This is a genomic window from Gordonia sp. NPDC003424 (assembly GCF_053588655.1).
The window spans coordinates 82,920-140,590 of record NZ_JBSFQJ010000006.1; the positions used below are offsets into that span (position 1 = coordinate 82,920).

Annotated in this window: 47 protein-coding genes (1 of these 47 only partly in view); 28 read left to right on the top strand and 19 right to left on the bottom strand. The window is 68.1% G+C overall.

The window, feature by feature from the left end:
- Positions 1 to 55: 55 nt before the first annotated feature.
- The 12 genes from ACWDTI_RS11065 to ppc all read left to right on the top strand — a co-directional run bounded on the left by ACWDTI_RS11065 (position 56) and on the right by ppc (position 13,910).
- Positions 56 to 1,357: a bifunctional 3,4-dihydroxy-2-butanone-4-phosphate synthase/GTP cyclohydrolase II gene (locus tag ACWDTI_RS11065; protein WP_449738122.1), complete on the top strand. Its 1,302-nt coding sequence runs from the start codon at positions 56 to 58 to the stop codon at positions 1,355 to 1,357.
- A complete protein-coding gene (gene ribH / locus ACWDTI_RS11070; RefSeq protein ID WP_449738123.1) occupies positions 1,354 to 1,839 on the top strand; it encodes a 6,7-dimethyl-8-ribityllumazine synthase in 486 nt (161 codons plus the stop codon). The genes ACWDTI_RS11065 and ribH overlap by 4 nt, the downstream gene beginning before the upstream one ends.
- Positions 1,836 to 2,303, top strand: coding sequence for a PH domain-containing protein (locus ACWDTI_RS11075; protein ID WP_449738124.1), 468 nt, complete (start codon positions 1,836 to 1,838; stop codon positions 2,301 to 2,303). Before ribH ends, ACWDTI_RS11075 begins: the two co-directional genes overlap by 4 nt.
- 191 nt (positions 2,304 to 2,494) lie before the next feature.
- Positions 2,495 to 4,477 (top strand): excinuclease ABC subunit UvrC, encoded by a 1,983-nt coding sequence (gene uvrC / locus ACWDTI_RS11080; protein WP_449738125.1) that lies wholly within the window; start codon positions 2,495 to 2,497, stop codon positions 4,475 to 4,477.
- Between the two features lie 25 nt (positions 4,478 to 4,502).
- Positions 4,503 to 5,354: an RNase adapter RapZ gene (gene rapZ / locus ACWDTI_RS11085; protein WP_449738303.1), complete on the top strand. Its 852-nt coding sequence runs from the start codon at positions 4,503 to 4,505 to the stop codon at positions 5,352 to 5,354.
- A complete protein-coding gene (locus ACWDTI_RS11090) occupies positions 5,351 to 6,367 on the top strand; it encodes a gluconeogenesis factor YvcK family protein (protein WP_449738126.1) in 1,017 nt (338 codons plus the stop codon). Before rapZ ends, ACWDTI_RS11090 begins: the two co-directional genes overlap by 4 nt.
- A gap of 41 nt (positions 6,368 to 6,408) precedes the next feature.
- Positions 6,409 to 7,386, top strand: coding sequence for a DNA-binding protein WhiA (whiA, locus tag ACWDTI_RS11095; RefSeq protein WP_449738304.1), 978 nt, complete (start codon positions 6,409 to 6,411; stop codon positions 7,384 to 7,386).
- A gap of 166 nt (positions 7,387 to 7,552) precedes the next feature.
- A complete protein-coding gene (gene gap, locus ACWDTI_RS11100) occupies positions 7,553 to 8,572 on the top strand; it encodes a type I glyceraldehyde-3-phosphate dehydrogenase (RefSeq protein ID WP_449738127.1) in 1,020 nt (339 codons plus the stop codon).
- 33 nt (positions 8,573 to 8,605) lie between these two features.
- Complete coding sequence (locus ACWDTI_RS11105; protein WP_449738128.1) at positions 8,606 to 9,817, top strand: phosphoglycerate kinase; 1,212 nt, start codon at positions 8,606 to 8,608, stop codon at positions 9,815 to 9,817.
- Positions 9,818 to 9,820: 3 nt separating this feature from the next.
- Positions 9,821 to 10,606, top strand: a complete 786-nt coding sequence (tpiA, locus tag ACWDTI_RS11110; protein ID WP_449738129.1) for a triose-phosphate isomerase — start codon at positions 9,821 to 9,823, stop codon at positions 10,604 to 10,606.
- Positions 10,607 to 10,746: 140 nt separating this feature from the next.
- Complete coding sequence (gene secG, locus ACWDTI_RS11115; RefSeq protein WP_449738130.1) at positions 10,747 to 10,980, top strand: preprotein translocase subunit SecG; 234 nt, start codon at positions 10,747 to 10,749, stop codon at positions 10,978 to 10,980.
- Between the two features lie 77 nt (positions 10,981 to 11,057).
- Complete coding sequence (gene ppc / locus ACWDTI_RS11120) at positions 11,058 to 13,910, top strand: phosphoenolpyruvate carboxylase (RefSeq protein WP_449738131.1); 2,853 nt, start codon at positions 11,058 to 11,060, stop codon at positions 13,908 to 13,910.
- Positions 13,911 to 14,088: 178 nt separating this feature from the next.
- On the opposite strand, the gene pgl is transcribed toward ppc, so the two are convergent.
- Genes pgl through tkt form a run of 5 tightly spaced genes read right to left on the bottom strand, consistent with a single transcriptional unit; the run spans position 14,089 to position 20,542 of the window.
- Positions 14,089 to 14,820 carry a 6-phosphogluconolactonase gene (gene pgl / locus ACWDTI_RS11125; RefSeq protein ID WP_449738305.1) on the bottom strand — a complete coding sequence of 244 codons (732 nt, stop codon included), beginning with the start codon at positions 14,818 to 14,820 and terminating at the stop codon, positions 14,089 to 14,091.
- Positions 14,820 to 15,740, bottom strand: coding sequence for a glucose-6-phosphate dehydrogenase assembly protein OpcA (locus tag ACWDTI_RS11130; protein ID WP_449738132.1), 921 nt, complete (start codon positions 15,738 to 15,740; stop codon positions 14,820 to 14,822). The genes pgl and ACWDTI_RS11130 overlap by 1 nt, the downstream gene beginning before the upstream one ends.
- A 50-nt stretch (positions 15,741 to 15,790) precedes the next feature.
- Entirely contained in the window at positions 15,791 to 17,329 is a 1,539-nt protein-coding gene (gene zwf / locus ACWDTI_RS11135) for a glucose-6-phosphate dehydrogenase (protein WP_449738133.1), read from the bottom strand.
- Positions 17,330 to 17,334: 5 nt separating this feature from the next.
- Positions 17,335 to 18,453 carry a transaldolase gene (gene tal, locus ACWDTI_RS11140; protein WP_449738134.1) on the bottom strand — a complete coding sequence of 373 codons (1,119 nt, stop codon included), beginning with the start codon at positions 18,451 to 18,453 and terminating at the stop codon, positions 17,335 to 17,337.
- 10 nt (positions 18,454 to 18,463) lie between these two features.
- Positions 18,464 to 20,542: a transketolase gene (gene tkt, locus ACWDTI_RS11145; protein WP_449738135.1), complete on the bottom strand. Its 2,079-nt coding sequence runs from the start codon at positions 20,540 to 20,542 to the stop codon at positions 18,464 to 18,466.
- A gap of 204 nt (positions 20,543 to 20,746) precedes the next feature.
- On the opposite strand from tkt, the gene ACWDTI_RS11150 reads away from it, so the two are divergent.
- On the top strand, positions 20,747 to 21,748 hold the full coding sequence (locus tag ACWDTI_RS11150; RefSeq protein ID WP_449738136.1) for a heme o synthase: 1,002 nt from the start codon (positions 20,747 to 20,749) through the stop codon (positions 21,746 to 21,748).
- Between the two features lie 19 nt (positions 21,749 to 21,767).
- On the opposite strand, the gene ACWDTI_RS11155 is transcribed toward ACWDTI_RS11150, so the two are convergent.
- Positions 21,768 to 22,736, bottom strand: a complete 969-nt coding sequence (locus ACWDTI_RS11155; protein ID WP_449738137.1) for a quinone oxidoreductase family protein — start codon at positions 22,734 to 22,736, stop codon at positions 21,768 to 21,770.
- A 96-nt stretch (positions 22,737 to 22,832) separates the two neighbouring features.
- Here ACWDTI_RS11155 and ACWDTI_RS11160 point away from each other — a divergent pair, with 96 nt between their 5' ends.
- A complete protein-coding gene (locus tag ACWDTI_RS11160) occupies positions 22,833 to 23,213 on the top strand; it encodes a hypothetical protein (protein WP_449738138.1) in 381 nt (126 codons plus the stop codon).
- Between the two features lie 130 nt (positions 23,214 to 23,343).
- Here ACWDTI_RS11160 and ACWDTI_RS11165 read toward each other — a convergent pair whose 3' ends face one another.
- The 4 genes from ACWDTI_RS11165 to mptB all read right to left on the bottom strand — a co-directional run bounded on the left by ACWDTI_RS11165 (position 23,344) and on the right by mptB (position 28,032).
- Complete coding sequence (locus ACWDTI_RS11165) at positions 23,344 to 24,357, bottom strand: COX15/CtaA family protein (RefSeq protein ID WP_449738139.1); 1,014 nt, start codon at positions 24,355 to 24,357, stop codon at positions 23,344 to 23,346.
- A complete protein-coding gene (locus tag ACWDTI_RS11170; RefSeq protein WP_449738140.1) occupies positions 24,354 to 25,160 on the bottom strand; it encodes an ABC transporter permease in 807 nt (268 codons plus the stop codon). Before ACWDTI_RS11170 ends, ACWDTI_RS11165 begins: the two co-directional genes overlap by 4 nt.
- A complete protein-coding gene (locus ACWDTI_RS11175) occupies positions 25,157 to 26,080 on the bottom strand; it encodes an ABC transporter ATP-binding protein (protein ID WP_449738306.1) in 924 nt (307 codons plus the stop codon). The genes ACWDTI_RS11170 and ACWDTI_RS11175 overlap by 4 nt, the downstream gene beginning before the upstream one ends.
- Positions 26,081 to 26,205: 125 nt before the next feature.
- Entirely contained in the window at positions 26,206 to 28,032 is a 1,827-nt protein-coding gene (mptB, locus tag ACWDTI_RS11180; RefSeq protein WP_449738141.1) for a polyprenol phosphomannose-dependent alpha 1,6 mannosyltransferase MptB, read from the bottom strand.
- Between the two features lie 183 nt (positions 28,033 to 28,215).
- Here mptB and ACWDTI_RS11185 point away from each other — a divergent pair, with 183 nt between their 5' ends.
- The 7 genes from ACWDTI_RS11185 to ACWDTI_RS11215 all read left to right on the top strand — a co-directional run bounded on the left by ACWDTI_RS11185 (position 28,216) and on the right by ACWDTI_RS11215 (position 34,737).
- Complete coding sequence (locus ACWDTI_RS11185; RefSeq protein WP_449738307.1) at positions 28,216 to 28,956, top strand: helix-turn-helix transcriptional regulator; 741 nt, start codon at positions 28,216 to 28,218, stop codon at positions 28,954 to 28,956.
- Positions 28,953 to 30,389 carry a Fe-S cluster assembly protein SufB gene (gene sufB, locus ACWDTI_RS11190; RefSeq protein ID WP_449738142.1) on the top strand — a complete coding sequence of 479 codons (1,437 nt, stop codon included), beginning with the start codon at positions 28,953 to 28,955 and terminating at the stop codon, positions 30,387 to 30,389. The genes ACWDTI_RS11185 and sufB overlap by 4 nt, the downstream gene beginning before the upstream one ends.
- Positions 30,389 to 31,570 (top strand): Fe-S cluster assembly protein SufD, encoded by a 1,182-nt coding sequence (gene sufD / locus ACWDTI_RS11195; RefSeq protein WP_449738143.1) that lies wholly within the window; start codon positions 30,389 to 30,391, stop codon positions 31,568 to 31,570. The genes sufB and sufD overlap by 1 nt, the downstream gene beginning before the upstream one ends.
- A gap of 255 nt (positions 31,571 to 31,825) precedes the next feature.
- The gene (gene sufC / locus ACWDTI_RS11200; RefSeq protein WP_449738144.1) at positions 31,826 to 32,599 is read left to right on the top strand and encodes a Fe-S cluster assembly ATPase SufC; all 774 of its coding nucleotides are present in this window, start codon (positions 31,826 to 31,828) and stop codon (positions 32,597 to 32,599) included.
- Positions 32,600 to 32,612: 13 nt separating this feature from the next.
- Positions 32,613 to 33,896 carry a SufS family cysteine desulfurase gene (locus tag ACWDTI_RS11205; RefSeq protein ID WP_449738308.1) on the top strand — a complete coding sequence of 428 codons (1,284 nt, stop codon included), beginning with the start codon at positions 32,613 to 32,615 and terminating at the stop codon, positions 33,894 to 33,896.
- Entirely contained in the window at positions 33,893 to 34,387 is a 495-nt protein-coding gene (gene sufU, locus ACWDTI_RS11210; RefSeq protein WP_449738145.1) for a Fe-S cluster assembly sulfur transfer protein SufU, read from the top strand. Before ACWDTI_RS11205 ends, sufU begins: the two co-directional genes overlap by 4 nt.
- Entirely contained in the window at positions 34,384 to 34,737 is a 354-nt protein-coding gene (locus ACWDTI_RS11215) for a metal-sulfur cluster assembly factor (protein WP_449738146.1), read from the top strand. The genes sufU and ACWDTI_RS11215 overlap by 4 nt, the downstream gene beginning before the upstream one ends.
- A 117-nt stretch (positions 34,738 to 34,854) precedes the next feature.
- On the opposite strand, the gene ACWDTI_RS11220 is transcribed toward ACWDTI_RS11215, so the two are convergent.
- Positions 34,855 to 38,703, bottom strand: a complete 3,849-nt coding sequence (locus tag ACWDTI_RS11220) for a deaminase domain-containing protein (RefSeq protein WP_449738147.1) — start codon at positions 38,701 to 38,703, stop codon at positions 34,855 to 34,857.
- 11 nt (positions 38,704 to 38,714) lie between these two features.
- Complete coding sequence (locus ACWDTI_RS11225; protein ID WP_449738148.1) at positions 38,715 to 39,347, bottom strand: eCIS core domain-containing protein; 633 nt, start codon at positions 39,345 to 39,347, stop codon at positions 38,715 to 38,717.
- Between the two features lie 227 nt (positions 39,348 to 39,574).
- Here ACWDTI_RS11225 and ACWDTI_RS11230 point away from each other — a divergent pair, with 227 nt between their 5' ends.
- Positions 39,575 to 39,937 carry a DnaJ family domain-containing protein gene (locus ACWDTI_RS11230; RefSeq protein WP_449738309.1) on the top strand — a complete coding sequence of 121 codons (363 nt, stop codon included), beginning with the start codon at positions 39,575 to 39,577 and terminating at the stop codon, positions 39,935 to 39,937.
- A gap of 4 nt (positions 39,938 to 39,941) precedes the next feature.
- On the opposite strand, the gene ACWDTI_RS11235 is transcribed toward ACWDTI_RS11230, so the two are convergent.
- Complete coding sequence (locus tag ACWDTI_RS11235; protein WP_449738149.1) at positions 39,942 to 41,060, bottom strand: lycopene cyclase family protein; 1,119 nt, start codon at positions 41,058 to 41,060, stop codon at positions 39,942 to 39,944.
- Between the two features lie 211 nt (positions 41,061 to 41,271).
- Here ACWDTI_RS11235 and ACWDTI_RS11240 point away from each other — a divergent pair, with 211 nt between their 5' ends.
- Positions 41,272 to 42,900, top strand: coding sequence for an ABC-F family ATP-binding cassette domain-containing protein (locus tag ACWDTI_RS11240; RefSeq protein WP_449738150.1), 1,629 nt, complete (start codon positions 41,272 to 41,274; stop codon positions 42,898 to 42,900).
- On the opposite strand, the gene ACWDTI_RS11245 is transcribed toward ACWDTI_RS11240, so the two are convergent.
- The 6 genes from ACWDTI_RS11245 to ACWDTI_RS11270 form a co-directional block, all read right to left on the bottom strand.
- Positions 42,884 to 43,588: a UPF0158 family protein gene (locus tag ACWDTI_RS11245; RefSeq protein WP_449738151.1), complete on the bottom strand. Its 705-nt coding sequence runs from the start codon at positions 43,586 to 43,588 to the stop codon at positions 42,884 to 42,886. The two genes, ACWDTI_RS11240 and ACWDTI_RS11245, sit on opposite strands and share 17 nt — an antisense overlap.
- Positions 43,589 to 43,644: 56 nt before the next feature.
- Entirely contained in the window at positions 43,645 to 45,183 is a 1,539-nt protein-coding gene (locus tag ACWDTI_RS11250) for an AMP-binding protein (protein WP_449738152.1), read from the bottom strand.
- A gap of 39 nt (positions 45,184 to 45,222) precedes the next feature.
- Entirely contained in the window at positions 45,223 to 46,773 is a 1,551-nt protein-coding gene (locus ACWDTI_RS11255) for an acyl-CoA synthetase (protein ID WP_449738153.1), read from the bottom strand.
- 118 nt (positions 46,774 to 46,891) lie between these two features.
- On the bottom strand, positions 46,892 to 48,532 hold the full coding sequence (locus ACWDTI_RS11260) for a GMC oxidoreductase (protein ID WP_449738154.1): 1,641 nt from the start codon (positions 48,530 to 48,532) through the stop codon (positions 46,892 to 46,894).
- Positions 48,533 to 48,577: 45 nt separating this feature from the next.
- Positions 48,578 to 49,150, bottom strand: coding sequence for a TetR/AcrR family transcriptional regulator (locus ACWDTI_RS11265; protein WP_449738155.1), 573 nt, complete (start codon positions 49,148 to 49,150; stop codon positions 48,578 to 48,580).
- Between the two features lie 13 nt (positions 49,151 to 49,163).
- Positions 49,164 to 51,977, bottom strand: a complete 2,814-nt coding sequence (locus tag ACWDTI_RS11270; protein ID WP_449738156.1) for an aconitate hydratase — start codon at positions 51,975 to 51,977, stop codon at positions 49,164 to 49,166.
- Positions 51,978 to 52,352: 375 nt separating this feature from the next.
- Between ACWDTI_RS11270 and ACWDTI_RS11275 the strand changes: the two genes are divergently transcribed.
- The 5 genes from ACWDTI_RS11275 to ACWDTI_RS11295 all read left to right on the top strand — a co-directional run.
- On the top strand, positions 52,353 to 53,003 hold the full coding sequence (locus ACWDTI_RS11275; RefSeq protein ID WP_449738157.1) for an Rv1476 family membrane protein: 651 nt from the start codon (positions 52,353 to 52,355) through the stop codon (positions 53,001 to 53,003).
- Positions 53,004 to 53,237: 234 nt separating this feature from the next.
- Entirely contained in the window at positions 53,238 to 54,806 is a 1,569-nt protein-coding gene (locus ACWDTI_RS11280) for an NlpC/P60 family protein (protein ID WP_449738158.1), read from the top strand.
- Positions 54,807 to 54,976: 170 nt separating this feature from the next.
- The gene (locus tag ACWDTI_RS11285; RefSeq protein ID WP_449738159.1) at positions 54,977 to 56,218 is read left to right on the top strand and encodes an AAA family ATPase; all 1,242 of its coding nucleotides are present in this window, start codon (positions 54,977 to 54,979) and stop codon (positions 56,216 to 56,218) included.
- Positions 56,205 to 57,143, top strand: a complete 939-nt coding sequence (locus ACWDTI_RS11290; RefSeq protein WP_449738160.1) for a DUF58 domain-containing protein — start codon at positions 56,205 to 56,207, stop codon at positions 57,141 to 57,143. The genes ACWDTI_RS11285 and ACWDTI_RS11290 overlap by 14 nt, the downstream gene beginning before the upstream one ends.
- A 13-nt stretch (positions 57,144 to 57,156) precedes the next feature.
- Positions 57,157 to 57,671, top strand: partial view of a VWA domain-containing protein gene (locus ACWDTI_RS11295; protein WP_449738310.1) — the 5' portion only. 454 nt of this gene lie beyond the right edge of the window; 515 of the gene's 969 nt are visible here — the first part of the coding sequence; it begins with the start codon at positions 57,157 to 57,159; its stop codon lies off the right edge, out of view.

Below are 57,671 nucleotides of genomic sequence, written 5' to 3' on the forward strand. Positions count from 1 at the left end.
GACAAGCAGTGGAGTAAGAACAATGACGAGTACAGCGACGGCAGGCGGTGATGAGATGACGGGTCCGACAACATCCGTCCACGACACGGATGACGGACATTCGGGGGTGCGATTCGACTCGGTGGAGCGGGCGATCGCCGACATCGCCGCCGGCAAGGCGGTGGTCGTGGTCGACGACGAGGACCGCGAGAACGAGGGCGACCTGATCTTCGCCGCGGAGAAGGCGACCCCCGAACTCGTCGCGTTCATGGTGCGGTATACGTCAGGCTATCTCTGCGTGCCGCTGGACGGCGCCTCGTGTGACCGGCTCGGCCTGCCGCCCATGTACTCGATGAACCAGGACAAGCACGGTACCGCGTACACGGTCACCGTCGACGCCCGCGAGGGCATCGGAACCGGCATCAGCGCGGCCGACCGCGCCACCACGATGCGGCTGCTCGCGGACCCGAACGCATCCGCCGTCGACTTCACCCGGCCCGGACACGTGGTTCCGTTGCGCGCCAAGGAGGGCGGCGTGCTGCGCCGGCCCGGGCACACCGAGGCCGCCGTGGACCTCGCCCGACTCGCCGGCTTCGCGCCGGCCGGCGTCATCTGCGAGATCGTCAGCCAGAAGGACGAGGGTCACATGGCGCAGACCGACGAACTGCGGGTGTTCGCCGACGACCACGACCTCGCCCTCATCTCGATCGCCGATCTCATCTCGTGGCGCCGCCGCCACGAGAAGCACGTCGTGCGGGTCGCCGAGGCCCGCATCCCCACCCGCCACGGCGACTTCCGCGCGGTCGGCTACACCAGCATCTACGACGATGTCGAACACGTCGCACTGGTGAAGGGCGACATCTCCGCCTCCGACGGCCACGACGTCCTCGTCCGGGTGCACTCGGAATGCCTGACCGGCGACGTGTTCGGCTCGTTGCGCTGCGACTGCGGCCCGCAACTCGACGCCGCCATGGAGATGGTCGACGCCGAGGGCCGCGGCATCGTGCTCTACATGCGCGGGCACGAGGGCCGGGGCATCGGGCTGCTGCACAAACTGCAGGCCTACCAACTGCAGGACTCCGGTTCCGACACCGTCGACGCCAACCTGCAACTCGGCCTGCCCGCCGACTCCCGCGACTACGGCCTCGGCGCCCAGATCCTCGTCGACCTCGGTGTCCGATCGATGCGGCTGCTCACCAACAATCCGGCCAAGCGGGTCGGCCTCGACGGCTACGGCCTCGAGATCGTCGAGCGGGTCGCGATGCCGGTGCGGGCCAACGCGGAGAATCTGCACTATCTGCGCACCAAGCGCGACCGCATGGGACACGACCTGACCGGTCTCGAGGAGTGGACCGAGAAGCCGGGGGACCCTGCGTGAGCGGCCACGGCGAACCGACCCTCGATCTCGCCGACGCCAGCGGTCTGCGGCTGGCCGTCGTCGCGTCCCAGTGGCACGAGACGATCTGCACCGCCCTGCTCGACGGCGCCCTGCGCGCCGCCGCCGACAGCGGGGTGGAGGAACCCACCGTCGTACGGGTGGCGGGTGCCATCGAGTTGCCGGTCATCGTGCAGGCGCTGGCCCGTCACCACGACGCCGTCGTCGCACTCGGTGTCGTGATCAAGGGCGAGACACCGCATTTCGAGTACGTCTGTGACGCGGTGACCGCGGGCCTGACCCGGGTGTCGCTCGACGAGTCGACACCGGTCGGGAACGGGGTGCTGACGACGTTGACCGAGGAGCAGGCCATCGCGCGTGCGGGGCTGCCCGGGTCCAAGGAGGACAAGGGCGCCCAGGCGACCACGGCGGCGCTGGCGTCGGCACTGACCCTGCGAGCGCTCGCCCGGGGCGAATTGCGGTGAGCACCGCCACGGACGTGCAGTGGGATTTGGAGTATCGGCCCCGGCGGTTGCGGCGGCTGGCCGTCGCGGTCGCGGTGGTCATCATCGCCATCCACATCACGTTCGGTGCGTTGCTGACCATCGCCGACACCGGCCCGAAGAACATCGGCCTCGACGACCAGCTGGCGATCGCGCTCATCGGCACCCTCGAGGCCGGCGCCGTGCTGCTGCTCACGCGCGCCCGGCTGCGGGCCGGGGCGGCGGGGGTGGCGGTCCGCAACCTCGGGTCGGACCGGCTGTTCACCTGGGATCGTGTCGAAGGCCTGGCCTACCCGGAGAAGGGTTGGTCGGCCTGGCTGTTGCTGCCGGCCGACGAGCACATCCCGGTGGTCGCGGTGCAGGCGTGGGACGGCGACCGGGCGGTGTCGGCGATGACCCGGTTCCGGGAACTCGAGCAGCGGTACCGCACGCCGGGGGTCACGTAGTCGTCGGAGCCGCGTACTAGTGGTGTGTCTCGGAAATAGGTGACCGGTATCCGGTGGAGCGATCGGCGTCTGGCAAGGCGGAGGAGGGAGCGATAGCGGCGCTATCGTGACCGACGACAACGCAGCCAGGCGCCGATCGAACGCCGGAGACCGGTTATCTATTTTCTGAGACGCACCACTAGCCTGGACGCGTGGCCGACCCGACGACGTACCGTCCCGCCGCGGGGACGATCCCGACCGATCCCGGGGTCTACAAATTCCGCGACAACCACGGCCGGGTCATCTACGTCGGCAAGGCGAAGAACCTTCGTTCGCGGCTGACCTCCTACTTCGCCGACCTCGCCTCGCTGCACCCGCGGACTCGGCAGATGGTCACCACCGCGGCCGGCGTCGAGTGGACGGTCGTCGGCACCGAGGTGGAGGCACTGCAGCTCGAGTACAACTGGATAAAGGAGTTCGACCCGCGGTTCAACGTCCGGTATCGCGACGACAAGAGCTACCCGGTTCTGGCGGTCACCCTCAACGAGGAATACCCGAGGCTGTTCGTCTACCGCGGTCCCCGCCGTCGCGGGGTGCGGTATTTCGGCCCCTACTCCCACGCCTGGGCCATCCGGGAGACCGTCGACCTGCTCACCCGCGTGTTCCCCGCCCGCACCTGTTCGACCGGGGTGTTCAAGCGGCACCGCCAGATCGACCGGCCGTGCCTGCTCGGCTACATCGACAAGTGCGCCGCGCCGTGCGTCGGGCGCGTCACCGCCGAGCAGCACCGCGAGATCGTCGAGGACTTCTGCGACTTCCTGGCCGGCCGCACCGACCAGATGATCCGGCGACTCGAGCGCGAGATGTCCACGGCCGCCGAGGAACTCGACTTCGAACGGGCCGCCCGGCTGCGCGACGACATCTCCGCCATGCGCCGCGCCATGGAGAAACAAGCCGTCGTGCTCGGCGACGGCACCGACGCCGACGTGGTCGCCATGGTCGGCGACGACCTCGAGGTGTCGGTGCAGGTGTTCCACGTCCGCGGCGGTCGCGTCCGCGGTCAGCGTGGGTGGGTCGTCGAACGCTCCGACGACGACTCGCCCGGCGAGCAGGTGTCGCAGTTCGTCACCCAGTTCTACGGCGCGGAGGTCGATCTCGACGCGACCGTGCAGATCGACGAGGGGCGGGTGCGCAACGACTCGGTGCCTCGGGAGGTGCTGGTGCCGGCGCTGCCCGACGACCACGAGGACCTCGCGCACTGGCTCTCCGATCTCCGGGGCAGCAAGGTGGCGCTGCGTGTCCCACAGCGCGGCGACAAGAAGGCGCTGTTCGAGACGGTTGAGCGCAATGCGTCGGAAGCGTTGGCGCAGCACAAGTTACGTCGCGCCGGGGATCTGACCACCCGTTCGGCGGCGCTGACCGAGTTGCACGAGGCGCTCGGGCTCGACCAGGCGCCGCTGCGCATCGAGTGCATCGACATCTCCCACGTCCAGGGCACCGATGTGGTCGCGTCCCTGGTGGTGTTCGAGGACGGTCTGCCGCGCAAGTCGGACTACCGGCACTACTCGATCCGGCACGCCGCGGGCGACGGCCGATCCGACGACGTCGCGTCGATCGCCGAGGTGACGCGCCGCCGGTTCCTGCGCCATCGCGCCGACACCGAGGCTCCCGTGACCGACCCGGACACCGGCAAGGCACGTCGATTTGCCTATCCGCCAAACCTTTTCGTCGTCGACGGGGGAGCGCCGCAGGTGCATGCGGCGGCCTCGGTGCTCGACGAACTCGGGATCACCGACGTCGCGGTCATCGGACTGGCGAAACGTCTCGAGGAGGTGTGGGTGCCCGGCGACGACGAGCCGGTGATCCTGCCCCGCACCAGCGAGGCGCTGTTCCTGCTGCAGCGGGTGCGCGACGAGGCCCACCGGTTCGCGATCACCTTCCACCGCAGCAAGCGCAGCAAACGGATGACCGAGTCGGTGCTCGACGGGGTACCGGGACTCGGCCGGACCCGGCGCACCGCGCTGGTGACCCACTTCGGGTCGGTGGCGCGGCTGCGGGAAGCCTCGATCGAGGACATCTCCGAGGTCCCCGGCATCGGGGAGGCGACCGCCCGCGCGGTGCAGGCGGCGCTGGACGACGGCAGCACCATCGAGCCCAGTAGTGCCGAACGAAGCGAGGAACTCACCGGTGAATGACCTGACCGTGCTGTTCGTCACCGGGATGTCCGGTGCCGGCCGATCCACCGCGGCGAACGTGCTCGAGGACGACGGCTGGTATGTCGCCGACAACGTGCCCTCGAGCCTGATCTCCACGATGGTGCACCTCGTGCGGGAGAGCGATCGGTCGATCTCCCGGCTGGCGTTGGTCATCCGGGCGTCCGACGCATCCTTCGGCGGTCAGCTCACCGAGTTGCGCTCCGCGCTCGAGGAATCCGGCGCCATCACCAAGGTGCTGTTCCTCGAGGCCAGCGACCAGGTGCTGGTGCGGCGGTTCGAGCAGGTGCGCCGCCGGCATCCGCTGCAGGAGAACGGCACGCTGATCGACGGCATCGAGCGCGAACGCAGGGTCCTCGCGCCCATCAAGAGTTCGGCCGACCTCGTCGTCGAGACGTCCGCCCTCACCGCGGCCAAACTCCGCGAGATCGTCGAGGGCGCCTACCCGCAGGAGGCCGACCGGCGGCTGTCGGTGGTGGTGCAGTCGTTCGGCTTCAAATACGGCCTGCCCATCGATTCCGACCTGGTCGCCGATATGCGTTTTCTGCCCAATCCGTACTGGGTGCCCGAACTGCGGGAGCACAATGGGCGCGACGCACCCGTCCGTGACTATGTCCTGGGCACCGAAGAGGCGGGCCGCTTCGTCGACCTGTACCTGGAGATCGTCGATGTCGTGTCGGCCGGATATCTACGAGAAGGCAAGCGCTACATGACGATCAGTATCGGCTGTACGGGTGGCAAACATCGCAGCGTCGCGGTCGCCGAGGAGATGGGCCGCCGGCTCTGGGAGATGACCGACGAACAGGGGGCGCCCCGATTCGACATCCGGGTCACGCACCGGGATCTGGGGCGCGAATGAGGATCGTGGCACTCGGCGGGGGCCACGGTCTGTACGCCACGCTCACCGCGATGCGCTATCTGAGCACCGACGTGACCGCGGTGGTCACCGTCGCCGACGACGGCGGATCGTCCGGGCGGCTGCGCGCCGAACTCGGCGTGATCCCACCGGGCGATCTGCGAATGGCGTTGTCGGCGTTGATGTGCGCGCCCGCCGCGCTGGAGTCGCGATCGGTTGAACCGGGCCGGCTCAACCGGGCCGGGCACGCGCTGTGGGCCGATACGTTCCAGCACCGCTTCGGCGGGCGCGGCGCGCTCGCCGGACACCCCATCGGCAACCTGCTGCTCGCCGGACTCACCGAGGTCACCGGCGATCCGGTGGCCGCGCTCGACGAGCTGATCGACGTGTTCGACATCGACGGACGGGTGTTGCCGATGTCGACGGTGCCGTTGGAGATCGAGGCCGATGTGTCCGGTCTGGAGAGCGATCCGCGGATCAGCCGGTGCATCCGGGGTCAGGTCGCGGTGGCGACCACCCCCGGCAAGGTGCGCCGCGTCCGGTTGCTGCCCACCGAGCCGCCCGCGTGCCCGGCCGCGGTCGAGGCGATCGAGGGCGCCGACGTGGTGGCGCTCGGACCCGGATCGTGGTTCTCCAGCGTCATCCCGCACGTGCTGATACCCGATCAGCTCGCGGCCCTGCGCCGGACGGACGCGCGCAAGATGTTGTTCGTGAACCTGGCCCCGGAACTGGGTGAGACGCCTGGTTTCTCGGTCGAGCGGCATCTGCACGTGCTCCACGCGCACGCCGACGTCCTCCGGATCGACGACATCCTGGTGGACTCGGCGTCGGTGCCGGTCGGCCGGGAGCGCGACCATGTGGTCCGCGCGGCGAATCTGTTCGGTGCGCGGCTGCTCGTCGCCGATCTGGCGGTGCCCGGCCGGCATGTGCATGACCCGGCCAAGGTCGCTGCCGTCGTGAATGAAGTGTGCGAAGGTGAAGTGAGCCGATACGCTGTCCGGGCACACGATGCGTAGGGGATGAGTGGCTCGTGACAGGAGGGCAGGGACCGGTGGCGATGACGTCGGCCGTGAAGGACGAACTTTCGCGTCTCACCGTGACCCAGGTGAGTTGCCGCAAGGCCGAGGTGTCGGCGTTGCTGCGCTTCGCCGGGGGATTGCACATCGTCGCCGGCCGGGTGGTGGTCGAAGCCGAGGTGGACATGGGCAACGTCGCCCGGCGGTTGCGCCGGGAGATCTTCGACCTCTACGGGTACGGCTCGGACGTCCATGTGCTGCGCAGCGGCGGACTCCGCAAGGGCGCGCGCTACATCGTCCGGGTGACCAAGGACGGGGAGGGACTGGCCCGGCAGACCGGTCTGCTCGATCTGCGCGGCCGGCCGGTCCGCGGGTTGCCCGCGCAGGTGGTCGGCGGCAGCGTCGCCGACGCCGAAGCCGCATGGCGCGGTGCGTTCCTGGCGCACGGGTCGCTCACCGAGCCCGGCCGGTCGTCGGCACTCGAGGTCAGTTGCCCGGGGCCGGAGGCCGCGCTCGCGCTCGTCGGCGCCGCCCGGCGCCTCGGCGTCACGGCCAAGGCCCGGGAGGTGCGCGGGGCCGATCGGGTCGTGATCCGCGACGGTGAGGCGATCGCGGCCCTGCTGACGCGGATGGGCGCGCACGACACGCGGCTGGTCTGGGAGGAACGCCGGATGCGGCGCGAGGTCCGTGCGACGGCCAACCGTCTCGCCAACTTCGACGACGCCAATCTGCGGCGCTCGGCACGTGCGGCAGTGGCCGCGGCGGCGCGCGTGGAACGGGCGCTGGAGATCCTCGGGGACGACGTGCCCGATCACCTCTCGGCGGCCGGCCACCTGCGGATCACCCATCGGCAGGCGTCGCTGGAGGAACTCGGTCAGCTCGCCGATCCGCCGATGACCAAGGACGCGGTCGCCGGGCGTATCCGCCGGCTGCTGTCGATGGCCGACAAGAAGGCGCGCACCGACGGGATTCCGGACACCGAGTCGGCGGTCACGTCCGACCTGCTCGACGAGGCGTGAATCGTTCATCCGCGGTTCATCTTGCGACGCATTCACCCCTTACGTGCACCCATCCGAGCGTGTCCTACTAGGCTGAGAAGTGCCGTGGCCGTGTTCGGGTTCGTCACGAACGCGGGCCGCGTATCCCCGCAGAGCTCGATGAGGAAAACCGCTAAGGAGCGCAACAGTGACTGTTCGGGTAGGCGTCAACGGATTCGGCCGCATCGGCCGCAACTTCTTCCGCGCCGTTGAAGCACAAAAAGCATTGGGCACCACCGACATCGAAATCGTCGCGGTCAACGACCTGACCGACAACGCGACGCTCGCCCACCTCCTCAAGTTCGACTCGATCCTCGGCCGGCTGCCCGACGACGTGAGCCTGGAAGGCGACGACACCATCGTCGTCGGCGCGCAGAAGATCAAGGCACTGGCCATCAAGGAAGGCCCGTCGGCACTGCCGTGGGGTGACCTGGGCGTCGACGTCGTGGTCGAGTCCACCGGCATCTTCACCGACGGCGAGAAGGCCAAGGGCCACCTCGACGCCGGTGCCAAGAAGGTCATCATCTCGGCGCCCGCCAAGAACGAGGACATCACCATCGTGATGGGCGTCAACGACGACAAGTACGACGGCAGCCAGAACATCATCTCTAACGCGTCGTGCACCACCAACTGCCTCGGGCCGTTCGCCAAGGTGCTCAACGACGAGTTCGGCATCGTCCAGGGTCTGATGACCACCGTGCACGCCTACACGCAGGACCAGAACCTGCAGGACGGCCCGCACAAGGACCTGCGTCGCGCCCGCGCCGCCGCACTGAACATCGTCCCGACCTCCACCGGCGCCGCAAAGGCGATCTCGCTGGTCATCCCGGAGCTCAAGGGCAAGCTCGACGGCTACGCACTGCGCGTGCCGATCCCCACCGGCTCGGTCACCGACCTCACGGTCGAACTGAGCAAGACCGCCAGCGCCGACGAGATCAACGCCGCCATGAAGGCCGCCGCCGAGGGACCGCTCAAGGGCATCCTCAAGTACTACGACGCGCCGATCGTGTCCAGCGACATCGTCACCGACCCGCACTCGTCGCTGTTCGACTCGGGTCTCACCAAGGTCATCGGCAACCAGGCCAAGGCCGTCTCCTGGTACGACAACGAGTGGGGCTACTCCAACCGCGTCGTCGACCTGATCGGCCTCGTCGGCAAATCCCTCTGACCGGCTCGACCCGAATAGGAGAGAGATCAGAGCATGGCTGTACCCACGCTGAAAGACCTTCTGGCCGAAGGCGTTTCGGGACGGGGTGTGCTGGTTCGGTCGGATTTCAACGTGCCGCTGGACGGGACGACGATCACCGATCCGGGCCGCATCCTGGCCTCGTTGCCGACGCTGTCCGCGTTGATCGACGCCGGCGCCAAGGTGATCATCACCGCCCATCTCGGGCGGCCCAAGGGTGAACCGGACCCGAAGTACTCGCTCGCGCCCGTCGCCGCCCGGCTGTCCGAGGAGTTGGGCCGCAACGTCCAGCTCGCGGGCGACGTGGTGGGATCGGACGCACTCGCGCGTGCCGAGGGGCTGACCGACGGCGACGTCCTGCTTCTGGAGAACGTGCGGTTCGACCCGCGGGAGACCTCCAAGGACGACGCCGAGCGGGAGTCGCTGGCCAAGGCACTCGCCGAACTCGTCGGCGACGACGGTGCGTTCGTGTCGGACGGCTTCGGTGTGGTGCACCGCAAGCAGGCGTCGGTGTACGACGTCGCGAAGCTGCTGCCGCACTATGCGGGCACCCTCGTCGAGACCGAGGTGGGTGTGCTGACCAAGCTCACCGCCGAGGTCAAGCGCCCGTACGCGGTGGTGCTCGGCGGGTCGAAGGTCTCCGACAAGCTCGGGGTCATCGAGTCGCTGGCACCCAAGGTCGACACCCTGGTGATCGGCGGCGGCATGGCGTACACCTTCCTTGCCGCGCAAGGACATTCGGTGGGCACCTCGCTGCTGCAGGAGGACCAGATCGACGTCTGCAAGGGTCTGCTCGAGCGGTTCGGCGACGTCATCCGGCTGCCGGTCGACACCGTGGTGGCCGACCGGTTCGCACCGGACGCGGAGTCGAAAATCGTTGCGGCCGACGAGATCCCGGACGACTGGATGGGCGTGGACATCGGACCCGAGACCGTCAAGCGGTTCGCCGCGGTCCTCTCCGGTGCGCAGACCATCTTCTGGAACGGCCCGTCGGGTGTGTTCGAGTTCGAGAAGTTCGCCGCCGGCACCCGCGGGGTGGCCGAGGCGATCGCCGCGACCACCGCCAATGGTGCGTTCACCGTGGTCGGCGGCGGCGACTCCGCCGCCGCGGTGCGCACCCTGGGACTGCCGGACGACGGTTTCTCGCACATCTCGACCGGCGGCGGAGCGTCGCTGGAATACCTCGAGGGCAAGGAACTGCCCGGACTCAAGGTGCTGGAGAGCTGATACATGGCGCGTAAACCGCTCATCGCGGGCAACTGGAAGATGAATCTGAACCATCTCGAGGCCATCGCCCTGGTGCAGAAGATCGCTTTCGCGTTGCCGGCGAAGTACTTCGACAAGGTCGACGTGACGGTGATCCCGCCGTTCACCGACATCCGCAGCGTGCAGACCGTCGTCGACGGGGACAAGCTGCTGCTCACCTACGGGGCCCAGGACCTGTCCGCACAGGACTCCGGCGCCTACACAGGTGAGATCAGCGGCGCGTTCCTCGCGAAGCTGGGCTGCACCTACGTGGTCGTCGGGCACTCCGAACGACGCACCATGCACGCCGAGACCGACGAGGTGGTGCTCGAGAAGACCAAGGCCGCGCTACGGCACGGGCTCACCCCGATCGTGTGCATCGGAGAAGGCCTCGAGATCCGTGAGGCCGGTGACCACGTCGCGTACAACGTCACCCAGCTCAAGGGATCGCTAGCCGGCCTGACCGCCGAGGAGATCGGCAAGGTCGTCATCGCCTACGAGCCGGTCTGGGCGATCGGCACCGGCCGGGTGGCCAGTGCCGAGGACGCCCAGGAGGTGTGTGGGGCGATCCGCACGGCGCTCGCCGAGATCGCCGACGACGCCACCGCGGATTCCGTGCGGGTGCTCTACGGCGGTTCGGTCAACGCCAAGAACGTCGGCGACATCGTCGGACAGACCGATGTCGACGGTGCTCTCGTCGGTGGGGCGTCGCTGAAATCGGAGGAGTTCGCCAACCTGTCGGCCATCGCCGCGGGTGGCCCGCTTCCGTAAGCTCCTGCTTGTCATGAGCCCCGTCGAAAGGGGCTTGTCGACGGGTCGCGTAGACTGTGGCAGGTTGTGCCTTGCTCGGACCGATCGAGCGAGGCGCGACCTGCCCTTTCTGCATCTGAGACCGACAGGACTGACACGACGTGAAGCTCGCACTCGACATCGGAATCATCGTCACCAGCGTGTTGATGGTGGTGCTGGTGTTGCTGCACCGCGGTAAGGGCGGCGGTCTGTCGTCGCTGTTCGGCGGTGGTGTGCAGTCGAGTCTGTCCGGCTCGAGCGTCGTCGAGCGCAACCTCGACCGCCTCACTATCTTCGTCGGGATCATCTGGTTCATCCTGATCGTCGCCGTCGGACTCGACATCAAGCTGAGCTGACCCGTCGAGCGCGCGGTTTGACACCGTCACATCGCTCCCGAGATGCCACCTCCGGTGATTGCCGGAATACTGGATGGATGAGCGAATCGATCTCGCCAGAATCCATCCCATCGTTCGGAGCGCCCGCCTGGCGCCCCACCATGACAATCGCCGACCACATCGTCATCGACGATGAAGGGCGAGCCCTGACCGAGCCGTTGCGTGAGGACATCCGCCTGCTGGGCGGCATTCTCGGCGACACCATCCGTGAGCATTCCGGCGACACGGTCTTCGAGCTCGTGGAGGCCGCCCGGATCGCCGCGTTCCGCATCCGCCGCGCCGAGATGGACCGCGACGAACTGGCCGACATGTTCACCGATCTGGACATGGACGTCGCGATGCCGGTGATCCGCGCGTTCACCAACTTCGCCCTGCTGGCCAATCTCGCCGAGGACATCCACCGTGAACGCCGCCGGGCGATTCACGTGCGCGCGGGGGACCCGCCCCAGCACAGCACCCTGGCCGCCACCTACGAGAAGCTCGCGGCAGCCGACCTGAGCGACGAGGCGGTCGGTCGCGCGCTCGCCGACGCGACCGTGGTTCCGGTCATCACCGCCCATCCCACCGAGACTCGGCGACGCACGGTGTCCGAGGCGCAGAACCGCATCACCGGGTTGCTCCGCTATCGGGAACGCACCGAGCTGACCTCGACCGAGGAGGCCGAGGTGCTGCTGCGGCTGCGCCGGCAGATCCTCACCCTGTGGCAGACCGCGCTGATCCGGCTCGAGCGGTTGACGATTCAGGACGAGATCCGTTCCGGACTCCGCTATTACGACGCGGCGTTCTTCGCGGTGATACCGAAGATCAACACCGGTGTGCGGCACACGCTAGCCGCCGCCTATCCGGACGCGGGTCTCACCAAGGACCCGATGCTGCGGATGGGGTCGTGGATCGGCGGCGACCGTGACGGCAACCCGTTCGTCACCAACGAGATCGTCGAGATGGCAACCACTCTTGCCGCGCGCACCGCGATCGGCAATCACCTGTCCGAATTGCACCTCCTCGCCGAAGAACTCAGCATGTCCGGCCGGCTGATGTCGCCGGACGACACGATCTATCGGCTCGCCGGGGTGTCGCCGGATGACCCGGCCTCCGACGAGCCCTTCCGGCTCGCGTTGCGCCACATCCGTTCTCGCCTGGTCGCGACGGCCACCGAGTTGTTCGGCGAAGAAGTGATGAAGGCCTCGGACCTGTTCCTGCTCGACGGCGCGCAACCGTATCCGACCGCCGACGACCTGCTCGCCGACCTCGACGTCATCGACGCCGGTCTGCGTTCGGCCGGCGACGACATCCTCGCCGACGACCGGCTGCTCATCCTACGGGAATCGGTGCGCACCTTCGGTTTTCATCTGTCGGGTCTGGACATGCGGCAGAACTCCGACATGCACGAAGAGGTCATCGCCGAATTGCTGGCGTGGGCGGGCATACATCCGGACTACCTGTCGCTCGACGAGGCGGAACGCGTCGAGATCCTGAGCTCCGAACTGAACAACCGACGCCCGCTGACCCGGCCCGACGCGGAACTGTCGGAGCTGGCCACCAAGGAACTCAACATCGTCCGCGCCGCGGCCGCGGCGGTCGGGCGGTTCGGGCCGCAGGCGGTGCCGAACTACATCATCAGCATGTGCACCTCGGTGTCGGACATGCTCGAGCCGATGATCCTGCTGAAGGAGGCGGGGCTCATCGACATCGACGCCGAGACCGGCAAGCTCGCGTCGACGGTGCGGATCGTGCCGCTGTTCGAGACGATCGAGGATCTGCAGCAGGGTGCCGAGACCTTGCTGGCGGCACTGGACATCCCCCTCTACCGCGACCTCGTCGAGGGTCAGGCGGGGATGCAGGAAGTCATGCTCGGGTACTCGGATTCCAACAAGGACGGCGGGTACATGGCCGCCAACTGGGCGCTGTACCGCGGTGAACTCGATCTGGTCGAGGCGGCCGAGAAGGCGGGAATCCGGTTGCGGCTGTTCCACGGTCGCGGCGGCACTGTCGGCCGTGGCGGCGGCCCCAGCTATGACGCGATCCTCGCGCAGCCGCCGGGCGCCGTCCAGGGTTCGCTGCGGATCACCGAGCAGGGCGAGATCATCGCCGCCAAGTACGCCGAACCCGTACTCGCCGAACGCAATCTGGAAACCCTGCTGGCCGCGACCATCGAATCGTCGCTGCTCGACATCGAGGGACTCGGCGACGAATCCGACGACGCCTACACCAACATGGACGAGATCGCGTCCCTGGCCCGATCGGCGTACAGCAAACTCGTTCACGAGACACCGGGATTCGTCGAGTACTTCACGTCGTCGACGCCGCTGTCGGAGATCGGGGCGCTCAACATCGGCAGCCGGCCGGCGTCACGGAAGCAGACCGAGAAGATCTCCGATCTGCGCGCCATCCCGTGGGTACTGTCCTGGACGCAGTCGCGCGTGATGCTGCCCGGCTGGTACGGCACGGGTTCGGCGTTCGAGCAGTGGATCGGCGACGACACCGCGCGGCTCGAGACGCTGCGGCACTACTACGAGAAGTGGCCGTTCTTCCGGACCGTCATGTCGAACATGGCGCAGGTGCTCGCCAAGTCGGACATGGGCCTCGCACACCGTTACGCCCAACTCGTCGACGACGAAGAGTTGCGCGACAAGGTCTTCGGCATGATCGTCGAGGAGCACGAACGCACCATCGCGATGTACTCCAAGATCACCGGCACCGAGGACCTCCTCGCGGACAACTCGGCGCTCAAGCGCTCGGTGTACAACCGCTTCCCGTACCTCGAGCCGCTCAACCTGCTCCAGGTGGAGTTGCTGCGCCGCTTCCGCGCCGGCGACGACGTCCCCCGGGTGCGTCGCGGGATCCAGATGACCATGAACGGGCTGGCGACGGCCCTGCGCAACTCGGGGTAGCGGGCCGCTCGTCAGGGTCTCGATGCGCTCGGCTCCTTCGTCGCCGGGCTTACTCGACCAGCGGTGGGGGGCGTTTCTCGCTCAGCGGAAACGGCGTTCCCGCCCGCTGATCGAGTAAGGCTCCGAGCGAAGCGAGGCGCCGCATCGAGATCACTGCCCCGACGCTCCGCGGGGCGAGCTACAACTTCGACGCGGCCGGTCGGTCGAGGAACCAGACGGTCTCGTCGGTGCCGTGGGCGCCGGCGCACGGCCAGTCGGCGGCGTGGGCGCCGGTGTGGGCGGCGGCGACCGCCTCGGCCTTGTCCTCGCCCGACACCAGGAACCAGACCGCCTTGCTGCGGTTGACCGCGGGCAGCGTGAGGGTGATCCGCCGGGGCGGCGGCTTGGGGGAGTCCTCGACGGCCACAACTATTTTCACGGCCTCCGCCGTGGCCGGGGTGTGCGGGAAGAGGGAGTTGATGTGCCCTTCGCCGCCCATGCCGAGCAGATGCAGGTCGAAGTGGGGGATCGCACCGGAACCGACCTCGAACAGCTCCTCGGCGTAGGCCGCGGCCGCGGCGTCGATGTCGTCGCCGAACTCGCCGTCCGAGGGCGCCATCACATGCACACGGGCGGGATCGACCGGGACCTTGTCCAGCAGGGCCTCGGCGGCCTGGCGCGAGTTACGTTCCGGGTCGTCGGCGGGCACGAAACGATCATCCCCCCAGAACAATTCGACACGACTCCAGTCGACATGCCCGCTGTCGGCGGCCAGCGCGTCGAGGATGGCGATCCCGTTGCTGCCGCCGGTCAGCACCACCGTCGCGATCCCGCGTTCGGTCTGTGCCCGGGTCACGACATCCGCGAAACGCGTCGCCGCGGTGTGGACGAGCTGGGTCTTGTCGTCGAAGACCAGGGTTTCCGGTGTCATCACGCGCTCGCCTTCTCTTCCGACTCGACCTCGGCCACACCCTGCAGCGCAAAGGCGTAGACCTCGTCGAGGTCGAGGCGGCGGAGTTCCTCGGACACCAGCATCGGCAGGTCGCGGTGGGTCATGGCGACCCGTCCGTCGGGTTTGCCGGGGGTGGTCAGCACCGCATTGTTGTTGCCGTCCACGGCGAGCACCGTCGGCCCTTCGTCGCGGAACAGCCGCACCTCGAAGCTGCCGACGCGGCGCGTGGTGGGTACCTTCAGCGCCCACCGGAGCCACCCCGCGAGCAGGTCCACGCTCGGTGACTGGCACGGTCCGGTGACCTCCACCGCGGTCACCGGGGTGTGCGGCGGGCGGTCCATCGCGGACGCGAGCAGGGCCCGCCAATGGGTGATCTGGGTCCACGCCAGGTCGGAGTCGCCGGGCGCGTAGGTGGCGAGTCGGCGCGCGAGAACCGTTGCCGGATCGGACGATTTGCTCGCGTCGAGGATGCGCCGACGGCCCAGTGTGCCCATCGAATCGGTCGCCGGGTTCTCCGGCGCGGCCCCGGGCCACCAGGTGACCACCGGGGTGTCGGGAAGCAGGAACGGGGTGACCACCGACCGGGGGTGGTTGGCGAGTTCGCCCTCGAGTGCCAGCACCACCACCTCCGAGGCGCCGGCGTCGCCGCCGACCCGGATCTCGGCGTCGAGACGCGATTCGCCGTCGCGAGACCCCTTGGCCACCACGATCACTCGGCTCGGGTGTTCGCTGCTGGCGCCGATCGCCGCCTCGATGGCGCCTTCGGTCGGCTCGCCGCGCGCGGCGACCACCACCAGCGTGAGCACTCGGCCGAGGCTGACCGCTCCGCCGGATTCGCGCACCTCGACGATCTTCTTGGCCACCTCACTGGTGGTCGTGTCGGACAACTCGACGATCATTGCGCGCCATCCCGTCTCATCGAAGGATCGGTCTCATGGTCGGTCGGATCTCACGGTCGCCGCCAGCAACGGCCGACCCGGTCCATCATCTCGTCGGCCGACGCCGGGCCCCAGGTACCGGACTCGTAGGTGTCCGGTGTGCCGGCGGCGGCCCACGCCTCGATCACCGGATCGAGGATCTCCCACGACAATTCGACCTCTTCGTTGACCGGGAACAGCGACGGCTCGCCGAGCAGGACATCGAGGATCAGACGTTCGTAGGCCTCCGGCGACGCCTCGGTGAAGGCCGTGCCGTAGCTGAAGTCCATGTTGACGTCCCGGACCTCCATGTGTGAGGCGGGCACCTTGGAGCCGAACCGCAGCGTGATGCCCTCGTCCGGCTGCACGCGGATCACCAGTGCGTTCTGGCTGAGTTCCTCGGTCATGGTCGCATCGAAGGGGAGGTGCGGTGCGCGTTTGAACACCAGCGCGATCTCGGTGACCCTGCGGCCCAACCGCTTTCCGGTGCGCAGATAGAACGGCACACCCGCCCAGCGGCGTGAGTCCACCTCGAGGGCGATGGCCGCGAACGTCTCCGTCGTGGAGTCCTTCGCGAAGCCTTCCTCGTCGAGCAGTCCGGGGACCTTGTCGCTGCCCTGCCAGCCCGGGCCGTACTGGCCGCGCGCGGTGTTCTCCTCGAGCGGCAGGATGTTGCGGGTGGCGGCGAGTACCTTGATCTTCTCGGCCTGTAACTGCTTGGGCTCGAAGGAGATCGGTTCCTCCATCGCCACCAGCGCCATCAACTGCAGCAGGTGGTTCTGGATGACGTCGCGGGCGGCGCCGATGCCGTCGTAGTAGCCGGCGCGGCCGCCGAGTCCGATGTCCTCGGCCATCGTGATCTGCACGTGGTCGATGTAGTGCGAACTCCACAGCGGATCGAACAGCTGGTTGGCGAACCGCAATGCCAGGATGTTCTGCACCGTCTCCTTGCCGAGGTAGTGGTCGATGCGGAACACCGACGACTCGGGGAAGACGCTGTTGACGATGGCGTTGAGTTCCTTCGCGGACTCGAGATCGTGTCCGAACGGCTTCTCGATCACCACCCGGCGCCAATTGTCCTGCGAACCCGGTTGCGCCAGTCCACTCCGGTGCAACTGCTCACAGACCGTGGGGAACGCCTTCGGCGGGATCGACAGGTAGAACGCGTGATTGCCGTCGGTACCGCGTTCCTTGTCGAGGGTGGCCAGGGTGTCGGACAGGCGGTCGAACGCGGCGTCGTCGTCGAAGGATCCCTGGACGAACCGGAAGCCCTCGACCAGCCGTTCCCACACCTCCTCGCGGAAGCCGGTGCGGGCGTGGTCGCGGACCGCGTCGTGCACGATCTTGGCGAAATCCTCGTCGTCCCAATCACGTCGGGCGAAGCCGACGAGCGCGAACGACGGCGGGAGCAACCCGCGGTTGGCCAGGTCGTACACCGCGGGCATCAGCTTCTTGCGCGCCAGGTCGCCCGTGACACCGAAGATGATGAGGCTGCACGGCCCGGCGATCCGGGGGAGCCGCTTGTCGCGCGGATCGCGGAGCGGATTGACCCAGCCCAGGCTGTCGGGCAACCGACTCAGCCCTTCGCGGAGGCGAGCTGCTCGGACGTGGCCTGCAGCAGTTCGTTCCAGGCATCCTCGAACTTCTGCACGCCCTCGTCCTCGAGGACGGCGAACACGTCGTCGAGGTCGATGCCCTGTGCGGCGATCGCTTCGAAGACCTCCTGCGACTCGGCGGACTTGCCGATGATCGACCCGGTGTTGACCCAGCCGTGGTCGGCGAAGGCGTCCATGGTCTTGCCCGGCATGGTGTTGACCGTGTTGGGGGCGACCAGTTCGCTGACGTAGAGCGTGTCGGGGTAGTCGGGATTCTTCACGCCGGTCGACGCCCACAGGGGGCGCTGCGGGCGGGCGCCGGCGGCGAGCAGATCGGGGAAGCGGGATTCCACCTCGAAGACCTGCTGGTAGGCGTGATAGGCGAGGCGGGCGTTGGCCAGCCCGGCCTTGCCCTTGAGTGCGACGGCCTCCGGGGTGCCGACGGCGTCGAGGCGCTTGTCGATCTCGGTGTCCACCCGGGAGACGAAGAACGACGCCACCGAGTGGATCGTCGACAGGTCGTGGCCGGCCTGGGCCGCGGCGTCGAGGCCGTCGAGGTAGGCGTCCATGACCCCCTGATAGCGGTCGACGGAGAAGATCAGCGTGACGTTGACGCTGATGCCCTCGGCGAGGACCCGGGTGATGGCCGGCAGTCCCGCCTTGGTGGCCGGGATCTTGATCAGCAGGTTGGGGCGGTCGACGATCTTCCACAGCTCGATTGCCTGGGCGACGGTGGCGTCGGTGTCGTGAGCGAGGCGGGGATCGACCTCGATCGACACCCGGCCGTCGACGCCGTCGGACTCCTCGTACGCCCCGGCGAGCACGTCGCACGCGTTGCGCACGTCGTCGGTGGTGACGGTGCGGATGGTGGCGTCGACGTCGGCGCCGCGGGCGGCGAGTTCGGACACCTGCGCGTCGTAGCTGGTGCCCTTCGACAGCGCTGCCTGGAAGATCGACGGGTTGGTGGTGACGCCGACGACGGATTTGGTGGCGATCAGGTCTTTCAGGTCGCCGGATGCGATGAGGTCGCGCGACAGGTCATCGAGCCACACCGATACACCGGCGGCGGACAGTTCGGCGAGCTTCTCGTTCTGGGTCACGATGGTCTCCTTACTTGTTGACGACACCCTCGGCGGCGGCGGTGACCGCGTCTGCCGTGATGCCGAATTCCTGGTAGAGAACCTTGTAATCGGCCGATGCGCCGAAGTGGTCGAGTGCGACGATCGCGCCGGTGTCGCCGACGATGCGATACCACGGCATCGCGATCCCGGCCTCCACCGACACCTTCGGCACCGACGGCGGCAGCACCGCGTCCTGGTAGGCCTGGTCCTGCTCGAAGAACCACTCGAAACACGGCATGGACACCACGCGCGCGGTGATCCCCTTGTCCGCCAATGCCTTTGCCGCCTCGACGGCGAGATACACCTCGGAGCCGGTGCCGATGAGCACGACATCGGGTTCGGTTTCGGTGCCGACCAGCGTGTAGGCGCCCTTGGCGACGCCGTCGGCGCTGGTGCCCTCCAGGATCGGCACGTTCTGGCGGGTCAGGGCCAGACCGACCGGGTTGCGGCGCCGGACGAGCAGGGTCTGCCAGGCGGCGGCCGTCTCGTTGGCGTCGGCCGGGCGCACCACGTCGAGATGCGGGATGGCCCGCAGCGCGGCGAGATGCTCCACCGGCTGATGGGTGGGGCCGTCCTCGCCGAGCCCGATGGAGTCGTGGGTCCAGACGTAGATCGGGTCGATCTCCATCAGCGCGGCCAGGCGCACCGCGGGGCGCATGTAGTCGGCGAACTGCAGGAAGGTGCCGCCGTAGGCGCGGGTCGGCCCGTGCAGCGCGATGCCGGAGAGGATGGCGCCCATCGCGTGCTCGCGGATGCCGAAGTGCAGGGTGCGGCCATACGGGTTGGCCGACCACTTCTTGGTGGAGATCGACGACGGGCCGAACGACGCCGCCCCGTCCATGGTCGTGTTGTTGGAGCCGGCCAGGTCGGCCGATCCGCCCCACAGTTCGGGCAGCACGGACCCGAGCGCGGAGAGCACCTTGCCGGAGGCGGCGCGGGTCGCGACGTCCTTGTCGCCGGGCGACCACGACGGCAGCACCTCGGTCCAGCCGTCGGGAAGTTCGTGCGCCGCAAGGCGGTCGAAGAGGTCCTTGTGGGTGGGGTTGGTCTCGGCCCAGGTGTCGAAGTCCTTCTGCCAGGCCGCCTTCGCCGCCTCGCCGCGCTCGACGAGCTTGCGGGTATGGCCGATGACCTCGTCGGAGACCTCGAAGGTCTTCTCCGGGTCGAAGCCGAGGATCTTCTTGGTGGCGGCGATCTCGTCGTCGCCGAGGGCCGCGCCGTGCGCGGCGCCGGTGTTCATCTTGGTGGGCGCCGGGTACCCGATGATGGTGCGCACGCAGATGATCGAGGGCTTGTCGGTGACCGCCTTGGCGGCCTCGATCGCGGCCTCGATCGCGACGACGTCCTCGCCGCCGTCAACGGTCTGCACGTGCCAGCCGTAGGCCTCGTAGCGGGCGGCGACGTTCTCCGACAGCGCGATGTCGGTGTCGTCCTCGATGGAGATCTGGTTCTCGTCGTAGAAGACGATCAGGTTGCCCAGCTGCTGGGTCCCGGCCAGCGACGACGCCTCCGAGGTGACGCCCTCTTCGATGTCGCCGTCGGAGGCGATGACGTAGATGTGGTGGTCGAACGGCGACTGACCCGCGGGGGCGTCCGGGTCGAACAGGCCGCGCTCGTAGCGGGCGGCCATCGCCATGCCGACCGCCGAGGCCAGACCCTGACCGAGCGGGCCGGTGGTGATCTCCACGCCTTTGGTGTGGCGGTATTCGGGGTGGCCCGGGGTCAGCGATCCCCAGGTGCGCAGCGCCTCGATGTCGGGCAGTTCGAGCCCGAACCCACCGAGGTAGAGCTGGATGTAGAGCGTGAGGCTGGAATGCCCGCACGAGAGTACGAACCGGTCGCGGCCGACCCAGTCGGTGTCGGCCGGATCGTGGCGCATCACGCGCTGGAACAGGGTGTAGGCCAGCGGTGCCAGACTCATCGCGGTACCGGGGTGGCCGCTGCCGCATTTCTGCACGGCGTCGGCGGCGAGCAGCCGAGCGGTGTCGACCGCGCGGGTGTCGGTCTCGGTCCAGTCGTCGGGGTATGCCGGTGTGGTCAACGCGCGGATGTCATCGGTGAGCGCCACGGTGGTGCTGTCTCCTGTGCCTAGTCGGTGCGGGGTGGGACCGGTCGGGGGGTCGTGGGATGTCACAGCTACGCGGTCCAGAATAGTGCGCCGGTGGTCATCGGGCTGAGACGGGCTCGATTCTCCGATCGCCGACGCCACGGTCTACCATCGTCGGTAGTAGCCCAGAAGTCTCTCCGGAGCAGGGCAGACGAGGAGTTGCGCGTGAGGATTGGGGATCGTGTGAGCGGAGATCTGTCCGCCACATCCCGTGGCACCGCATCCCGTGGCACTCGGCAGGATTCGGCCACCACTCCCGACTCGCGGTTCGCGCGGGTTCGCGCGACCGTGCTCGCGTACATCGCACTGACCAAACCGCGCGTCATCGAACTCCTGCTGGTGGCGACCATCCCGGTCATGCTGCAGGCCGATCGCGGTCACGTCGACATCGGGCTGATCGCCTTCACGCTCGTCGGCGGATGGCTGGGGGCCGGCAGCGCCAACACGCTCAACATGGTCGCCGACGCGGACATCGACCAGAAGATGAAGCGCACCGCGCGTCGTCCGCTGGCCCGCCATGCGGTGTCGACACGCAGCGCGCTGGTGTTCGGCATCCTGCTGTGGCTCGCGTCGTTCGCGGTGCTTTGGTGGGCCGCCAATCTGCTGAGCGCGTTGCTGGTCACCGCGACCATCGCGTTCTACGTCGGCGTCTACACGATGATCCTCAAGCGCCGCACCTGGCAGAACGTGGTGTGGGGTGGTGCCGCCGGCTGCATGCCGACCCTGGTCGGGTGGGCCGCCGTGACGGGCAGCATCAGCTGGCAGCCGATCGTGCTGTTCCTGGTCATCTTCTTCTGGACGCCGCCACACACCTGGGCGCTGGCGATGCGCTACAAGGAGGACTACCGGGCGGCCGGAGTGCCCATGCTCCCGGTGATCGCCACCGAGGAACGCGTCACCCGTCAGATGATGATCTACACGTGGCTGACGGTGCTGAGCTCGCTGGTGCTGGTCATCGGTGCGAGCTGGATCTATCTCGCGGTGGCCGTACTGGCCGGCGGCTGGTTCGCCAGCCGGGTGCAGAAGCTGTACCGCGCGACCCGGGCGGGCGCCGAGGTGGAACCGCTCAAGATCTTCCTGCAGTCCAACGAGTACCTGGCGATCCTGTTCTGCGGTCTGGCGATCGACGCCGTCGTCAACCTGCCGGTGATCTCCAGCTACTTCTGAGCCGTTCGGCGCTGCCCGCTCATTCCGGAACGAGAACCGTCGCGCCGGTCGTGGCACGTCCTTCCAGATCGATGTGTGCCTGCGCTGCGTCGCCCAACCGGTAGTGCTGCCCGACCCGGACGTCGACCTTCCCGTCCGCGACGGCACCCAGGTACTCGCCGGCACGCCAGCGCAGCTCGTCGGGATCGGCGATGAAATGCCCGAGCGTGGGACGGGTCACCGACAACGATCCGGCCGGGTTCAGGCGCTGCAGATCGAACGGCGGCACCGGACCCGACGACGCGCCGAACAGCACGATGATCCCGCGCACCGCCGTCGACGCCAACGACTGCTCGAAGGTGTCGGCGCCGACGCCGTCGTACACCACCGGCACGCCCCGCCCGTCGGTGGCCGAGCGCACCCGCTCGGCCAGGTCGTCGCCGTAACGCAGCACAAGGTCGGCGCCCGCGGCCGTCGAGAGCGCCTCCTTCTCGTCGCTGGACACCGTCGTGATCACCCGAATGTCGCGCAGCTTGGCCAGCTGGGTCAGGATCAGGCCGACACCGCCCGCGCCGGCATGGATCAGCACGGTGTCACCCGCCGCGGGATGCGCGCTGCCGTCGAGCAGATAGTGCGCGGTCAGACCCCGCAGGATCGCCGAGCCGGCGACGTCGTCGGGTACCCCGTCGGGCACCGGCACCGCCCGGGCGGCACGCACGGCGACGAGTTCGGCATAGCTGGCCGGTGAGTCGACCCAGCAGACCCGGTCGCCGACGGCCGGTGACGTCACGTCGGCGCCGACGGCGACCACCTCACCGGCGCCCTCGCTGCCCGGCACGTACGGCGGTGTGGACGGGTACATCCCCTTGCGGAGATAGGTGTCGATGAAGTTGACGCCGACCGCCGCCGTCCGGACGAGCACCTCGTCCGGTGCGGGGATCGGGTCGTCGACCGTCCCGTACTCCAGAACCTCGGGGCCGCCGTGCCGAACAACCTGAATTGCGCGCATGGGACCGTTCTACACGGTCGCCGCGGCCCGGCGTGCTCGGCCGTCGTCGGTGAGCCGCGCCGGGCGCGGCAGACGGGCGTCGGTATCATCACCGGCATGAGCGAGCAGCCAGAATCCGAGAGCCCCGACACGACGACGCCGACCGCAGCGGTCGCCCCCGGCGACGTGGTCTCCTCGGTCAAGGGATTCATCTCCCGCGAGGGCGGCTCGGCGAAGGCGGTGCTGCAGCCGATCGGTGCGGCCGGTGTCCGCATCACGCTGGTGGGGGAGTCGGGCGGCATTCTCGGTGACCGGGTGGTGGCCGACGTGGCGACCGCCGAGGCGGTGGTGAACGCCGTCGACGGCCTCGAGATCGCCGAGTGGGATCGCGAGCTCACCTCGACGGCGAACGTCAAGGAGTCGCATTACCGCAAGATGGCGGGCTGGGTGGCCGGCCAGAAGCGCTTCCCGAAGGCGCGCAACAACGCGATTCTCTGACCCTTCGACAAGCTCAGGGAGCGGAGACAAGCTCAGGGGGCGGAGGACAAGCTCAGGGGGCGGAGGACAAGCTCAGGGGGCGGAGACAAGCTCAGGGGCGGTTCCCGCCCGTTGAGCAGCCGACGAGGCGCTAGCCGAGTCGGCTTGTCGAAACGGCCGAAGCAGGAACGGGCGTCGCATCATCACCCGCGCCGCTCCCGAACTCCAACACCAGCTTCGTCGCGCCGATCAGCAGCAGCGCGCTCACGGTCATGTGGATGATCACCAGCACGACCGGCAGGTCGGTGTTGTACTGCACGACGCCGACGATGCCCTGCAGGGCGATCAGCCCGATGAACCGGTAGGCGGTGCGTCGTGCGGGCAGGTCCATGACGTGGGTGAACACCGCGATCGCCACCGACAACCCGATCAGCACGAACACCGCGTCGGCGTGCAGCTGGGTGGCGTGGTCGGGTGCCAGGCCGTTGCGCGGGGCCTCGGCGTCACCGGCGTGCGGACCGGATCCGGTCACCACCGTCCCGAGGTAGATGGCCGCCCACGTGACGAGGTACTGCAACCAGGCGAGGACCCGGCCCAGCCGGAGCGCGGGTGTGGGGGCGGGTGGCGCGGGGGCGTCCGGCCGGAGGCGCCAGACCAGCACGGTCGCGCCGGAAACCAGCACCATCGACAGCACGAAGTGCAGCGAGACCACCCATGGGTTGAGCTTGGTGAGCACGGTGATGCCGCCGATGACGCCCTGGAACGGGATGCCGAGCGCGAGCAGCGTGACCAGCCACCGGTCGCTCCGGGTCGATCCGACGCGGCGCCACACGGCGATCCAGGTGGCGATGGCGACGACCGTCAGCACCCACGTGAGCATGCGGTTGCCGAACTCGATGACGCCGTGCACGCCTAGCGCCTCGTGCGGCACGAACGAATCCCCGGTGCAGCGCGGCCACGTCGGGCAGCCGAGGCCGGAACCGGTGAGGCGCACCGCGCCGCCGGTCGCCACGATCCCGACGTTCGCGACGAGCAGCGCCACCGCCCACCAGTAGACGAATCGTGCGGTCGGCCGGCCGAAACCGGGGATCCGGTCGAAACGACCCGGGGCGCGGCTCGGCGCCGGCGCCGGCTCGGCGGTCGACGACGTCGGAGAAGCTGTCATTGGAACCGGAACCACCTCACCGCCAGCGCGCCGGCGACCGCCGACCACACCAGCAACACCACAATGCCGAACACATCCACGGACCCTCGGGTCGCCTGGTCGAGCGCCTCGGTCAGGGCGCCGGACGGCAGGCACCGCGCGACCCATTCCACGGCCGTCGGTACCCGGTCACCCATCACCACGAGGCTGCCGACACCGACGAGCGCGAACCACAGCAGGTTGGCCAGCGCGAGGACCACCTCGGCCTTCAGCGTCCCACCCAGCAACAACCCGAGTGCCGAGAAGCAGACGGTGCCGATGCCCAGGACCACGACACCCAGCAGCAGCCCCCACGGCACCGGCCGCCAGCCGAACGCCAGGCCGATCCCGCCGATGATCAACGCCTGCAGGGCCACGACGATGGCCACCGCGACCGACTTGCCGGCGATGATGCCCCACCGGGGGAGGGGTGTCGCACCCAGGCGTTTCAGGGCGCCGTATCGGCGGTCGAAGCCCACGGCGATCGCCTGTCCGGTGAAGGCGGTGGACATCACCGCGACCGTCATGATCGCGGGCACGAACGTCGCCGCGCGTTCGGCGGTCGACGTACCGAGCCCGGTGTCGACGGGCAGCAGGCAGAGACCGATCAACAGGGTGATCGGGATGAACAGGGTCAACAGCAGCTGCTCCCCGTTGCGCAGCAGCAGGGTCAACTCCATCCGCGACTGGGCCACCAGGATGGCCGGCAGCGATGCCGTGCGCGGCCGCGGCGTGAAGGTGCCGGGCGCAAAGCGGTTCTGCGCCGACGGGCTGGTCTGGGTCATGAACGCAGGGTCCGTCCGGTGAGATCGAGGAAGACGTCGGACAGACTGCGGGTCTCGACCCGCAGATCGGTGGCCAGCACATCGATCTTCACGCACCACGCCGTCACCGTCGCCAGTACCTGCGGTGTCACCTGCCCGTGCACGAGGTACTTGCCGGGCGACGATTCGGTGCACCGGTATCCCTCCGGCAGCGCGAGCAGCAGCAGCGACAGGTCCAGCGAGGGCGGCGCGGAGAACCGCAGTTCGTTCTCGGCGCCCCGGCTGGTCAGGTCGGCGGGTGTGCCGGCCGCGACGACCCGGCCGTGGTCGATGATCACGACCTGATCGGCGAGTTCCTCCGCCTCGTCCATCAGATGCGTGGTCAACAGCACCGACACCCCGTCCCCGCGGAGTCGGTCGATGAGCTCCCACACCATGATCCGGGCGTGGGCGTCGAGGCCTGCAGTGGGTTCGTCGAGGAACACCAGTTCCGGACGTCCGACGATCGCGCACGCCAGCGACAGACGCTGTTGCTGGCCGCCGGAGAGTCGGCGGAACGGTGTCCGGGCCGCGTCGGTGAGGCCGAGCGCGTCGAGCAGCCACGAGGGGTCGATCGGGTCCGCGCTGTAGGCGGCGCACAGCCGCAGCATTTCCTCCGCGCGTGCCCCGGGATAGGCGCCGCCGCCCTGCAGCATGACGCCGATGCGGCGGCGCAGCTGGTCGTTGTCGGCGATCGGGTCGAGCCCCAGAACGCGGACCCGCCCGGCATCGGCGGTCAGGAAACCCTCACACACCTCGACGGTCGTCGTCTTGCCGGCGCCGTTGGGACCGAGGAGTGCCAGGACCGTTCCGGTGTCCAGACGGAGGTCGAGTCCGTCGACGGCGGTGCGGTCCCCGTACCGCTTGACGAGACCCTCGACAGCGAGCGCGGGGTCGGTGATCCGGCGCTGATCGGGTCGTCGATCATCGTCGTGAAACCGCTGTGGGGTGGTCGTGCCGCGCACAAGGTCAGACTAGGCGTTCGCGGCCGGTCGCCAAAAACGTGTCGACGCTGCTGAGGCGCCGGTCACTCGGCGTCCACCCGGTCGACCCCGGGGTGGTCGTTCGCCGGGCTCTCCCGGTCGCGGCCGGTCCGGGCTCGCCACCAGCGGTGGATGGGCAGATCCTCGAAGAACAGTGCCGTCATCACCGCGACCATGATCACGCCGGCGAGCAGACCCTGCGCGAGGACGACGCCGCTGGTGTTGGAGCTCGTCGGCATCACGACGATCGCGATGATCGCCGACACGGCGATGGTCGTCAGGCGGAACCACGGGCGGGTCGCCCACGCGGCCAGCGGGATGACCGCCCACAGCAGGTACCAGGCCTGCACGAACGGCAGGAACAACACGACCGTGGCCATCGACACACCGAGCGCGCCCAGCGGGTGCAGCCGACCGGCGAGCGACGCCAGCATCCACCGCACGATGAACACCGCGGCCACGAGCTCGCCGAGCGGGCGGCCCACCTCGAGAATGGCCTGCGTCTGATCACCGAGCCCGAGGAGCAGTCCGAGGCGACCGGTCGTCACCGACAGCAAGGTGGGCATCGACATCCACGACCGCACCACGTCACCGGTGGACAGCGTCTTGGTCCAGCCGAACCCGAGTCCGGTGCCGGCGCTGATCACGCCCATGACGACGATGAGCACCACCCCGAAGAACGCACCCGACGCGGCGAGCGCGGCCACCGACCGACGGGACCGCTGCCACCATTCACCGATCGGCGCGTGCCGCAGCGCGGGCAGCGTGGCACCCCAGCGCTGGGCCAGGGCGATACCGACGAACCCGAGCGCGAGCATCGAGGTGACCTTGACCATCGCCGACGCCGACATCACCGCCGCACCGGCGACGAGCGTCCACCCGGCGGTCGTCGGCCACACCGTCGCGGGTCGTCGTAACCGGTCGGTGCCGTAGATCGCGCGGAAACACAACTCGAGGCCGACCAGCATCAGGCCGAGCATGAGCGCTTCGTTGTGGATGCCGCCCACCAGATGCAGGATCAGCAGCGGATTCATCGCACCCAGCCACAGCGCCGCCACCGACGACACCCCGCAGCGACGGGCCAGCCGGGGCAACGCCCACACGATCAGCGCGATGCCGAACAGCGCGACGAGGCGGTGCAGGAAGATCGCGGCGGTGATGTTGTCGCCGGTCACCGCGGTGATGCCCTTGCCGATCCACAGGAACAGCGGGCCGTAGGGCGCCGGGGTGTCGCGCCACAGGTTGGGCACCGAGCGGGTCAGGACGTGGTCGACGCCGAGCCCGCGGGCCGGACTGATCACGTACGGGTCCATCCCGCGGTGCGCGATCGCACTCTGCGCGAGATACGAATAGATGTCCTTCGACAGCAGGGGAGGCGCGATGATGATCGGCGCGATCCACAGCATCAGCGTCCGGTCCGCCTGCCGGCGGGTCATCCGGCGCTGCGGGCTGCGGCCGCCGAGCACTTCGACGCTGAACCGGCCGACGGCGAACCGCCCGATCAGCAGCCACGCGACGACCAGCATGATGGTGCCGCCGATCGACATGGTCAGCGCGGTGCTCCACATGCGGGACGGCAGCGACAGCACACGCATGCCGGCGACCGGGTTCTGCAGCACCGGGATCTGGCCGGTGCCCAGCGAACCGATCAGCAGCAGCACCGACCCCGTCGCGCCGAACAGCTTGATGCGCCGAAGGCGCGCATTCTCGGCGTCGTTGAGCGGCCCGACCTCACGCTCGTCGTCATGGAGACGGGCGACGGTCTTGCCGTAATCGCCGCGACGCTGGTCACCGCGGTCGACACGTGGTCGTTGCGGGGTGAGGCCGAGGTAGTCGCGCACCACCCGCAGCCGCGTCGTCGTTTCTGACACGCCTGCGACTCTAGGGCATGTCTTCCGATTCCCTTTGCAGGTCTTGGCGCAGTGGAATTGACAGACATGCCCTGAGGGAACGACGTCGGGATTCCCCACCCGGAAGGCGCCTGCGGAACGAGTGTTAGGACACCCTTGCTGGCGGTGCGGAAGTAATTACGACACACTCGTGTTGTGAAAACCATGGGGAGCGATGTCGTGCTGCCAGACGGCGGCCATGCCGACGGTCAGACGCGCGCCGCCGTGGTGTCCCTGCTCGTCGAGGACGGACCGCTGACGGCGACCGAGATCGCCGACCGTCTGGGCATCAGCGCCGCCGGCGTGCGCCGTCATCTCGACGCACTGACCGCGGCGGGGGATGTCGAGACGTCGTCCTCGGGCTTCGGCCGGCGTGGTCGGGGCCGCCCGGCGAAATGGTTCCAACTCACCCCGACCGGCCGTGGCAAGCTGCGGCACGCCTACGACGACCTGGCCGGGGCCGCGATGCGCACCATCCGCGACATCGCCGGTGAGGACGCGGTCGCCGCGTTCGCCCGTGACCGGGTCGAGCGGATCGTCGCGGACGTCGAGCCGGTCTCCGAGACCGGTTCGGTCGCCCGTACGGTCGGCGAGATCGCCGACGCGCTGACCAGCGCCGGCTATTCGGCCAACACCCGCGAGGTCGGCGCCGGGATGCAGATCTGCCAGCATCACTGCCCGGTCGCGCACGTAGCGTCCGAGTTCCCCGAACTGTGCGAGGCCGAGACCGCGGTGTTCACCGAACTGCTCGGCACCCATGTCCAGCGTCTCGCCACCATCGCCAACGGCGATTGCGCGTGCACCACGCACGTACCGCTCCACGCTCCACCAGATGTCAAGGCTCCACCGGATGCGCAGCCCGCATCCGTCCCGCAGAAGAAGTCGAGTCGAAAGGCCTCGCGATGACAGTGACCGATCCCAAGTCCGAGTCGTTGACCCAGGAGGAGACCATCGCGTCCCTGGGTCACTACGGATATGGTTGGGCCGATTCCGACGTCGCCGGCGCCAGCGCGCAGCGCGGCCTCTCCGAGGCGGTCGTCGCCGACATCTCCGGCAAGAAGAACGAGCCCGACTGGATGCTCGAGGCCCGGCTCAAGGCGCTGAAGATCTTCGATCGCAAGCCCATGCCGCACTGGGGTGCCGAACTCGACGACATCGACTTCGACAACATCAAGTACTTCGTCCGCTCCACCGAGAAGCAGGCGACCAGCTGGGAAGAACTCCCCGAGGACATCAAGAACACCTACGACAGGCTCGGCATCCCGGAGGCGGAGAAGCAGCGCCTCGTCGCCGGTGTCGCCGCGCAGTACGAGTCCGAGGTCGTCTATCACCAGATCCGTGAGGACCTCGAGCAGCAGGGCGTCATCTTCCTCGACACCGACACCGGTCTCAAGGAGCATCCGGAGCTGTTCCAGCGGTACTTCGGCTCGGTCATCCCCGCGGGCGACAACAAGTTCTCCGCGCTCAACACTGCGGTGTGGTCGGGTGGCTCGTTCATCTACGTGCCGCCGGGCGTGCACGTCGACATCCCCCTGCAGGCCTACTTCCGGATCAACACCGAGAACATGGGCCAGTTCGAGCGGACCCTGATCATCGTCGACGAGGGCGCCTACGTCCACTACGTCGAGGGCTGTACCGCACCGATCTACAAGACGGATTCACTGCACTCGGCGGTCGTCGAGATCATCGTCAAGAAGGGTGGCCGCTGCCGTTACACGACCATCCAGAACTGGTCGAACAACGTCTACAACCTGGTGACCAAGCGCGCCAAGGCCGAGGCCGGCGCCACCATGGAGTGGATCGACGGCAACATCGGCTCCAAGGTCACCATGAAGTACCCGGCCGTGTGGCTGACCGGTGAGCACGCCAAGGGCGAGGTGCTCTCGGTGGCATTCGCCGGCGAGGGCCAGCATCAGGACACCGGCTCCAAGATGGTGCACCTGGCGCCGAACACGTCGAGCAACATCGTCTCCAAGTCGGTGGCGCGCGGCGGTGGTCGCGCGTCCTACCGCGGTCTCATCAAGATCAACAACGGTGCGCACGGCAGCCGCTCGACGGTGAAATGCGATGCGCTGCTGGTGGACACCATCTCGCGCAGCGACACCTACCCGTACGTCGACATCCGCGAGGACGACGTCACGATGGGTCACGAGGCGACCGTGTCCAAGGTCTCCGACGACCAGCTGTTCTACCTCATGAGTCGCGGTCTGACCGAGGACGAGGCGATGGCCATGGTGGTCCGCGGCTTCGTCGAGCCGATCGCCAAGGAACTCCCCATGGAGTACGCCCTCGAACTCAACCGCCTCATCGAACTGCAGATGGAAGGAGCCGTCGGCTGATGGCCGATCCCACACTCCCGGTGTCCACCGACACGGTCACACCGGTCAACAAGGGTGAACAGTTCACCTCGTTCGACGTCGAGGCCTTCGAGGTCCCCAGCCCCCGCGAGGAGGCGTGGCGCTTCACGCCGTTCCGTCGGCTGCGTGGCCTGCACGACGGCAGCGCGCAGCGCACCGCCGACGCGACCGTCGAGGTCACCGGCTTCACCGACGGCGTGTCGGTGGACACGGTCGGCCGCGACGACGAACGTCTCGGCCAGGGCGGGGTGCCCTTCGATCGGGTTGCCGCACAGGCCTATTCGTCGTTCCAGACGGCGACGGTGGTGACCGTCAAGCGTGAGCAGGAACTGTCCGAGCCGGTCGTCATCACCCTCACCGGCCCCGGCGAGGGCGAAACGGCGTTCGGACACATCCAGATCCGGCTCGAGCAGTTCGCCCGTGCCGTCGTGGTGCTCGACCAGAAGGGGAGCGGCACCTACGCGGAGAACGTCGAGTTCATCGTCGGCGACTCGGCCGCGCTCACCGTGGTCAACGTCCACGACTGGGCCGACGACGCCGTGCACGTGGCCGCGCATCACATCAAGACCGGCCGCGACGCCGTCGTCCGGCACTTCGCGATCAGCTTCGGAGGCAACCTCGTTCGGCTGTCCCCGCTGGTGCATTACGACGCGCCGGGCGGCGACGTCGAGCTGTGGGGTCTGTACTTCGCCGACGCCGGGCAGCACCTCGAGCAGCGCCTGCTGGTCGACCACAGCCAGCCCAACTGCCGGTCCAACGTGGTGTACAAGGGTGCGCTGCAGGGCGATACGACCGGTGACCGCACTCGCGAGGCACACACCGTGTGGATCGGCGACGTGCTGATCCGGCCGGCCGCCGAGGGCACCGACACCTTCGAGCTCAACCGCAACCTGGTGCTCACCGACAATGCCCGAGCCGACTCGGTACCCAACCTGGAGATCGAGACCGGCGAGATCGTCGGTGCCGGACACGCCAGTGCCACCGGCCGTTTCGACGACGAGCAGCTGTTCTACCTGCAGGCCCGCGGGATCCCGGAGGACCAGGCCCGCCGCCTGGTGATCCGCGGATTCTTCGGCGAGGTGATCGCCAAGATCGCCGTGCCGGAACTGCGCGAACGCCTGGCCGCCGCCGTCGAACGCGAACTCGAGATCTCCGGCGCCTGAGCCCGCGTCCGATGGTTGAGCTTGTCGAAACCGCCGGCCCACCCGCTGATCGAGTAAGGCCCCGAGCGAAGCGAGGCGCCGCATCGAGATCACACCGCCGACCCGCTGATCGAGTAGCCGAGGCCAGCCGGCCCCAACCCGCCGATCGAGCCCCGAGGCGCAAGCCGACCCCAACCCGCTGATCGAGTAGTCCGAGGCGCCAGCCGAGGACGTATCGAGATCCCCACCCCAGCCCACAACGAAAGAACACCAGCAATGACCACACTGGAAATCCGCGACCTGCACGTCGACGTCGCGCAGAGCGACACCGACGCCGAACCCATCCACATCCTCAAGGGCGTCAACCTGACCGTGAAATCGGGGGAGACCCACGCGATCATGGGCCCCAACGGGTCGGGCAAGTCGACCTTGTCCTACGCCATCGCCGGCCACCCGAAGTACGTGGTGACCAGCGGCTCCATCACCCTCGACGGTGAGGACGTCCTGGAGATGAGCGTCGACGAGCGCGCCCGCGCCGGGCTGTTCCTCGCGATGCAGTACCCGGTCGAGGTGCCGGGTGTGTCGATGTCGAACTTCCTGCGCACCGCCGCCACCGCGGTCCGCGGCGAGGCACCGAAGCTGCGCCACTGGGTCAAGGAGACCAAGGAGGCGATGACCGCGCTGGAGATCGACCCGTCGTTCTCCGAACGCAGTGTCAACGAAGGCTTCTCCGGCGGTGAGAAGAAGCGTCACGAGATCCTGCAGCTCGACCTGCTCAAGCCGAAGATCGCCATCCTCGACGAGACCGACTCCGGCCTCGACGTCGACGCGCTGCGTGTGGTGAGCGAGGGCGTGAACCGCTACAAGGAACGCGAACACGGCGGCATCCTGCTGATCACGCACTACACCCGCATCCTGCGCTACATCCAGCCCGACTTCGTGCACGTCTTCGTGGGCGGCCGCATCGTCGAGTCCGCCGGCCCCGAGCTCGCCGACGAGCTGGAGGAGAACGGTTACGTGCGCTTCACGTCGGCGGCCACCGCAAGCTGAGCCTGAAGGGGAACTGACCGTGTCCGTCGAAACCGCCGTCGCCGCCATCGATGTCGAGCGGCTGCGCGCCGACTTCCCGATCCTGTCTCGCACGGTTCGGGACGGCAAACCGCTGGTGTACCTCGATTCCGGTGCGACGTCGCAGCGTCCGGTCCAGGTGCTCGACGCCGAACGTGAGTTCCTCGTCACGCACAACGCGGCGGTCCACCGCGGCGCGCATCAGCTCGCCGAGGAGGCGACCGACGCCTACGAGGACGCGCGCGAGAAGATCGCGCGGTTCGTCGGCGCCACCGCTGACACCGTGGTGTTCACCAAGAACGCGACCGAGGGCCTCAACCTGGTCACCTACACCCTCGGCGACGACCGATCGGCCGAGGTGCTGGGCGGGAAGGTACTCGGCCCCGGCGACACCGTGGTGATCACCGAACTCGAGCACCACGCCAATCTCGTTCCGTGGCAAGAGCTCTGCCGCCGAACCGGGGCCACCCTGAAGTGGTACGGGGTGACCGAGGACGGACGCATCGACCTCGACTCGCTCGACCTCGACGACACCGTGAGGATCGTCTCGTTCACCCACCAGTCCAACGTGACCGGCGCCGTCGCCGACGTCGCCGAACTGGTCCGTCGTGCACGTGCGGTGGGTGCGCTGGTGGTGCTCGACGCCTGCCAGTCGGTGCCGCACATGGCGGTCGACTTCTCGGCACTCGACGTGGACTTCGCGGCGTTCTCCGGGCACAAGATGTTCGGCCCGTCCGGTGTCGGCGTGCTGTACGGCAAGGCGGACCTGCTGAATGCGTTGCCGCCGTTCCTCACCGGCGGATCGATGATCGAGACGGTCAGCATGGACGTGTCGACCTACGCGCCGCCGCCGCAACGTTTCGAGGCGGGCGTGCCGATGACCTCGCAGGTCGTCGGTCTCGGCGCCGCCGTGGACTACCTGACCGCCATCGGTATGGATGCGGTTGCGGCCCATGAGCATCGGCTGACCGAGTACGCGTTGGCGCGGCTGACCGCGATCGACGGGCTCCGCATCATCGGCCCGCAGACCGCCGAGAACCGTGGTGGCGCAGTGTCTTTCCTTGTCGACGGGATTCACGCCCACGACCTCGGACAGATCCTCGACGACGAGGGTGTGGCGATCCGCGTCGGACACCATTGCGCGTGGCCGCTGCACAAGCGGTTCGGCATCGCCGCGACCGCCCGGGCGTCGTTCGCCGCCTACAACACCCTCGCCGAGGTCGACGCGCTGGCCGCGGCGATCGTGAAGGCGCAGAAGTTCTTCGGGGTTCGCCCGTGAGAATGGAACAGATGTACCAGGACGTGATCCTGGACCACTACAAACATCCGCACGGGCGCGGCCTGCGTGAGCCGTTCGATGCCGAAGTGCACCACGTCAATCCGACATGCGGTGACGAGATCACCTTGCGTGTCACGCTGTCCGACGACGGCCACACCGTGTGGGATGTCTCCTACGACGGCCAGGGCTGCTCCATCTCGCAGGCCTCCACCTCGGTGCTGCACGACCAGCTCGTCGGCCAGTCGGTGGATTCGGCGATGGCCATGCTGGATTCGTTCAACGCGATGATGACCTCCCGCGGCAAGGACACCGGGGACGAGGACATGATCGGCGACGGGATCGCCTTCGCCGGCGTCAGCAAATACCCGGCCCGGGTGAAGTGCGCGCTGCTGGGCTGGATGGCGTTCAAGGATGCCCTCGCCCAGACGGTCAGTGCCCGGCACCGATCCACCCACATAGCAACCGAACCCGCAGAATCGGAGTCAGCATGAGTGACGAAGCCCCCGTGGAAGTCCCGAGCACACAGCTCCCGGCCATCGAGGATGTCGAGGAGGCGATGCGCGACGTCGTCGACCCCGAGCTCGGCATCAACGTCGTCGACCTCGGCCTGGTCTACGGCATCGAGGTCGACGACGAGGCCAAGGCGAAGATCGACATGACCCTCACGTCGGCGGCCTGCCCGCTGACCGACGTCATCGAGGATCAGTCCCGCGCCGCACTGGTGAGCAGTGGCCTGTGCACCGAGTTGGAGATCAACTGGGTGTGGCTGCCGCCGTGGGGCCCGGACAAGATCACCGACGACGGTCGGGAACAGTTGCGGGCGTTGGGGTTCACCGTCTAGCCCCCTTGCCGGGCTTGACGCTCCCTCGTTCCGGATTCGCTCCCTCGATCGACGGAGCGGACTCGGAACGAAGCAGCGGATGACCGATGGCCGGGCATGCCGGCAGACGTGGGGATGTCACTTGGACTTGCGCCGCTTCGGACGATGAGGTGTCCCACGACCGGTGATCACCTCGACGTTGGGAAACATTCTCCTGAATTGACCGATGACGAATGCGCACGAGTCGCACGTGACGTTGTTGGTGTACAGCTGGATGGTTCCCTTGACCTCCGGATGGACTGTGTTCTCACGGAAGTTGTCGCTGGGCTCACGCATCGGCAGATTCGCGAATCTGCTTGCCACATAAGACAGGATCTTGATCTCAGAGTCGGTGTGCCGGGGAATCTGCCGACGGGCTTCGCCCTCCTTCGGGGCGCGCTTCGACGGTATGACGAGCGCCTGGAAGAACTGGTTCCAGCTTTCGGTCGCATCCTCGATCTGCGGCCCTTCGCTCTCGAGTCCCGTCGAAACCCCCAGCCCGCCCCCGCTGATGGCCGCCACCGTGCCACGCTGGCCGTTGATGTCGTACCAGGCCGTCCCGACCTCTTTTGATTTCACGTCCCGAATCGTCGGCTTGTCCTTCGGGTTGCTCGGCAACTTGAACGCGAGGCTACGGATCAACTGTGACATGAGGCCGAGGACGCTCATCCGTTCGCTCTCGGGTCCCGGTCGTTCGATGAAGGGCAGCAGCTGCATGATCTGGCGCGCGATCACCTGAGCCTGGGCAAGCCGACCCTCCCTGCTCTGCCTTTGCTTTTCGGTCTCGTCGGGCCGGACCAACGCGATCGCCGCGAGAATCGTCCTGACCAGTTCGTCGATGGGCTGAGGATTGCTGGCGACCATGGCCTTGCCGGGCTTCCCGCGGTCCGCGACGAACACGCGATGCCCGTAGCCCTTCAGGTCGAAGGGCTTCTCCAGAGGTCCGTGTTTCGTCCCCTTGTCCTTGCCGTCAGGCTCCTTTCCTCCACGGTCCTTCCCGCCCGGCATCTTGCCCTTCACCCACTCCTTCCCCGCGTCAACCTTCCCCTTCACCCACTCCTTGCCCGCCTTGACCTTTCCCTTGACCTTGCTCCCGATTCCCTTGAGCCCCCTGATGATCGGTCCGGCCAGCTTCAGCCCGGTCTTGATCACGAAATCGAGTGCCTTGTTGATCGGTTTCTGCAGCCGGCCGATGATGGCACGGATCTTCTCGCCGATGCCCCCGATGCCGATCACGTTGGCCAGGAAGCCGATCAGGATCGGCACCATCTGGCCGAGCGCGTCCTCGATCTTCGCGACCACGCCACCGACGTTGCCGCGCACGATGTCGACGGCCGAGTCGATCACCGTGTTGACGAACGAGAGGATCCGCTCGGCGTTGTCGACGAAGAACATGATGATGTCGTAGATCAGCTTGCAGGCCTTGATGAATGCCGCCGCCGGGTTCAGCAGGCCGATCAGCCAGGTGATGCCCGCGGTGATGATCCGGGTGACGACGAAGTCCTTGACCTGCTCGAGGATCATCTCCTTGATGTCGCCGAGTTTGTCCACCAGCATCTGCCACAGTCCGCCGATGCCGGTCGAAGCGAGGGTTTGGAAGATCTCGACACCCTTCTCGACCGCCGCCATCGCGGGCTCGCCGATCTGTTTGACCAAGCGGCTGCGGATGTTTCGCCACGTCAGGCCGAAGATCGAGGCCAGCAGCTTGACGATGCCCTGCAGATCGAACTTGTCGGGTAGCTCGACGCCCCCCTCGGCCAGCGCGCCGAAGAGCCACGTCATCAGACCCTTGCGGAGATGGTCGAGGATGTTGTCCTTGAACCGCAGGATGCCGCCCTTCACCCCCTCGACGAGGTTGCCGAGGAACCGGACCGGGTGCTTGATGATGTCGCCGACGACGTGTGCGACCCGGGCCAGGGTGTTCATCAGCATCGACGCCAGCTTGCGAATCGTGTTGATGACGGCCTTGATTGCGCCGATCGCCTTGTCGACCAGTCCCTTGTTCTCGGCCTGCAGTTCCTCGATGCGCTCGTCGAGTCCTTTGCGGGCCTCGACGTACTTGCTCGCCAGGGTGTCGACCACCGCATCCTGTTTGGCGTTGACGTCGTCCTCGAGTTGTCCGAAGCGGTCGTCGATCTCCTTGGAGGCCTCGGCCCCCACCTTGCGCAGGCTCGTCGGGAGACTCTTGACGTAGGAGGCGATCTCGAGCTTGCCCGCCGCGATGCGCTTCTTGGCCGCGGACAGATCGTTGCCGACCATGTCGGCCACACCGGCGATCACGGCGTCCATCTTCTTGAGGTAGATTTCGCGGCCGGCCTCGTAGAACTCGTTGACCTTGTCGGGCATGCCGACCAATTTGTCCTTGGCCCACCGTAATCCGCCGAGCCAACCGCTGTAGCGATCCTCCTTGTAGGCGGCCATCTTCGCCGCGACGTAGGTTTCGAAGGTCTTGCGGGCCACCGCTTCGCCCTCGTCGAAGGCCTTCTCCACCTTCGGGTCGATGCCGTCGAGCAGCTTCTTCACATCGGTTTCGGTCGCGGTGAAGATGGCTTGGACCCGTGTGGTGACCTCGGCCCGCTTGGCCTCGTCCTTCGACTTGGTCTTGCCCTTGTCGGCGACGAGCCGGGCCAGCGCGGCCGCCTTGGTGCCCTGCATGCCGGCGATCCCGGCCTTCGTCTCGGCCGATGCCTGGGTCTGGGTGGAGGTGATGACGTCGGCCTCCTGCTTGCGGAACGCGGCCGGGGCGGTATCGGCGTGCGCTGCAGCCTCTTTCTTGTCTGCGAGGGCCTGATGGAACTCGGGTTCGTTGGATTCGGCGAGTTGGTGCTCGTCGACCTGTGCGTCGGCCATCTCCTGATCGGCCTGCCGCTTGCCGGCCTCGAGATTGAGCTGCTCGGGGGGCGCCGGCTTGGGTGCGGCGCCCGCCGCCGGGATCGTCGGCGCGGTGCCCGGTGGCTCCGGTCCCATCGGGCTGACCGGCTTCGGCACCGCCTTGGAGGTGTCCGGGGCGGCGGTGGTGGCGGTCTCGATGTCGCGCTCCTGGCCTTGCGTGCCCTGTTTCAGGAGACCCTTGACCTCGCCCTTGACCTCTCCGGCCTTGCCGGACTCCGCGTACTTGTCGGCCTCGGTCAGCGTCTTCGGGGATTTCGCCTCGATCGCCGCCTTCACCGCGGCGATGAACGCCTTCTTGTCGAAGGTGCCGGCGGGCTGGGCGTCCATCGAGTCGACCTTGGCCGCCTTGGCCTGCCCGGCGATGTCGTCGGTCGGGGGGAGCGCGGCGTCCTGCGCCTCCTTGGCCTTCGACGCGGCCGGTGGATGTGCGCGCTTGGCCTTGGCGAAGGCGGTGACGTTCGAGGTCACCGCGGTGAACGCGGGATCGCGACCGGGCGGCATCGGCGCCGGCGGTACGGGGGGCCGGGTGAGCTGATCGGCGCTGAGCGGCTTGAGCCCCCGCGCGGCCCCCACGGTCGGCGCCGGGGCGGCGGTGGTCTTCGCGCCGGACCCCGGACCGACGTGTTTCGCCGGGGCGGCCGCGGCCTTGCCCAGCGGGCTCTTGTCCGGCGTGGGTTTCGGCGGCGGCACCGGCTTCTTGGGTGGGACCGCACCCGGCCCGAACCCGGTCTTGACGACGGCGAGCGCCGAGGCGGGCGGTTTCGGTCCCTCCAACTCGACGGGCACGCCGACGTCGCGAGCGGCCTTGAGTCCCTTCTCGACGACGTCGATGGCCGGCTCGTCCTTGCGGATCTCCCGGAGGGCCCCGTCGATCTCACTGCGTCCGGGGGCCCGGAACTTTCCCAGCAGCAGGGCGTCCACGGCCGCATTGCCGGCGGCACGCTGCAGCGCGGCGAGCGCGGCCGGCCCGGCGGGAGGTCGGACCGGCTCGGCGCGCCGTCGTCCTTCCGCGAGCGCGTCGGTGACCGGCCCCGCGGCACGGGCCGACTCGGACATGGTGGGAGTGCCTACTCTTCGTCGGTTTCGTCGTCCTGGCGCTGCACGAACGTCTGTGCGGTCGCCGCGGCAGGAGCGGACATGATGCGGTCGGCGTTGGCGACCGCTTCGCGCTCGAATCGGTCCGACGGGTCACTGATCTTGACCCCACCGCCTGCGTCGGTGCCGTCGACCGGGCCGTTGCGCTGTTGTACGACATGCGTGAGTTCATGGGCGATCATGTGTTTCCCGGCGTGGGAGTCCGGATCGTATTTGCCGCTCTGGAAGACGATGTCCGACCCGACGGTGTAGGCCTGCGCGTGCACCGACTTGGCGGAGTCGTGGGCGGCCGCGTCGTCGTGGATGCGGACATCGCCGAAGTCATGGCCGAAGCGGCCCTCCATGTCGGCGCGCAGATCACCCGGGAGCGGCGCGCCGCCGGAGCCGACGACGTCGTGCACGGGTGAGCGGTTCTCGCCGATCAGCGCGGCCGCGCCGGCGTTTCCGACGGTGCGCTGCAGCCCGCCGATGCCGGTCGGTCCGGCCACCTCCCATCGGCCGGCCAGTGCCGCGTTCATCGCGGCAGTGGGCACGGCGTCGTCGTGTCGAGACGTCTTCGGGTGCAGCTCGGACAGCTGCTCGTGGTTGCTGTCGTGGGTTCGCATCGATCGCTCGCTTCCCTCGGTGTGCGGTCCACGATCCAACGTCGTCGCACTGCGTGGAAGGTGCGGACGGGTGCCTGTTGGGGCCGAGAATGGTGCCCGAACGGGTGTAGAACCGAGATGTGGACAACCGCTCACCGCACGACCTGGATGACGGCCGCCCCGACGAGGGGCGGTTTCGTCGTGTCCGCCGCTGGCGACCGCCCGTCTACGAGTCGCGGGTGGAGAAGATGATCCGTGAGGCCACCGAGCGCGGTGAGTTCGACGATCTACCCGGAATGGGCAAGCCACTCGACCTGTCGGACGCCGACGACCCGGACTGGTGGGTCAAACGCAAGATCCGCGACGAGGACCTGGACTCGTCGGCGTTGTTGCCGGCGCCGCTGCAACTGCGCAAGGAGGCGCAGGGGTTTCCGGAGTCGTTGCGGCAGATCGCCGACGAACAGGCGGTGCGAGATCTGTTGACCGACTTCAACCGTCGGGTCCGCGAGGCACATCTGTCCACCCGAGCGGGCATGCCGAGCCTGATCACCGCGCACACCGTCGACGTGGACGACATGGTCGCGGCGTGGCGTGAGCTGCGGCGGCACTGACCGGTCACCGTCCCAGCACGGACCGCATCAGTGCGCGACGAGTGCTTCCGCCCACCTCCGCGAACAGTATCGCCATCGTCTGCATCGCCCCCGGAAGATTCTCGCGCTCGGACAGATACGCCCGCTGGTGGTCGACGGACAGGCGGCCGAACGTCTCGAAGAACCGTCGCGTCTGGACCGCGTCGAGCGCCAGCACCGACCGCAGTCCGGCCCGACGCAGCCGATGGACCTGACGCGCGGACTGCGGCCACAGCACCCGCATCGGATCCTGTTGTCCGGCAACCGCGGTCGCGACCACCTCGGCGGCGCGCAGCGACGCCGCGACGCTGTATCCGGTGGCGGGGTGCATCAGGCCACCGCGGGCACCGAACAGCACCACGTCGCTGCGCCACGGGGCGGCCGCGCCCAGTAGGCCGAAGGACACGGTCTCGTCGCCCAGTTCGTCGTGCGAGGGTCCGGGCAGGCGCGCATCCAGCCGGGCGCGTAACTCACTGGGCGGCAACGCCGGATCGCCCGCCAGACAGGTCTCCTCGAGCAGCACCCGGTCGTCGTCGAGGGGTATCGCGTAGAGGAACGACGGTGGTGCCGCCGGGTCGAGTCCGGGTACCGGGGTCCAGTCCATGAGCACGGCGCCGGCTCCGTCGAGTATCGGAAGTGCCTGGTCGCGGGGCACGATCCGACCGTAGGCGGTCTGCCGTGGCCCGCGTCCGGAGGTCCCGCGCGCATCGATCACCGTGCCCGCGGTGACCGCGTCACCGGAGGCGAGCGTGATCCGATCGGGCTCGAGCGTCGCGGCGCGGTCTTCGATGACGCGAGCCCCGGCGATGTCGAGCGAGCCCTGCAGCGCGACCACGTCGAGAACGGTGTAACCGCGGTGCACGACCACGGTGCCGGGCGACCGCATCGCGACCGAATCGACCTCGGCGGCGATGGCGTGGCCCGGCAGCCAGTCCGGTAGTTCGTCCGTCCAGCAGGCATAGGTCGCGCGCCAGCGGGCGTCGGGTCGCGGATCCACCAGCGTCACGGTGCACCCGTGCGCCAGCAGCCGATGGGTCACCGCGCGACCGGCCGGTCCCGCACCGACCACCACCACGTCGGAGGACTGCTCGCGCGACGGGCTCACACCGAAAGCGTGGCGGTCATGAGCGGTCGGGGCACGACCTCACCGTATCGGGTGGTCTGCCGGGGCAGGCACCGAAATCGTCATGGCGGTGCTCGACGCGGCCGGCGTGGTGTGGTTTCGGTCACCGGCCGACGGCATCGCCCGACGTCGGCCGTCACCGGGTTCGGCGGGTGTGAAAAGACGTCGGTAATCGCAGGTAGACTGAACCGCCGTGATCACCGCGACCGACCTGGAAGTTCGAGCGGGCGCTCGGACCCTGTTGTCGGCGCCCGATTCCTCGCTGCGTATCGCCCCCGGCGACCGGATCGGACTGGTCGGCCGCAACGGCGCCGGCAAGACGACCACGCTGCGCATTCTGGCGGGCGAGACCGAGCCGTACGCCGGCACGATCCTGCGTAACGGGGAACTCGGGTACCTGCCGCAGGACCCGAAGGAGGGTGACCTCGACGTCCTGGCCAAGGACCGGGTGCTCTCCGCCCGTGGACTCGACACCATCCTGCGGCAGATGGAAAAGCAGCAGGCGTTGATGGCCGAGGCCGCCGACGACAAGATCCGGGACAAGGCGGTCCGCAAGTACGGCCAGCTCGAGGAGCGGTTCTCCGCACTCGGCGGGTACGTCGCCGAATCCGAGGCGGCACGCATCTGCCACAGCCTCGGCCTGCCCGACCGTGTCCTCGGTCAGCCGCTGCGCACCCTGTCGGGTGGTCAGCGTCGTCGAATCGAGTTGGCGCGCATCCTGTTCGCCGCGTCCGACGGTTCCGGCAAGTCCGACACCACCCTGCTGCTCGACGAGCCCACCAACCACCTCGACGCCGACTCGATCACCTGGCTCCGCGGTTTCCTGCAGAACCACGACGGCGGGCTCGTCGTGATCAGCCACGACGTCGACCTGCTCGCCGACGTCGTCAACAAGGTGTGGTTCCTCGACGCCGTCCGCGGTGAGGCCGACATCTACAACATGGGCTGGAAGCGCTACCTCGACGCCCGCGCCACCGACGAACAGCGACGTCGTCGCGAGCGGGCGAACGCGGAGAAGAAGGCCGGTGCGCTGCGGGCCCAGGCCGCGAAGCTCGGTGCGAAGGCCACCAAGGCGACCGCCGCCCAGCAGATGCTCAAACGCGCCGACCGCATGCTCGACTCACTCGACGAGGAGCGGGTGGCCGACAAGACCGCGCGCATCAAGTTCCCCGAACCGGCCGCGTGCGGCAAGACGCCGCTGATGGCGAGCGGTCTGAGCAAGTCCTACGGGTCGCTGGAGATCTTCACCGGCGTCGATCTGGCCATCGACAAGGGCAGCCGGGTGGTCATCCTCGGCCTCAACGGCGCCGGCAAGACCACGCTGCTCAAACTGCTCGCCGGCGTGGAGCAGCCCGACACCGGAGCGCTCGAACCCGGCTACGGCCTCAAGATCGGCTACTTCGCGCAGGAGCACGACACCCTCGACGACTTGGCGTCGGTGTGGGAGAACATCCGGCACGCCGCACCCGACGCTGGGGAGCAGGACCTGCGTGGTCTGCTCGGCGCGTTCATGTTCACCGGTCCACAGCTCGACCAGCCCGCCGGCACGCTCTCGGGTGGTGAGAAGACGCGTCTGACCCTGGCCGGGCTGGTGTCGTCGGCGGCCAACGTGTTGCTGCTCGACGAGCCGACCAACAACCTCGACCCGATCTCCCGCGAGCAGGTGCTCGACGCCCTGCGCAGCTATGCCGGTGCGGTGGTGCTGGTGACGCACGACCCGGGTGCGGCGGCCGCGCTCGATCCGCAACGTGTGATCCTGCTGCCCGACGGCACCGAGGATCACTGGTCCGACGAATATCAGGAGCTCATAGAGCTGGCCTGACCGTCGGGTCGGGGCGGTAGCCCTCCCTCGCCAACCATTTCCGAGCGCGCCCGCGATGCCGTTCGTCGGAGAAGATGTACCAGTCCGAGTTCTCGGGCTGGTCGTAGAGCACGTTCTTGAAGCGGCGGAATGCCCCGCGACCGTCGATCGCGATCGAGAGTTTCTCGGCGAGATGGGTGTCGCCGAGCGACTCGATGAACAGTTCCATGTCGCGGTATCCGGCGTGTGACCCCTCGCACCAGACTCCCAGCCACCGGTCGGGATCCTCGAGTTCGTCCTCGTCCATCTCGAGCTGCCCGTCCTCGATGACGATGTCCGGAATGACCTGACCGGTCGTCAGGTCGATCCGTGCGCCGCCCTGTAATGGATCACCTTCGATCGCGCCCGCGAGTTCCTCGAGGTCGATGGGCAACGCGCGCAGCATCGGTGTGGCCCTGTCGCCGAGCGCGGCGTCGAGTTGCTCGACGAGTTCGGTGTCGCCGTACCACTCGCGCACACGCAACCGTGCGGCACACTCGCGGGCGAGTTCGGTTGCGCCGTCGACGGATTGGGCGAGCGCGGTCAACAGGCCATCACCGGCGAGTTGCAGCCGGTCCTCCCATGGTGCTTCGGCGAGCGCGGTGACGACGCCGGCTCCGTCCGCGTCGTAGACCGCCACGCGCAGGTTCCGGAGGTGGTCGGTGGCCATGGGGTCACTGTAGTCGCCTACGAGCGACGAGGGGTCTGCTCCGGCAGCAACCCGCACTACGGCCAATACTGCTTGCGCAGTTCGCCTTTCACCAGCTTCCCGGTTGGTGTGCGGGGAAGGTCGTCGACGAAGTCGACAGAACGCGGCGCCTTGTAAGCGGCGATCCGCTCGGTGGTGTAGGCGATGAGTTCGTCGGCGAGCGCCGGCGAGGCGGCGAAGGCGGGGTCGAGTTGCACGCACGCCTTGGTCACCTCGCCGAGGTCCTCGTCGGGCACGCCGATCACGGCGACGTCGTAGACCGCGGGATGGCCGATGAGGACGTTCTCGGCCTCCTGCGGGTAGATGTTGACGCCGCCGGAGATGATCATGAACGCCTTGCGGTCAGTCAGGTAGAGGTAGCCGTCGTCGTCGAGGTAACCCATGTCGCCGGTGGTCGCCCAGTTCGGATGTGCGGGATGCTGCGCGCTGCGGGTCTTCTCCGGGTCGTTGTAATACCGGAACGGCATCTCGTCGCGCTCGAAGTAGATGACGCCCACGCCGCCGGTCGGCAGTTCGGTCCCGTCGTCGCCGCAGATATGGACGACGCCCATCAACGCCTTGCCGACCGACCCCGGATGCTCGAGCGCCTCCTGTGGGCCGATGAAGGTCGCGCCGGCCGCCTCGGTGGCCGCGTAGTACTCGTGGATCACCGGGCCCCACCACTCGATCATCGCCCGCTTGACCTCGGCCGGGCACGGCGCGGCGGCGTGCACCGCGATCTTCATGGAAGACACGTCGTATCTCGTCCGCACCTCGGCGGGGAGCTTGAGCATCCGGATGAACATCGTCGGGACCCACTGGCTGTGGGTCGCGTGGTACTTCTCGATCGTGGCCAGCGCCGCCTCGGGTTCGAAGTGGTCCAGGAACACCACGGTGCCGCCCAGCGAGTTCGTCATCCCGCAAAACCGCAGCGGTGCAGCGTGATACAGCGGGGCAGGGGACAGGTAGACGGTGTCGGGGCCGAATCCGTACATCGGCTCGAAGATCAGGGTGTAGCCGTCCTTGACCTCGTCGACCCGGCCCTCGGGCAGCGGTGCACGAATCCCCTTGGGTCGGCCGGTGGTTCCCGACGAATACAGCATGTCGGTGCCGCGCGGCTCATCGGCCCGTGGTGCGTCCGACGCGTTCGCCAACACGGTGCCGAAGGACTCGAACCCGTCGATCTCGCCGCCCCACATCAGACGACGGCCCGGCCGGTTCAGCGCCGGGACGGACCCGGAGTCCGCGACCGCGTCCGCCACCGACGCGCCCGCGAACAGCACCTGGGCGCCGCAGTCGTCGAGGATGTAGTCGGTCTCCGCCGCGGTCAGATGATGGTTGATCGCGGTGATGTACAGGCCACTGCGCAGCGCGGCCCAGTACACCTCGAACATGTGCAGGTCGTTCTGCGAGACGACGGCGATGCCGTCCCCACGGCGCAGGCCGAGTGAGTCCAGGTGATTGGCCAGGCGTCTGGAGTTGTCGTCGAGTTGCCGGTAGGTCAGTTGCTCGCCGGTGGCCGCCCGGATGACCGCGGGTTTGTCGGGTGTCGACGCTGCGAAGATACCGGGAAACACGTGTCCTCCTGACGCCGGGTACCTTCGCAGCGTAGCGACTCACGCCGTCGGCTGGGGCCAATAGCGTTTGCGCAGTTCGCCTTTGACGAGCTTTCCGGTTGGTGTGCGGGGGAGGTCGTCGACGAAGTCGACGCTGCGGGGCGCCTTGTACGCGGCGATCGAGTCCTTGGTGAACGTGATCAGTTCCTCGGCCAGTTCGGGCGAGGCGGCGAAGGCGGGGTCGAGTTGCACGCACGCCTTGGTCACCTCGCCGAGGTCCTCGTCGGGCACGCCGATCACGGCGACGTCGTAGACGGCCGGATGGCCGATGAGGACGTTCTCGGCCTCCTGCGGGTAGATGTTGACGCCGCCGGAGATGATCATGAACGCCTTGCGGTCGGTCAGGTAGAGGTAGCCGTCGGCATCGACGTATCCGACATCGCCTGTGGTGGACCAATTCTCATGCTGCGGATGCTGGGATTTGCGGGTCTTCTCCGGGTCGTTGTGGTACTGGAACGGGATTTCGTCGCGTTCGAAGTACACCAATCCCGTCTCGCCGACGGGGAGTTCCGCGCCGTCCTCGTCGCAGATGTGCACGACGCCGAGCAGTGGCTTGCCGACCGAGCCCGGGTGATCCAGTGCTTCCTGTGGTCCGATGAAGGTGGCGCCGGCGGCCTCGGTCGACGCGTAGTACTCGTGGATCACCGGGCCCCACCACTCGATCATCGCCCGCTTGACGTCGACCGGGCACGGGGCCGCCGCGTGGACGGCGAGTTTCATGCTCGACACGTCGTACTTGGCGCGCACCTCGCTCGGTAGTTTGAGCATCCGGATGAACATCGTCGGCACCCACTGGCTGTGTGTCACGTGATATTTCTCGATGGCGGCCAGAGCGGTTTCGGGATCGAACCGGTCGAGGAACGCGACGGTGCCGCCGACCGAGTTGGTGACACCGCAATATCGAAGTGGCGCAGCGTGATACAGCGGTGCGGGCGACAGGTAGACGGTGTCGGCGTCGAACCCGTACATCGGGGCGAAGATCGCCGTGTAGGCGTCGGGGACCTCGTCGACCTGGCCGACCGGCATCGGTGTCTTGATGCCCTTCGGGCGACCGGTCGTCCCGGACGAATACAGCATGTCGGTGCCGCGCGGCTGATCGTCGCGCGTCGCGTCGGAGGCGTTCGCGAGGACCGTCTCGTACGACTCGAACCCGGGGATCTCGCCGCCCCACACCAGACGGTGGCCCGGCCGGCTGAGCGCCGCGATGCCGTCGGTATGTGAAACCGCCTCGGCGACACCGGCGTCGGCGAACAGCACCTGTGCGGCGCAGTCGGTGAGGATGTAATCGGTCTCGTCGGCCGTCAGATGGTGGTTGATCGCGGTGATGTAGAGGCCGCTGCGCAGCGCGGCCCAGTAGACCTCGAACATGTGCAGGTCGTTGCGGGAGACCATCGCGATGGTGTCGCCGGGCCGCAGGCCGAGCGATTCCAGATGGTTCGCCAGTCGCGTCGAGTTCTCGTCGAGCTGCCGATAGGTCAGCTGCTCGCCGGTGGCCACGCGGATGACGGCGGGCTTGTCGGGTGTGGACTGGGCGAAGACTCCGGGGAACAAGTGACACTCCTCACGCTCGGAAACCGATCACTGAGATGCTATATCGAGCGATAGATCGGCGGTCATCGGACACGTCGAATGCATCGATAGGGAACAGCAATGACTGATCGGCACGAGTTCAGTGCCGTGCCAGGAAACGGTCCATTGTGCGTTCGGCCAGTGCCGTGATGGTGAGCGACGGATTGACCAGCCCCACCGCACCGGGCACGAATGACCCGTCCACGACGTACAGGTCGTCGTACCCACGGACCGCGCCGTCCATCGAGGCGCCCGCGCCCATCACCACACCGCCCAGGCCGTGGTAGCTGCTCGCCGACCCGAATCCGGTGAGGCGCGAGGAGAGCGGAATGCCGTTGACGGAGTTGCCGAAGCGCAACTCCGTGCGTTCGTGGAAATGCTCGATGAAGGCATTCGCCCGGCGATCCAGGGTGCTGACTGCCTCCGGGAACGGATAGGTGAGCACGCCCCGCCGGGTCGCGTGATCGAAGTCGATCGTGCCGCGCTCGTCGCTGTGGACCTGGACGAGGTGCGTGGTGAGCGTGCTGCCCAGCGGACTGGGGAGCGGGGTGGCCTGGTAGACCATCGAGACCGGCCCGCCCGGCAGGTTGTCCTCGTAGATGCGGGCGTAGCCGGGGCCGCCCTGGACGATCCCGTTGTCCTCACGGGGGTTGAGGCGGATCGTGAGGAAGTCGCCGTTGCCGCCGAACCCGTTGCCGATCTGTCCGGACAACTTCGGCAGGGCCCCCAGCGCGCGGGCCCGGACCAGCAACTCGGTCGTGTGGAAGGACCCGGCGGCAAGGAACAGGTGGTCGGCCTCCGCGTGCACCGTGCGAATCGTCCGGCCGCCGTCGTCGAGCACCCTCGCCGTCACCGCGAAACCGCGGCGGCGCGGTCGTTCCCGGATGTCGAACACCTCGTGCATGGGCAGGATCCGCACCCGGCCGGTCCGTTCTGCGGCGGGCAGCACGGTGTGGTCGAGGGATTTCTTCGCGCCGCTGTTCACGCCGTAGGTCAGGTCGCCGATGCTCACCCCCGGTCGGCGGCGGCCGGCGAGTTCGGCGCGGACCAGATCCCAGTCGATCGCGAAGTCGAAGAAGTGCGGTTCGGCGCCGTACCGGGCGATCAGCGGCAGCCAGGACCGCGCACTGGTGTAGTTCGGGTGCGCGAGAATGTCGTTCGGCAACGGGGAGACACCGAGTAGGCGCTTGGCCCGCGGATAGTAGGTCCGGGCGAGTTCGTCGTAGTCGGCGGCGGCGGGGAACACCCGCTCGAAGTCTTGGCGACGTGGCACGGGGGTGAATGAGCCGAACACCAGCGACCCACCGCCCACGCCCGCGCCGTAGACCACCTCGAGCCCGTTGCCCATGATGTGGTCGAGCACGCCCGGATACGGCGGGACCGGAATGGCCGCGGCATAGGTTGTGCCGGCGGGGCTGCCGAACCAGGCGGCCCGTTTGTCGGGAGTGAGGAACGTCGCGAAGGTGTCGCCGTCGGCCCGGATCGGCCACCGGCGGCCGCGTTCGAACACCGTCGTCGTGAACCCGGCCTGCCCGAGCCGCAGCGCCGCGACCGAACCACCGAACCCGCTGCCGATCACGATGGCGGTTCCGGCGGTCGCCGCGGCGGCCGGTCCGGTGTGACGAGAAGCCGCCCATGATGCGGCCGCGAGGCCACCCACACCCACCGCTCCACGAAGGAACGTCCGGCGGGAGACCCCGTCGGGTGCCGCATCGGTCGACGGGACAGACGCCACATCCATGGGTCGAACCTATCGGCCGAAACCTGAAAACGGCCTGAAATGCGGTCAGTCGGCGTGCACGGCCCGCACCGACTCCTCGACGAGGTCGAGCACCGCGTGGAGGTCGTCGGTGGGCTGGCCCGACGCCAGGCGGGTGATGAGGCCGTCGAGCACGAGGTCGAGGTACTTCAGCAGCACATCGGTGGGCACGTCGTCGCGCAGACGGCCGGCCTCGCGGCCCCGCTCGAGCCGACGCAGGGTCGCCTGTTCGACATCGCCCGAATGGGCGAGCCACGCCGCGCGGAACGACGGGTCGGTGCGCAGTTTGCGCGCGATTTCCAGGCGGGTGCCGAGCCAGTCGAAATCCTGTGGGCGCGCGAGCATGTCGCGCATGACCTGGACCAGACCCTGCTCGGCGGCGACGTCGGCCATGCGTGCGGCGTCCTCCTGCGCCAGCGCGAGGAAGAGCGCTTCCTTGTCGCGGTAGTGGTGGAAGATGGCGCCGCGGGACAGTCCGGTGGATTCTTCGATGCGTTTGACCGTCGCCCCGTCGTAGCCGTACTCGGCGAAGCAGTGCCGCGCGCCGTCGAGAATCTCTCGACGACGCGCGGCAAGGCGGTCATCGCTGACCTTGGGCACTACGAGTCCCCGTTCAGCTCTTGATCATGTTCCGCAGCACGTACTGCAGGATGCCTCCGTTGCGGTAGTAGTCGGCCTCACCGGGTGTGTCGATGCGGACCTTGGCGTCGAACTCGACGGCCGAGCCGTCGGCCTTGGTCGCGGTGACGTGCACCGTCTTCGGGGTCTTGCCCGCGTTCAGCTCCTCGATGCCGGTGATGTCGAAGGTCTCGGTGCCGTCGAGACCCAGCGACTTGTGTGACTCGCCCTCGGGGAACTGCAGCGGGATGACGCCCATGCCGATCAGGTTCGAGCGGTGGATGCGCTCGAAGCTCTCGGTGATGACCGCCTTGACGCCCAGCAGCCGGGTGCCCTTGGCGGCCCAGTCACGCGACGATCCGGTGCCGTACTCCTTGCCGCCGAGCACCACCAGCGGCGTGCCGGCCGCGGCGTAGTTCTGCGCGGCATCGTAGATGAACGACTGCGGTGCATCGTCCTTGGTGAAGTCCCGGGTGTAGCCGCCGGTGACGTCCACCAGCTGGTTGGCCAGGCGGATGTTGCCGAAGGTGGACCGGATCATCACCTCGTGGTTGCCACGACGGGCACCCAGCGAGTTGTAGTCCTTACGCGCCACACCGTGCTCGTCGAGGTACTGCGCGGCCGGGGTGCCGGGCTTGATGGTCGACGCGGGAGAGATGTGGTCGGTGGTCACCGAGTCACCCAGCTTGGCCAGCACGCGTGCGCCCTTGATGTCGGCGACTGGCTCCGGCTCGAGCTGCATGCCATCGAAGTACGGAGGCTTGCGGACGTAGGTCGACTCGTCGTCCCACTCGAACGTCTTGCCGTCCGGCGTCGGCAGGTTCTGCCAGCGCTCGTCGCCCTTGAACACGTCGGCGTAGTCGGCGGCGTACTGCTCGGCCGAGATCGACGAGGCGATGGTCGCCTGGATCTCCTCGTTCGACGGCCAGATGTCCTTGAGGAAGACGTCGTTGCCGTCGGAGTCCTGACCGAGCGCGTCGGTCTCGAAGTCGAAGTCCATGGTGCCCGCGATCGCGTAGGCGATGACCAGCGGCGGCGACGCCAGGTAGTTCATCTTCACGTCCGGGTTGATGCGGCCCTCGAAGTTGCGGTTACCCGACAGCACCGCGGTCGCGGTCAGATCGTTGTCGTTGATCGCCTTGGAGATCTCTTCGGGCAGCGGACCGGAGTTGCCGATGCAGGTCGTGCAGCCGTAGCCGACGAGGAAGAAGCCGAGCTTCTCCAGGTACGGCCAGAGTCCGGCCTTGTCGTAGTAGCCGGTGACGACCTGCGATCCCGGGGCCATGGAGGTCTTGACCCACGGCTTGGCGGTCAGGCCCTTCTCGACGGCCTTCTTCGCCAGCAGGCCCGCGCCGAGCATGACCGACGGGTTGGACGTGTTGGTGCAGCTGGTGATCGACGCGATGGTCACGATGCCGTGGTCGAGGATCATGTCGCCGCGCTCGGGCGAGGACACCTTGACCGGCTTGGACGGCCGGCCGTCGGCGCCCCTCGCGGCGTTGTGGGCGGGCTCCTCGTCGGAGAAGGAGAGCTTGGCCGCGTCCGGGCTGATCGACGGGGCGTCGGACGCCGGGAACGACTCTTCGTTGGACTCGTCGACACCGTTCAGGGCCGGGGTGTTGCCCTCTTCGACGTAGTTGTGGATGTCCTTGCGGAAGGCGTTCTTGGCGTCCCAGAGTTCGATGCGGTCCTGCGGGCGCTTCGGGCCGGCGATGGACGGGACGACCGTGGACAGGTCGAGTTCCATGTACTCGGAGTACTGGGCCTCGGCGGCGTCCTTCTCCAGCCACATGCCCTGTTCCTTGGCATACGCCTCGACGAGGTCGAGGGTCTCCCGGCTGCGACCGGTGAGCCGCAGGTAGTTCACGGTCTCCTCGTCGATCGGGAACATCGCGCAGGTGGAGCCGAACTCGGGGCTCATGTTGCCGATGGTGGCGCGGTTGGCCAGCGGCACCTCGGCGACGCCGTTGCCGTAGAACTCGACGAACTTGCCGACCACACCGTGCTTGCGCAGCATGTCGGTGATGGTGAGCACCACGTCGGTGGCGGTCACACCCGGCTTGGCGGCACCGGTCAGCTTGAAGCCGACGACGCGCGGGATGAGCATCGAGACGGGCTGACCGAGCATCGCGGCCTCGGCCTCGATACCGCCGACGCCCCAGCCCAGCACGCCCAGGCCGTTCTCCATGGTGGTGTGCGAGTCGGTGCCGATGCAGGTGTCGGGGTAGGCGACGCCGTCACGGACCATGATCGACCGGGCGAGGTGCTCGATGTTCACCTGGTGGACGATGCCGGTGCCCGGCGGGACGACGCGGAAGTCGTCGAAGGCGCCCTGGCCCCAGCGGAGGAACTTGTAGCGCTCCTCATTGCGCTGATATTCGATCTCGACGTTGCGCTCGAAGGCCTGCGCGTTGCCGAAGGCCTCGATGATGACGGAGTGGTCGATCACCATCTCGGCGGGCGCCAGCGGGTTCACCTTGTCCGGGTCGCCGCCGAGCTCCTTGACGGCGTCACGCATCGTGGCGAGGTCGACGATGCAGGGCACGCCGGTGAAGTCCTGCATGATCACACGGGCCGGGGTGAACTGGATCTCGATGCTCGGTTCGGCGTTCGGATCCCAGTTGGCGATCGCCTCGATGTGTTCCTTGGTGATGTTGGCGCCGTCCTCGGTGCGCAGCAGGTTCTCGGCGAGGACCTTCAGCGCATAGGGGAGTTTCTCGGTGCCCTTGACGGCACTCAGGCGATAGATCTCGTAGGAGTTGTCGCCCACCTCAAGGGTTCCCTGGGCGCCGAACGAATCCTTGCTCACGTCTAATCCACTCTCCTCAGATGCCGGCGGGCCGCGCCGGCTGCTTCTCACTTCCGACGGGCTGCGTCGGCGTTGGCGGCAGCGGGGATTTCTCGCTGCCATCGGCTGTCGGGGCCAGATGGGTCCTCCGGGACCGGTCGTGCGGAGGCCCGGACACACCATCGATGTTAACAGTACGGGCGTACTGTTAACAAGCTCCCGGACCCTCGACACGCGGAGGACGGCGAATCGGGGCTCGGTTGCGGATGACCCACCCATTCTGTCGTACGGTGCATCGGGAGGTTTGGCGAGCCCCAGGGGTCCGTGCGAATTTAATCCTCGCGAAACGTGCTCGGTTTTGCGAGGGGATACCAGGAGCGACGTGAGGATGGCCGGATGACCACGGGTGCGACGACACAGGATGTGCTGGCCCTGCCGCCGCTCGCAACGCCGGCCCCGTCGATCATCCCCGACGACGTCGACATGAGCGCGATCCTCGCCGACCTGCGCGACGACGGGGTGTCCACGTCGACCCCCTCCGACGTCCCGGGCCTTCGCACGGTCGTCGCCGACGCCAAGCACGACGGCTATCAGGTGAGCATCGTCGTGCTCGAACAGCGGCAGCCCAAGTTCACCTACTACCGCGACATCGCCACCCAGCTGCAGTCCGAGGTGGGTGGCACGGTGATGGTGCTCGGACCCGACTCGGTGGGCAGCGCATCGCCGGATTTCAGCCGCGTGGACCAGGAGCAGGCGACCGAGAACCTGACCCTCACCAATCCGCCGCAGGCCGCACAGAAGATGTGGGACCAGATGTCGGGTCCATCGCTCAACTGGACCGTCATCTCGCTCGTGCTCATCATCGTCGTCGTGATCGGGGCGGTCCTCGCGCGCATGCGGCAGGTGCGGGCGCGTGCGGCCGGGCCGCGCACGTCGGGAGCGGACCCCGAGCTGGTCGGGCAGTCGGCAGCCGGACCCGGCGAATCCGCCGCGCCGAGCGACGCGCCGGCGAACGACCCGGACACCCGGTCTCACCCGGAGCACTGAGCACGGCCACCTCATCGGTCGCGCGGTTCGTCCCGACCGCCGAGACCGACGATTTCGGTCCGTCGTGACAAATTCGAGACCTCTCGATCAGGTGGGTCTTTTGACCAGTTCACACCTGTTTCCGCTGGTAATCACGCTGATGTAATTCGTGACGATTGTTTTCCCCTGTGTTCGATGTGACGTACGGTTCTGTAGTCACGTGTGATGCGACAGAGCTCGTGAGCGTCACATGTGATGCATGGTGCCGTGAACGACAAGGGAGTTCTCGTGAGGCGACGGCTAACGGGTGAGGCGCGTGGGAGACCGCGGGTGCGACCGCTCGCGCGCATCTGCGCGCTCGTGATGATCGCCGGCATGGGATCCGCGCTCGGTGTGGGAGGCGCGGACGCGACACCGGTGAAGAAGTCGGGTGCCGCGGCGCTGATCAATCAGATCGCCACCGCGAATCAGAACATCGCCGATCTCGACAACGCCGTCGCGGTCAAGCAGGAGACCGTCAACCGAGCGCTGGTCGACTACCAGAATTCGCTGGCGGCGCAGCATCTGGCGTCGGTGGCGGCCCAGGGAGCCAAGCGTGAGCTGACCTCGGCGACCAGGGCGGTCAATGCCGCCCAGTCGGCGTTCGACAACTTCGCCCGCGACGTCTATCGGCACGGCGGTTCCCAGGGCTCGATGACCGACTACGTGTCGTCGGACAATCCGCAGAGCGTTCTCGACCGCGTCACCGTCGTCGATCGGGTCGGCCAGCAGCAGCGCGACACCATCGACAAGCTGCAGGTCGCGCGGAATCAGCGCGCCAATCGGGTGGCCGCCGTCGAGGCGACCCGGCGACAGGCCGATTTCGCCGCACGCAGCGCGGCGACCCGCAAGGACGACGCGATTTCCGCCTTCGCGGCCGCACGGTCGGCGGTGGCCTCCGAACAGCAGCGGCGCACGCAGCTGATCCGCAAGCGTGACGAGATCCAGTCCTCGCTCGACAAACTGCGCGGCGTCGCGCCGAAGCGGCAGGTCGAAGCACCGTCGATGAACGACCTGCTCTCCAACCTCTTCCCGGGTCAGGCAGGCATTCCGGCCTTGCCGCCGGCCGGTACGACGACCCTCGGACCGGGCACCACCCCGACCGCGGGCGGCGACAATCAGGCGCTGGCCGTGGCAGCCGAGGCGGCCGCCAAGCTCGCCCTCGACGTCGGGCAGAAGATTCTCGCCGGCCTGGTCGGACAGCAGCAGATCCCGCACTCACAGTTGCTCGACGAACTCGGCGTCGGCGGGTCCGACATGACCGGAAGCGGAGCCGACTCGCTGAGCTCGGTGCTGAGCACCGGCAGCCTCGGCTCCCTGTTCGGCAGCTCCGGCGGCGGGATGGTACGTCCCGGTCTGCGCGGCCCGCAGGCCGTGGAGATCGTGGTCAACCGCGCGTTGTCGCAGCTCAACGTGCCCTACGCGTGGGGCGGCGGCGACGCGAACGGGCCGACCCGCGGCATCCGGGACGGTGGCGTGGCCGACAGCTACGGCGACTACAACAAGATCGGCTTCGACTGCTCGGGACTGATGATCTACGCCTTCGCGGGTGTCGGCATCGAACTCCCGCACTACACCGGCTACCAGTACACATCCGGGCCGCAGGTCCCGCTGTCGCAGATCCAGCGCGGCGACATGATCTTCTACGGGGCCAACGCCAGCCAGCACGTGGCGCTGTACCTCGGCGACAACAAGATGGTCGAGGCGCCGCAGTCGGGTTCGGTGGTCAAGGTGTCGCCGCTGCGCACAGACGGTGCCATGCCGAACGTCGTGCGGCTGCTCTGAGCCGTCGTTCGCATTTCCCGGCGCCGGACCCTTCTTGGTCACTTTTCAGGCGACGCGACTACCCTGGCAGCAAAGTTCGCCCCGACATGCCCGGACCTCAGACGCCCGGACATCGAAGACGCCCGGACCCGGCGGTCCGGACGCACTACGTCGATGAACAGGAGTACCGGTTGACCTCTTCGCAACCCCACACCGACAACGCGGAACGAGACGCGGCGGTGGCGCTGTCCGAGGCTGACGTCAAGCTGTTGGAGCGCGCGATCTACGAGGTCAAACGCGTCATCGTCGGACAGGATCAGCTCGTCGAGCGCATCCTGGTCGGGCTCCTCGCCCGTGGCCACATCCTGCTCGAGGGTGTTCCCGGTGTCGCGAAGACGCTCGCGGTGGAGACCTTCGCGACGGTGGTCGGCGGCTCGTTCTCCCGCGTCCAGTTCACTCCCGACCTGGTGCCCACCGACCTCATCGGTACCCGTATCTACCGGCAGGGTCGCGAGGAGTTCGACACCGAACTCGGTCCCGTGGTCGCCAACTTCCTGCTCGCCGACGAGATCAACCGCGCACCCGCCAAGGTGCAGTCGGCGCTGCTCGAGGTGATGGCCGAGCGCCACGTGTCCATCGGCGGCACCACCTACCCGATGCCCGATCCGTTCCTCGTCATGGCGACGCAGAACCCCATCGAGAACGAGGGCGTCTACCCGCTGCCCGAGGCGCAGCGCGACCGATTCCTGTTCAAGGTCCTCGTCGACTACCCGACGGTCGAGGAGGAGCGCGAGATCGTCTACCGGATGGGCAACGTGCCGCCGACGGCGTCGCAGGTGCTCGAACCGGAGACGATGATCCGCCTCCAGAAGATCGCCGCCAACGTGTTCGTCCACCACGCGCTGGTCGACTACGTGGTGCGCGTCATCAACGCCACCCGACGGCCCGCCGAACTCGGCATGACCGACGTCGCGGCCTGGCTGTCCTACGGGGCGTCGCCGCGCGCCACCCTGGGCATCGTCGCCGCCGCGCGCGCCCTGGCCCTCATCCGCGGACGCGACTATGTGATCCCGGCCGACGTCGTCGAGATCGTCCCGGACGTCATGCGTCACCGGCTGGTGCTCTCCTACGACGCCCTGGCCGACGAGGTCGACGCCGACCAGGTGATCACCCGGGTGCTGCAGACCGTCGGTCTGCCGCAGGTCGGTGCGCAGCCGGTGATGCCCGCCGCCTATCCGAACGGGGCGCAACCGCCGGCCGCCAACCAGCCGCCGAATCAGCAAGCACCACAACAGCATTCGCCGAACAATGGGCAGCCGCAGCCGGCGCATCCGCAGGCTGGGCAGCCCAACGGTATGCCGGTGAACCAGGCGCCGAACCAGACGCCGGTCAACCAGGCGCCCGCGAACCAGCCACGGTATGCCGGCCAATAGCGATCTGCCGTCGCTGGGCGCCGGCCTGCTGTCCGAGCCGCAGCTGACCGCGGCGCTGAAGACCCTGGAGCTGTCCGTCCGCCGCAAGCTCGACGGTGTGCTGCAGGGGGAGCACCTGGGGCTGATCCCGGGGCCGGGCTCGGAGCCCGGAGAGGCACGGGCGTACCAGCCCGGCGACGACATCCGCCGGATGGAGTGGTCGGTCACCGCGCGCACCACCCAACCCCACGTCCGGCAGATGATCGCCGACCGTGAGCTGGAGACCTGGCTGGTCGTCGACGCCTCGGCGAGTCTCGACTTCGGCACGGTGAACTGCACCAAGCGCGATCTCGCGGTGGCCGCCGCCGCCGCGCTGGTGCACCTGACCTCCGGCGGCGGCAACCGCCACGGTGCCGTCATCGTCACCGGCGACAACCTCGTCCGGGTACCGGCGCGGGCCGGCCGCGCACACGCGCAGAACCTCCTCAAGGCCATCGCGACCACCACCCGGGCGTCAAGCGGGGTGCGGGGTGATCTGCACGCCGGGATCGAGGCGCTGCGTCGCCCGCAGCGCCGTCGCGGCCTCGCGGTCATCATCAGCGACTTCCTCGGCCCCGTCGACTGGGAACGCTCGCTGCGGGCGATCGGTGCCCATCACGAGCTGCTCGCGGTGGAGGTCCTCGACCCGCGTGATCTCGATCTGCCCGACATCGGCGAGGTCACCCTCGCCGACGCGGAGTCCGGCGAGATCCGGGAGATCACCGTGACGCCCGCGATCCGTCGGGACTTCGCCGCCGCCGCCCGGGCACATCAGCAGAAGGTGCACCGCACCATCCGCAGCTGCGGCGGTCCGGTGCTGTCCCTGTCCACCGACCGCGACTGGATCACCGACACGGTGAAGTTCGTGGCCCGGCGTCGACGCGGCCTGGCCGCCGGAGTCGGGTGAGCCGAGGGTGTCGATTCTCGCGAGCCCATGGTGGCTCCTGCTGTTCGTTGTCGTCATCGGCCTGGGCGTCGCCTACTGGTATGTCCAGCGGATGCGCCGCAAGCGTGCGCTGCGCTTCGCCAACCTCGACCTGCTGAACCGGGTCGCGCCGGACAAGCCCAATCGCTGGCGGCATGTGCCCATCGCGGTGTTGCTGGTGTCGCTGGCGCTGCTCACCGTCGCCATGGCCGGCCCGCAGGCCGACCGCAAGGTGCCCCGCAACAAGGCGACGGTGATCCTGGTGATCGACGTGTCGCGGTCGATGAACGCGACCGATGTCGCGCCGTCGCGGATCAAGGCGGCCCAGGCCGCCGCCAAGAAGTTCGCCGACGAACTCACCGACGGCATCAACCTCGGCCTCATCTCGTTCGCCGGCACGGCGGCCACGCTGGTGTCGCCGACCCCCGACCACAACGCCACCAAAGCGGCGATCGACAAACTCCGGCTCGACGACAAGACCGCGACCGGCGAGGGGATCTTCGCCGCGAT

Excerpts from the sequence above, each read along its gene's own strand:
- ACWDTI_RS11155 (WP_449738137.1), bottom strand. The coding sequence starts at position 22,736 with ATGCGCGCAATTCAGGTTGTTCGGCACGGCGGCCCCGAGGTTCTGGAG.
- ACWDTI_RS11130 (WP_449738132.1), bottom strand. The coding sequence starts at position 15,740 with ATGATCGTCGAGTTGTCCGACACGACCACCAGTGAGGTGGCCAAGAAG.
- ACWDTI_RS11090 (WP_449738126.1), top strand. The coding sequence starts at position 5,351 with ATGAGGATCGTGGCACTCGGCGGGGGCCACGGTCTGTACGCCACGCTC.
- pgl (WP_449738305.1), bottom strand. The coding sequence starts at position 14,820 with ATGACACCGGAAACCCTGGTCTTCGACGACAAGACCCAGCTCGTCCAC.
- ACWDTI_RS11245 (WP_449738151.1), bottom strand. The coding sequence starts at position 43,588 with ATGGCCACCGACCACCTCCGGAACCTGCGCGTGGCGGTCTACGACGCG.
- sufD (WP_449738143.1), top strand. The coding sequence starts at position 30,389 with ATGGCCGATCCCACACTCCCGGTGTCCACCGACACGGTCACACCGGTC.
- ACWDTI_RS11275 (WP_449738157.1), top strand. The coding sequence starts at position 52,353 with ATGACCACGGGTGCGACGACACAGGATGTGCTGGCCCTGCCGCCGCTC.
- ACWDTI_RS11105 (WP_449738128.1), top strand. The coding sequence starts at position 8,606 with ATGGCTGTACCCACGCTGAAAGACCTTCTGGCCGAAGGCGTTTCGGGA.
- ACWDTI_RS11290 (WP_449738160.1), top strand. The coding sequence starts at position 56,205 with ATGCCGGCCAATAGCGATCTGCCGTCGCTGGGCGCCGGCCTGCTGTCC.
- ACWDTI_RS11225 (WP_449738148.1), bottom strand. The coding sequence starts at position 39,347 with ATGCGAACCCACGACAGCAACCACGAGCAGCTGTCCGAGCTGCACCCG.
- sufC (WP_449738144.1), top strand. The coding sequence starts at position 31,826 with ATGACCACACTGGAAATCCGCGACCTGCACGTCGACGTCGCGCAGAGC.
- rapZ (WP_449738303.1), top strand. The coding sequence starts at position 4,503 with ATGTCCGGTGCCGGCCGATCCACCGCGGCGAACGTGCTCGAGGACGAC.
- tpiA (WP_449738129.1), top strand. The coding sequence starts at position 9,821 with ATGGCGCGTAAACCGCTCATCGCGGGCAACTGGAAGATGAATCTGAAC.
- ACWDTI_RS11185 (WP_449738307.1), top strand. The coding sequence starts at position 28,216 with ATGGGGAGCGATGTCGTGCTGCCAGACGGCGGCCATGCCGACGGTCAG.
- ACWDTI_RS11280 (WP_449738158.1), top strand. The coding sequence starts at position 53,238 with ATGCATGGTGCCGTGAACGACAAGGGAGTTCTCGTGAGGCGACGGCTA.
- ACWDTI_RS11220 (WP_449738147.1), bottom strand. The coding sequence starts at position 38,703 with ATGTCCGAGTCGGCCCGTGCCGCGGGGCCGGTCACCGACGCGCTCGCG.
- sufB (WP_449738142.1), top strand. The coding sequence starts at position 28,953 with ATGACAGTGACCGATCCCAAGTCCGAGTCGTTGACCCAGGAGGAGACC.
- ACWDTI_RS11215 (WP_449738146.1), top strand. The coding sequence starts at position 34,384 with ATGAGTGACGAAGCCCCCGTGGAAGTCCCGAGCACACAGCTCCCGGCC.
- ACWDTI_RS11260 (WP_449738154.1), bottom strand. The coding sequence starts at position 48,532 with ATGGATGTGGCGTCTGTCCCGTCGACCGATGCGGCACCCGACGGGGTC.
- ACWDTI_RS11165 (WP_449738139.1), bottom strand. The coding sequence starts at position 24,357 with ATGACAGCTTCTCCGACGTCGTCGACCGCCGAGCCGGCGCCGGCGCCG.
- ACWDTI_RS11230 (WP_449738309.1), top strand. The coding sequence starts at position 39,575 with ATGATCCGTGAGGCCACCGAGCGCGGTGAGTTCGACGATCTACCCGGA.
- ppc (WP_449738131.1), top strand. The coding sequence starts at position 11,058 with ATGAGCGAATCGATCTCGCCAGAATCCATCCCATCGTTCGGAGCGCCC.
- ACWDTI_RS11170 (WP_449738140.1), bottom strand. The coding sequence starts at position 25,160 with ATGACCCAGACCAGCCCGTCGGCGCAGAACCGCTTTGCGCCCGGCACC.
- ACWDTI_RS11065 (WP_449738122.1), top strand. The coding sequence starts at position 56 with ATGACGGGTCCGACAACATCCGTCCACGACACGGATGACGGACATTCG.
- ACWDTI_RS11160 (WP_449738138.1), top strand. The coding sequence starts at position 22,833 with ATGAGCGAGCAGCCAGAATCCGAGAGCCCCGACACGACGACGCCGACC.
- whiA (WP_449738304.1), top strand. The coding sequence starts at position 6,409 with ATGACGTCGGCCGTGAAGGACGAACTTTCGCGTCTCACCGTGACCCAG.